Source organism: Streptomyces sp. NPDC055103 (genome assembly GCF_053607625.1).
Window position 1 is genome coordinate 1 of the sequence record NZ_JBSGTX010000044.1, and the last position, 54918, is coordinate 54918.

The following is a 54918-nucleotide window of genomic DNA, read 5'->3' on the forward strand; positions in this document are numbered from 1 at the left end:
CGCCCGGTTACATTCCGAACCCGGAAGCTAAGCCTTTCAGCGCCGATGGTACTGCAGGGGGGACCCTGTGGGAGAGTAGGACGCCGCCGAACAATCATTGTGGGAAAGCCCCGCACCTTATGGTGCGGGGCTTTTCTGCGTTCAGGGGCAGAAATGCCTGGAGAAATTCGGCCGTCAGGCCGGCGCGACCAGTTGGGTGTCGTAGGCCAGGATGACCGCCTGGACGCGGTCGCGGGCGCCCGTCTTCGCGAGGATGCGGCCGATGTGGGTCTTCACCGTGGACTCCGCGAGATGGAGGCGTTCGGCGATCTCCGTGTTCGTCCAGCCCTGGCCGACGACCGTGAGGATCTCGCGTTCCCGTTCCGTGAGGGAGGAGAGGCGCGGGTCCTCCCGGGGCGGGGTTGTCGCCTCGGTCGGCTGCGGCAGGTGGTGGACGTAGGTGTCCAGGAGACGGCGCGTCAGGCTCGGGGCGACGACCGCGTCGCCGCTCGCGACCGCGCGGATGCCGGCGAGGAGCTCCTCCGGCTGGGCGTCCTTCACGAGGAAGCCGCTCGCGCCGGCGCGCAGGCCCTCGTACGCGTACTCGTCGAGGTCGAAGGTCGTGACGATCAGGATGCGGGTGCGGGCGCCCGTCGTGACGATGCGGCGGGTGGCCTCGATGCCGTCCAGGCCGGGCATCCGGATGTCCATCAGGACGACGTCGGGGTGGTGGCGGTCGACCAGGCGGATCGCCTCGGTGCCGTTCGACGCCTCGCCGACGACCGTCATGTCGTCCTGGCTCTCCAACAGCATGCGGAAGCCGAAGCGCTGCATCGGCTGGTCGTCCGCGATGAGTACGGTCGTCACGAGGGGGAGTCCTCCAGGGGGAGTCGGAGACGGACGTGCCAGCCGCCGGCCGGCAGGGGGCCGCAGGTGAGTCGGCCGTCGTAGAGGGCGGCGCGTTCGCGCATGCCTGTGAGGCCTTGGCCTTGGCCTTGGACCTGGTCGAGGGCGGGAGGCTTCTTCGTGCCTGTGTCGGTTACCTCTACCAGGAGTTCTTTCGGGGTGTAGGCCAGCAGGAGGGTCGCCCTTGCCGACGGGCCCGCGTGTTTGAGGGTGTTCGTCAGGGCTTCCTGGATCACCCGGTAGACCGTCAGCTGGGCTCCCGGCGCGAGGGGTTGGGGGGTCGGCTCGTCGTGGAGGTCGAGCTGGACCGACAGGCCCGCCTTCCGTACGCCGGTGAGGAGGGCGTCCAGGTCGGCGAGAGTGGGCTGGGGGTCGCGGATCGCTTCCTGTTCGTCGTCGCGGAGGACGCCGAGGAGGCGGCGGAGGTCGTCGAGGGCCTGGCGGCTCGTCGTACCGATGGCGTCGAGGGCCTGGGCGGCGCGCTCGGGGCTCTTGGCCGCCGCGTACCGGCCGCCGTCCGCGAGACCGGTGATGACCGAGAGGTTGTGGCCGATGATGTCGTGCATCTCGCGGGCGATCCGGGTGCGTTCGGCGGCGGCGGCGAGCCGGACCTCCTGGTCGCGTTCGATCTCCAGGCGGCGGGCCCGGTCGACGAGCCCCGCGGTGTGGTCCCTGCGGGAGCGGACCACGATGCCGAGGAGGGCGACGAGGGCGTACCCCCACAGGGTGGGGATGACGCGCTGGTCCCAGGTCTCCTGGGGGAAGCGGATCGCGCCCGTGACGAGCGGCGGCAGGAGGAGGGCGAGGGCCCCGAGGAGCGCGCGGGGCGGGCGGGTGAGCGCGAGGTGGAAGACCGGGAGCATCTGGAGGTAGCCGGCCTGGAGGAAGGCTCCGGTGCCTTCGCTGACGAGCGCCGCGCAGGCCATGACGGCGAGGGCCGTCATGGGCCGGCTGCGGCGCCAGTAGAGCGGCAGGGCGAGGGCCAGGCTCAGGGTGAACACGAGCCAGTCGGGGACGGACGGGTCGCGGGCGGTGTTCCGCCAGCCGCCGGCCGCGTCCACGAGCGCCGCGACCGTCCAGAGGAGCGTCAGGGTGGCGTCCCACAGCGCGGGGCGTCGGGCGTCGAAGGCCCGTACCCGGGCCAGCAGGCGCTGGAGGTACCTGCTCAGGCCCGTCGGCTCGTTCGTCTCGGCCTTGGTCACCTGCTCATCTTCCTCATACGTCCCGGTGCTTGAGCAACAGTGCGGGGATCGCGAGTGCCGCCGTCGCCCAGAGGACCAGGGCGAGGAGTGCGGCGCCGGGCGTGGCCGCGCCGGGCATCGGGGTTGCGGAACCGAGGGCTCCGGCCGCCTGGGTGGGGAAGTACCGGATGGCCGTGTCCATCGCCTCGTACGGGAGCATTCCGAGGATCTCGGGGACGATCATGACTCCGCCGACGAACGCGCCGATCGCGCCCGGTACGGAGCGCAGGCCGGCGCCGAGGCCGAGGGCGATGACTCCGAGGAGTGTGACGCCCGCGGCGTTGCCGGCGATCGCGGTCAGGACGCCGTCGTCGGTGAGGGAGGCGGCCTGGTCGGTGTCGGAGAGGAAGACCTGGGCGGTGAGGAAGGTGAGGACGGCGGTGACGAGGGAGAGGGCGTAGACCGTGGCGGTGTAGACGGCCGCCTTCGCCCACAGGACGGGGAGGCGGCGCGGGACGGCGGTGAGCGTGGCGCGGACCATGCCCGTCGCGTACTCGCCGGCGGTGACGAGGATGCCGAGGACGGCGAGGGCGATGGCGCCGAGCTGGGAGCCGTAGAGGGTGAGGACGACGGTGTCGACGTCGGAGTCGCCGCCGTCGGAGGTGTAGGTGGCGCCCATGAGGATGCCGACGCCGAGGACGAAGGCAACGGCCGTTCCTCCGGTGATCCAGGTGGAGCGGACGGTCCGGAGCTTGTGCCATTCGGAGCGGAGGACTCGGGCGGGGGTCAGGCCGTAGGACGGGGGCGGGGTGGTCGCGGTGGTTGTCATGCGGGGGCTCCCTGGTATTCGACGGAGTCGCGGGTGAGGTCCATGAACGCCTGTTCCAGGGAGGCGGCCTGGGGGGTGAGTTCGTGGAGGGGGAGGCCGTGGGCGGTGGCCGTGCGGCCGATCTCCGGGGCCTCCAGGCCGGTGACGAGGAGGGTGTCGGGGCCTTCCGCGGTGAAGTGCGCGCTCGGGAGGATTTGTTGGAGGCGGTCGCGCTCCGGGGTGACGACCTTGACCGAGGCGCCGCCTGAGGTCCGTACGAGCTCGTCGACCGTGGTGTCGGCGAGGAGGCGGCCCTTGCCGATGACGATCAGGTGGTCGGCGGTGAGGGCCATCTCGCTCATGAGGTGGGAGGAGACGAGGACGGTGCGGCCTTCGGCGGCGAGGGACCTGAGGAGGGTGCGGATCCAGAGGACGCCCTCGGGGTCGAGGCCGTTGACCGGTTCGTCGAGGACGACGGTGGCCGGGTCGCCGAGGAGCGCGGCGGCGATGCCGAGGCGCTGGCCCATGCCGAGGGAGAAGCCCTTCACGCGCTTGCGGGCGACGTGGGTGAGGCCGGTGAGGGCGAGGACCCGGTCCACGCGCGCGTGGGGGATGCCGTGGGTGTGGGCGAGGGCCATGAGGTGGTGGTACGCGGAGCGGCCCGGGTGCAGGGAGCGGGCTTCGAGGAGGGCGCCGACCTGGGTGAGTGGGGCGTGGTGGTCGGCGTAGGGGCGGCCGTCGATCGTGGCGCTGCCTCTGGTGGGGGCGTCGAGGCCGAGGATCATGCGGAGGGTGGTGGATTTGCCGGCGCCGTTGGGGCCGAGGAAGCCGGTGACGGTGCCGGGGCGGACGGTGAAGCTGAGGTCCTGGACGACGGTGGTGTCCCCGTACCTCTTGGTGAGGTTCTCTGCTCGGATCATGCCTCCGACGGTAGGGAGCGGGCGGGGGTCGTTCGTCCGACCGGGGGAGGGAGCGGCGGCGGCCGTGTAGTACCGGGGTACGACGACGTACAAAAGCCCTTGTCGGCAGGGTGGGGCCGTGGGGAGGATCTGCCTCATGGACTATTCAGTACGTGCCGTCCGCGCCGACGAGTGGCAGCGGATCCGCGAGCTCCGGCTGGCGGCCCTCCAGGATCCTGTCGCGCACCTCGCCTTTCTCGAGACGTACGAGACCGCCTTGGGGCGCCCGGACTCGTTCTGGCAGGAGCGGGCCGCCGGGGCCGCCGAGGACGGGCCGGGCGCCGTGCGCCAGTTCGTCGCAGAGGCGCCGGACGGGCGTTGGGTGGGCACGGTGTCGGTGCTGGTGGAGCGGGCCGGGACGGAGTCGTTCTTCGGGGATGTCCCCGAGGTCGAGCAGACGCATGTCGTGGGGGTGTTCGTCCGGGACGAGGCGCGCGGCACCGGGGTGATCGACGCGCTGTTCGAGGCGGCGGCGGAGTGGTCCTGGTCGCTGGAGGAGCCGCGGATCGAGCGTGCGCGGTTGTACGTGCACGCCGAGAACACGCGGGCGCGGGCCGTGTACCGGCGGCTCGGATACGTGCCCACCGGGGAGCGGGTCGCCCTGCACGGCAGTGAGGTCGCGAACGAGCTGGAGCACGAGCTGCTGCGGCCGGTCTGATCGGCCCGTTGATCCGGCCGGTCCGGTCGGCCGGATCCCGGGTGCTGTTCAGTGGCTGAGGGAGTCCTCCGGCCAGCGGGATCTGGCCTGTTCGGCCGAGCGCATGAGGGCCAGGGTCGGGAGGCCCTGGGTGTGGCCGGTGGCGAGGAGCTCCGGGAGGTGCGGGAGCGGGGCCACGGCGGCGACGTCGTCGAGGACGAGCGTCAGTGGTGGGTCGAGCCGACCGTCGGATGACCGTGCGGCCATGCGGCGGCCGTGCTCGACCACGCTTGCGGCGAGGGCCGTGAGGAGCGGCATCGCGCCGGGGTGGGCCCGGGGGTCCTCGATCGGTTCGCCCACCACGTAGAGCGTGCCCCCTTCGGGGAGGAAAGATGCGAGCGTCAGGGAATCCGTTCGATTCGGGACGCAGGCCTCCCTGATGTGGATCGAGGACAGGGCGGCGAAGGCACGGGCCGTCAGTTCCTGGGCGAGGCGGCGGCTTTCGGGGTGCGCGGTGAGCGCCGATTCGAGGAGGCCGGCGAGACCGGAGGCGGCCTTGGGGTGGCTGCGGAGGATGCGTACGGGTTCGTGGGCGCCGGCGCCCTGGGCCCAGCGGTGGACCTGGCGGAAGGGGCGGCCGTCGACGGCGGCGGCGTGCAGCCAGCAGCGCAGGAGCGTTTCGGCGGTCTCGGCGGTGGCGGCGTCGAGGCGGGAGTGCGGGCGTACGGGGGCGAGCAGGGCGGCGGCGCGCTGCTGGGCGACGGCCGGGTCCTCGCAGTCCTCGGACGGGGACCAGTGGAGTCGGGCCGGGGTGTCGCAGAGGTGGCCAGGGTCGTGGACGAGGACCGGGCCGAGTTTGGCGCGCGCGTCCTTGGTCGTCGCCCAGATCGTGGGGTCGGAGGTGACGACGAGTACGGGGCCCTCGGCGTCGCGGATGGCCTGGACGGCGACGGGGTGGCGGGCGTCCGGGGGGCCGTAGAAGGCGCGGGGGGTTCCGGTGGGGGTTGGCGGGGGAGCGTGCGGTGCCGGGGTGGTTGCCGGGGTCGGGCTCGGGGTGGTTGCCGGGGTCGGGCTCGGGGTGGGGGTCGGCTCCGGTGCCTCCGCCGTGGCGGGTCGTCGGGGGGCCGGGGCGGTGGGCTTCCGTACGGGCTCTTTGCGTACGGGCTCCTCGCGTACGGGCGGCTCCTCGTACTCCTCGTACGTGGGCTCCCGGTTGTCGCGTACCCGTCCCCGGGGCGTCTCGTATCCGCCCGCCTTCCTGTTCGCCCGTACCGCTCGCCAGCGGGCGATCGTGCCCAGGGCGAAGACCGTCAGGACGAGGAGGATCATCGCCTCGCCGATCAGCAGGCCCCAGAACAGGCCGTACCCCGACAGCTGTCCCGGTGGCGTGGTGGGCCAGGCCGCCGGGAGGTCCGTGGGGGCCGTGGCCAGGGAGCGCAGGGCCGACGGGGTGCCCGTGTAGGCGACGTCCTGCGGCCAGGCGCCGTGGGAGAGGAGGCCGGCCAGGCCGGTCGCCGTCCACACGAGGACCGTGAGGCAGAGGAGGAGGCCGAACAGGCTGAGGAGCAGCCCGTCGGAGATGCCTCCTCCTCCCTTCCGTGTCGTGTCCATGTGTCTATGCCACCGTCGACTGTGACGTCGTGCCGTTCATCTGCTGCTCGATGAGGATCGCGCGCTGCTCCGTCTCCCACTCGAGTTCCGGGTCGGCGATGGAGGACTCGGTCATGGCGCGGTCGGTGTAGACGAGGGGGCGTTCTCGCTCGGTGATGAGGTGTTTGACCACCTGCACGTTGCCGTTGACGTCCCAGACCGCGATGCCGGGGGTGAGGGTGGGGATGATCTCGACCGCCCAGCGTGGCAGGCCGAGGACCCGGCCCGTGTTGCGTGCCTCGTCGGCTTTCTGGGCGTAGATGGTCCGGGTGGAGGCCATCTTGAGGATCGCCGCGGCCTCCTTGGCCGCCGCTCCGTCGACGACGTCGGAGAGGTGGTGGACGACGGCGACGAAGGACAGGCCGAGGCGGCGGCCGAACTTGAGCAGCCGTTGGAACAGCTGGGCCACGAAGGGGCTGTTGATGATGTGCCAGGCCTCCTCGACGAGGAAGATGCGCTTCTTCCGGTCGGGGCGGATCCAGGTGTGTTCCAGCCAGACGCCGACGATCGCCATGAGGATCGGCATGGCGATGGAGTTGCGGTCGATGTGGGAGAGGTCGAAGACGATGAGGGGCGCGTCGAGGTCGATGCCGACGGTCGTCGGGCCGTCGAACATGCCGCGGAGGTCGCCGTCGACCAGCCGGTCCAGGACGAGGGCGACGTCCAGGCCCCAGGCGCGTACGTCGTCTATGTCGACGTTCATGGACTCCGCCGACTCGGCCTTGGGGTGGCGGAGCTGCTCGACGATGTCGGTGAGGATCGGCTGGCGGTCGGTGGTGTGCTCGGTGACGAAGGCGTGGGCGACCTTGAGGGCGAAGCCGGAGCGCTCGTCGAGGCCGTGGCCCATCGCCACCTCGATGATCGTGCGGAGCAGCGCGAGCTGTCCCGTGGTGGTGATCGAGGGGTCGAGGGGGTTGAGGCGGATGCCGGAGTCGTTGGCGACCATCGGGTCGAGCCGGATGGGGGTTATTCCCAGCTCTTGCGCGATGAGGTTCCATTCGCCGACGCCGTCCTCGCCCTGGGCGTCGAGGACGACGACCTGCCGGTCGCGGAAGCGGAGCTGGCGGAGCACGTACGTCTTCTCGAGGGCCGACTTGCCGTTTCCGGACTCGCCGAGGACCAGCCAGTGCGGGGCGGGGAGCTGCTGCCCGTACAGCTGGAAGGGGTCGTAGATGTACCCCTTGCCGCTGTAGACCTCGCGGCCGATGATCACGCCGGAGTCGCCGAGGCCGGGGGCGGCGGTCGGCAGGTAGACGGCCTGGGCCTGTCCGGTGGAGGTGCGGACGGGCAGGCGGGTCGTCTCCACCTTGCCGAAGACGAAGGAGGTGAAGGCGTCGGTCAGGACGGACAGCGGATCTCGCATCGGTCGGTGCCCCTTCGGCCTTAGCGGCGGATGCCGGTCGCGAACGGCAGGGTGTTCACAAAGGCCCGGTGGTGCTCGCGGTCGCACCACTCCAGCTTCAGGTACGACTTGCCGGCGGAGGCCCTGATCGTGCGCTTGTCCCGGGCGAGGGCCTCGGGTGAACGCGACGACACCGTGATGTACCCGACGAGGTTGACTCCGGCAGCGCCGCTGGCGAGATCTTCACCCCGCTGGTCGAGCCGGCCGTGGGCGGCGATGTCGCGGGGGTCGATGGTGCGGTTCATCTTGGCGGCGCGGCTGGCGTCGGCCTCGTCGTTGGTCTTCTCGGTGAGCATGCGCTCGATGGCGACCTCGGTGGGCTCCAGGTCCATGGTGACGGCGACCGTGCGGATGACGTCGGGGGTGTGGACGAGGAGCGGGGCGAGGAAGTTGACGCCGACCGGGGTCATGGGCCATTCCTTCACCCAGGCGGTGGCGTGGCACCAGGGGGCGCGGGTGGAGGACTCGCGGGTCTTGGCCTGGAGGTACGTCGGTTCCATCGCGTCGAGTTCGGCCGGCCAAGCGTTTCGTTTCGTCATGGCCTGGATGTGGTCGATGGGGTGGTCCGGGTCGTACATGGAGTGGACGAGGGAGGCGAGGCGGGACTGGCCGAGGGGCTGGCGTACGCGGATGTCGGCCTCGGCGAGGCGGGCGCAGATGTCGGTGAGCTCGCGGGCCATGACGACGGCGAGGCCGGCGTCGCGGTCGAGCTTGCGGGAGCCGGAGGCGTGGCGGGCGGCGCGGGCCATGACGTTGGCCTCGGCGGCGAGGTCGCGTGTGTAGTGCATGCAGGCGACGAGGTAGGCGCGGTGCTGCTCGCTGGAGGTGGAGACCATCGACTGGAGCTGCTCGTACGACTCCTTGAGCCAGGCGGGGGCCGTGGTGTCGCCGCGCTGGCTGACGTCCTTGGCGTGGGCGTCGGGGTCGGCGGGGAGGGTGCGGGCGAGCATCTGGAGGCGGGTCACGAAGCCGTCGCCGTTGGCGACGTGCTTGAGGAGGGTGCCGAAGCGGTCGACGAGGGCTTCCTGGTCCTCGCTGTCGCGCAGGCCGACGCCGGGGCCCTCGATCTCGATGGCGGCGGTGACGGTGCGGCGGTCGGCGTGGAGGAGGACGGCGATCTCGTCGGGGCCGAAGGGGGCGGCGAGCCAGCCGACGCGGCCGATGCCGGGGGGCGGGCCGATCTCGACCTCGCGGCCGTCGAGGCGGGTGCCGGACTCGGCGGCGACGGAGCGGTAGGCCGTACCGCGCTTGAGCATGCGCTTGAAGCTGCGGTTGATCTCGAACCACTTGTAGAACGTGCGGCCCTTGTACGGGAGGTACACGGCGGCGATGCCGACCATGGGGAGGCCGGCGAGGAGCGCGATCCGGAGGGGGAGGAGGGGGACGAGGAGTCCGCTCATCATGCCGAGGAAGGCGCCGACGATGATGAGGGCGATCTCGCCCGTCTCACGGTTCTTGCCGACGATCGCGTTGGGCCGGGCGCGGCCGACGAGATACGTGCGGCGGGGCGCGACCGGCTGGGACTGGGTCGTCAACGCCCTCCACCTCCAGAGTTGCGGTTGCTGTGCGGGGTGCCCGCGGTGGGACTGCTGTTACGGGGTGCGGGCGGGGGTGTGGCCCCGCCGCCGCGGTTGTCGCCGCCGCGGCTGCTGTGGGCGGCGACGCCGCCGGCGAGGGGGTTGGCGGGGCGGGCCTGGGAGCCCTGGCCGCCGCCTCCGCTGTCGCGGGTGCTGTGGGTCTTGATGCCCTGGGAGACGAGGGAGGCGGGTGAGGAGATGACGGCGGCGGCGGTGTTCTCGCCGGCGCGGTGGAGGCGGTTGTTGCGGGAGGCGGCGATCTCGTCGCCGAAGCCGGGGACGAAGCGGTAGATGACCCCGGAGGCGAAGATGGCGAGCAGGATGATCGCGAGTCCGGAGACGACGGCGGAGAACGAGTCGGGGCCGGTGCCGGAGGAGAGGGCGCCGGCGAGGCCGAGGACGATCACGATGACCGGCTTGACGAGGATGACCGCGATCATGATTCCGGCCCAGCGGCGGACGTGGCCCCACATGTTCTTGTCGACGAGGCCGGAGTAGACGACGACGCCGAGGAGGGCGCCGACGTAGAGCATCACGGCGCGGAGGAACAGCTCCAGGTAGAGGACGCCGGCGGCGAGGACGGTCACCAGCGACACGATGATCAGCATGATGGGGCCGCCACCGATGCTGTCGCCCTTCTGGAGGGCCTGTTTGAAGCTGCCGAAGAAGACGTCGGTCTGCTGGCCGGTGCCGGAGGCGATGACCTCGGTGACGGCGTCGGTGGCGTTGACGACGGTGTAGAGGATGAGCGGGGTGAAGGCGGAGGCGAGGACCGTCAGCCAGAGGAAGCCGATGGCCTCGGAGAGGGCGGTGGTGAGGGGGACGCCGCGGATGGCTCGCTTGGCGACGGCGAGGAGCCAGAGGAGGAGGGTGAGGAAGGTGGCGGCGGCGAAGACGATCGCGTACCGGCCGAGGAACTCCAGGTTGGTGAAGTCGACTTCGGCGGTTTCTTTGACGGCCTTGGAGAGGTAGTCGATGGTGGCGATGGCGGCGTCGGCGCAGCCGCGGGCGAGGGAGGAGAGGGGGTCCAGGGCGGTGGTGGGGTCGTCGAGCCCGGGGCGGGCGGTGCCGCCGGACTGGCCGTTCTGGCAGTAGTCCTTTGCGGGGCCACGAATCAGGTCGCAGGGGTCGCCGCTGTTGCTGGGGCTCGGTGTGGGGGTGGGCGCCGCGAAGGCACGGCCGGCGAAGAGCACGACGGCTGTCTGCGCCGCGCCGAGCGCCATAGCGATCCTGACGCCGCGCGGGAGGCGCTTACCGGGCATACGTGAAGCCTCCGAACTGGCCGATGGCGTCCGCCATCTCCTGTGCCGTGGACGCCCTCTGGTCACGGCCTACGGGCACTGGTCCGTCCTTCTGGCTGAAGCCGGCGACCTTCCAGTCACCTCCGACCCACTGCAGCTCGAACGAGTTGGTGTACCAGGCTTCGGAAACAGGGTTCTTGGAGCCTTCACCGGCCAGCCCGAACAGGGACGAGTACCAAACGGACACGGTGGCCTTGTCGGCGGTGTAACTCTCGACCTTTGCTCCCACCGGGATGACGCGGGAGATGAACGTCATTCCTTGAGGCGCGGTGCCGTCTTCCTGGAGGCCGATCCGGCTCAGGAACTCTTTGGCGGCGTACACCTTGCCGAGGTCGCTCTGGTTGGTGGTGACCGTGGAGGGCACGTAGATCGCCTGGACGATCTCGTTCCGGGTCGAGGTCTTGAACATCCCGTCAGAACCCAGCGCCACCGCGTAGTTCGTCGCGGCGCTCTGCGCTCCCTGTTCGTCCCGTGCGAACCCCGTGGGGATCTCGCCGTTCTTGCCCGTCACCGGGCGGATGCCCGTTGCTGCCGTGGGGGCCTGTTGGGCTGGGGTGCCTGTTGTGGGGGTTGCGTCTGCCGGGTCTCCGCCGCCTCGGTTGGCGAAGGCGATCGCGGCGACGAGGAGGACCACCACGCCCACGACCGTGATCAGGGAGCGGGAGCTGCGGACGGGGCGGCGGGCGCCGCCGTAGATGTCGCCGCTGTTGCCCTCGGGCAGGCGGGTCCGGGTCTGGCCCGAGCCGCCCACGCCGCCGAAGCCGTCGTGCTCGTCGCCGAGGCTCATGCCGGGTACGCCCCCTCACTCGTTCGCGGGTACGACAGTGCTGCAACATGGCTGGGCATCAGGGAACGCAAACACGACATCAGCAGGCCTCAGGGGGACGGGGTCCGACGGGGGATCAGACGGCCATCCCGTACACGATGGTGAACAGCGTCCCCAGTGATCCGATGATGAAGACGCCGGTGAGGCCGGCGACGATCAGGCCCTTGCCCTGTTCCGCGCTGAACGTGTCGCGGAGCGCGGTCGCGCCGATGCGCTGTTTGGCCGCTCCCCAGATGGCGATGCCGAGGCAGAGCAGGATGGCCACGGCCATCACGACCTCGATCATGATCTTGGCTTCGTTGCCCAGGCTGCCGAAAGGCCCCCAGTTCGGGGCGATTCCACCGATGATGGTGGTGATGTCGCCCTTTTCTGCCGCCAGGTACATGTAACTCACCGCCCCTGTTGGGTAGTTAAGTGCCCTTGCCGGACGGCATGGGTCATCGCCCTATCTTCGCTGATGAAACCGCTCGTGTGTGACGGCTTGACGGCTCTCTTTACCCGATCACCGCACACTTGACCGGTCTGACCGTCTTGACCTGCGGTGGTGTGGCCGGTTTCTATGCGAAGAAGCGTATGGTCACTCTGTGTATCACGGAGGGTGACTCCGGGCAATGATTGTCGTTGTTGCACTCTTGGGGCGTCAGGCGTACGAGGTGATCAGGCGCGACAGGTGACGGCCCGCCAGGAGGAGGGGGTCCTCGCTTCGGGTGACCTGGGCGGTCACTTCCGCGCCTTCGAGCGTGTTGATGACGGTGGCGGCCAGGTCGCGGGCCTCGGGGGAGGGGAATCCGCAGCCGAGGAGCTTGTCGGCGACCAGGTTCTGCCAGGCGCGCAGGGCGTCGGCGCAGGCCTGCTGGATGGGGCTGTCGGTGCCGAGGGTCTCCAGGGCGGCGGCGGTGACGGGGCAGCCGTCGGTCCAGCCGGAGGCGCGTAGTTCGCGGGCCAGGAGGCGCGCGCAGGCGTCGACGGCCTCGGCGGGGCCGTCCTCGCCGTCCAGGGCGGCGCGCAGCAGGTCGGCGAACTCCTCGCGGCCGTGGGCGATGGCCGCGACCGCGACGGCTTCCTTGCCGCCGGGGAAGAAGTGGTAGACGGAGCCGAGGGTGGCGTCCGCCTCCTTCGCGATCTGCTTGATGCCCGTTCCGACGTATCCCTGGCGCTGGATGAGGCGTGCGGCGGCGACGACGATCCGGTCGTGAGTGCTGCTGGTCTGCATGGGGCGAGTCTAGTCGGCGTAATAAGTAGAGCGTTCGTTTTAGAGCGTGGTACGGTCTCGTTCAGTAAGTGAGTAGAGCGTTCGTTTTAGAACTTCTATCGATGGGGATCACTGTGCAGAACGAACTTTCCGTCACCGTCATCGGCCTCGGACCCATGGGGCGCGCCATGGCCGGCGCCTATCTCGACCAGGGGTACGAGGTCACCCTCTGGAACCGGACCCCGAGCCGTGCCGCCGAGCTCGTCCGGCGGGGCGCGGTCCTCGCCGCGAGCCCCGCCGAGGCGGTCGCCGCCAACGAGCTCGTCGTCCTCAGCCTCACCGACTACGACGCCTTCTACGCCGTGCTCGGCGCGGTCGACCCCGCCGTCCTGGCGGGCAGGGTCCTGGTCAACCTCAGCTCCGACACCCCGCAGCGCGCCCGGGAGGCCGCGGGCTGGGCGACCGGGCGCGGCGCCGTCCAGCTCACCGGCGGTGTCCTCGTCCCGCCGTCCGGTGTCGGCGACCCGGCCTCCTCCGCCTTCTACAGCGGGCCCCGGGAGGTCTTCGAGGCCCACCGCGGCACGCTCTCCGTCCTCACCGGCACCGACTACCGCGGTGAGGACCCCGGGCTCGCCGCGCTCTTCTACCAGCTCAACATGGTCATGTTCTGGACGGCGCTCTCGGGCTACTGGCAGGCCCTCGCCCTCGCCGCCGCGCACGGCATCACGGCGACCGAGCTCCAGCCGTACGCCAGGAACGCGCTCGACCTCGACCGGTTCACCGACTTCTACGCGCCCCGGGTCGACGTCGGCCACCACGACGGTGACGTCGACCGTCTCGCCATGGGCCTCGCCAGCACCGAGCACGTCCTGCACACCGTCACCGACGCGGGCGTGGACGGCGCCCTGCCGGCCGCGATCGTCGACCTGTTCCGGCGTGGCGTGGAGGCCGGGTACGGGGACGGCAGCTCCTCCAGTCTCGTGGAGGTGCTCAAGAAGAACTGACGGCACGTCGCGCAACCGTCCCGCGGCACCCCTCGGCGCCTAGGGGGTGCCTTGCCGGTCGGGCCGGGCTCGCGGCGTCTGGTGCCGCACCTCGCCGCGTTGTCGTCGGTCACCAACGCTCCGCGTCGACTCCCTCCTCCGCCTTGCGATGCACGGCACCAGACGCCGCTCCCTGATCCGGCCCGATCGGCAAGGCACCCCCTAGACTGACCCCCGGGGCGTACTGCCATGAGCCGAGGGGTGGTTGACGGTGCGTAAGGCTGGCAAAGCGTGGCTGGTGGCCGGCGGGGCCTTCGGGGTCTGCCTCAGCTTCGTCGCCCTGCTCGTCGTCGGGACGTACTCCGCGGCGGCGGGTCTCATCGGCGGCGCGGGCAGCGGCAAGAACGGCACCGTGGGGCTGGCCAAGGGCTCCGTCCCCGCCCTCTACCAAGGGCTCGTGCAGAAGTGGGGCAACCTCTGCCCAGCGATCAACCCCGCCCTGCTCGCCGCACAGCTCTACCAGGAGAGCGGCTGGAACCCGCGGGCCGTCTCCCCCGCCGACGCGCGGGGCATCGCCCAGTTCATCCCGGGCACCTGGGCCGGGCACGGCATCGACGGCGACGGGGACGGGGACCGCGACATCTGGGACCCGGCGGACGCGATCCCCTCGGCCGCCTCGTACGACTGCGAGATCGCCGGCTACGTGAAGAACGTGCCCGGTGACCCGGCGAACAACATGCTGGCCGCTTACAACGCGGGCGCGTACCGGGTCATCAGGCACGGCGGGGTGCCGCCCATCAGCGAGACCCAGAACTACGTGCGGATCATCCGCTCCCTGGAGAAGAGCTTCGCCCGGCCGGTGGGGCGCGTCGAGCCCTCCCGGCAGGCCGCAGGGGCGATCCACTACGCCCAGCAGAAGCTGGGCACCCCGTATCTCTGGGGCGGTACGGGCACGGCCGCGCAGAACGGCCGGTTCGACTGCTCGGGGCTGACCCAGGCCGCGTACCTGACCGTCGGCATCGAGCTGCCGCGCGTCGCGAACGACCAGTACAACGCCGGGCCGCACCCGAGCAGGGACGAGCTCCTCCCCGGCGATCTCGTGTTCTTCTCCGACGATCTGACGAACTCGCGGGCCATCCGGCACGTCGGCATCTACGTCGGCGGCGGGTACATGATCGACGCCCCGCGCACCGGCGCGGTCATCCGCTTCGACCGGATCGACACCCCGGACTACTTCGGTGCGACCCGGGTCACCAAGGAGGGCGCGGCCGCGCTGCCCACCCATCTGCCCCAGGCGTAGGGACAGGAGACGGACCGTCGGGCGGGGGTCGGGTCGTAAGGGACATGGCCGGAACTCTCCGTCATGCGCTGGCCCTGAGCTGCGGTGAACCGTCACTCTTCGATAACGTCGTCATGATCCACCGGAGAGAGCGGAACGCGCGCCTCAGGCAGTTCGTTCCCTGATCCGAACGCTCTGACCACGGGGGTGGGAAGACAGACACGAGAAGCAAGGGGCCGCGCAGATGGCTGGACTCGCATCGGACGGTTCCAACCCCGATGTCAGCCTGCTCTACGACATCAACGGGCTGGCGAAGGCCGCTCCGCCGTGGTTCGACCGCGTCATGGAGTTCGTCGGCGAGTACGGGATCATGCTCGGGATGGTCCTCGTCGTGCTCTGGTGCTGGTGGAGCGTCCGCCGCGGCGGCGCCCTCGGGGACTCCGTCTCCGCCGTCGCCGGGCTCGTCTGGGCCCCGCTGGCCGCCGGTATCGCGCTTCTCGTCAACATCCCCATCCGGGGCTTCGTCGAGCGCCCCCGGCCGTTCAACGACCACGAGGGGCTCGACGTCCTCGTCGAGGGCAAGACCGACTTCTCGTTCGTCAGCGACCACGCCACCATGGCGATGGCGCTCGGCGTCGGCCTCTTCGTCGCCCACCGGAAGTTCGGCCTCGCCGCCATCGGCCTCGCCCTCGCCGAGGGCTTCGCGCGCGTCTACATGGGCGTGCACTACCCGACCGACGTGATCGGCGGCTTCGCCCTCGGTACGGCGGTGGCGCTGCTCCTCGCCCCCGTCGCGCTCGCCCTGCTGACCCCCGTCGTCTCCGCCGTCGCCCGCTCAGGCCGCGGCGCCCGGCTCGTCCGCTCCCGGCGGGCCGCGGAACCGCGACGGCCCGAGGCCGTCGGCATCCCCGAGCCCCGGCTCGGCGGCCCGGCCGCCGCCGCCGGCCAGAACGACCTCGCGGCTTAGCCGGCCCCTAGCACTCTCGCTCAGCTCCTAGCCCAGCTTTCCGCCGAGCCCCTCGCTCAGACCCTCACTCGGGGGCGGTCGTCGTACGCAGGTGTTCCGAGGCGTCCGTACGGGCTCTCTCCCGCGATCTGCGGGCCGGTCCCGACCAGCCGCAGCTGCACCTGGCCAGCGCGAACGAGCCGCGCTCCGTCGTCGTGGTCGTGTGGGGGGAGGACTGCGCATGCACACCACCACGGTACTGCGCGTGACGGCTCGCCCGGGCCGTCGTTATGCGGGGCGGGTGTCCCCGGGCCCGCGGGACCGGGGACGTGCGGGTCCCGGGCAAACAGCGGTGAGGCGTTGGGGGTTGGCAGGCGATGGTGGTGCAGCGGTACGCGCGTCCGCAGGGTCGTGGGAGCGGGGCGTTCGCCGTCACCGCCGCCCTGGTCGGATCCCTCGTCGGGGGACCGGCGCTCGTGGGGTGCGCCGCACCCGAGGACCAGAAGCCCGCGGTGGACCCCCTGCTGGCCGTACGGAACGCCCCCGACGCGCTGACCAGGGCCGGCACCGCCAAGGCGAGCACCTCCATGGAGATGGCCGCGGGCGGGACCCGGGTCACCATCCGGGGCGAGGGCGGCTACGACTTCCGCCGCCGCACCGGCCGGCTCCAGGTGACGCTGCCCAAGGACGCCGCCGGCGCCGACGAGCACCGGCCGATCACCGAGCTCCTCACCCCCGGCGCCCTCTACATGAAGAACCGGGGCGCGGGCGTGCCCGCCGACAAGTGGGTCCGCGTCGACACCACCACCCTCGACGACGGGAACCTCGTCACGGGCGGGGCCACCGACCCGGCGGCCGCGGCGGAGCTGCTGCGGGGCGCCCGGGAGGCCACGTACCTCGGCGAGGTCGATCTGGCGGGGGTCAAAGTCGGCCACTACCGCGGTGTCGCCGACATCGCCCACGCCGCGCGCGTCGCCTCGCCGCAGCTGCGCGGGGCGCTCGCCGCGGCGGCGAAAGGGTTCGCCAAGGACACGGTGCCCTTCGACGCGTATCTCGACGCGGAGGGCCGGCTGCGGAAGGTCCGCCATCAGTTCAGCTTCAGCAACCAGGGCCGTACGGTCGCGGTCGCGTCGACCACCCTGCTGTACGGCTTCGGGGTCCGCGTCCAGGTGACGCTGCCGGACCGGCGGGACATCTACGCCGGGAAGATCAAGGCCTGAGCCGGGCGGCGGCGGGCCGGGTGTTTCGGGCCATCGTCAAATGGTCCGGACGTGTCATGCGCGCTGTGTGGCGCTCTCCCTACGCTGGGAGACCGCCGGGAGCCCTGGAAGACAGAGGCCGGCAGGAAGAGGTGACCGCTCGTGGCCCCGCCCGGTACAGCGACCGTGCCCGCAGACCCGGATTGCGTCGCCCTCGCCGAGATCGAACTGTGCGGCGAACTGATCATCGCGGCCTCCGCCGCGGACGGGGAGCGCCTCAGCGCCGACCGGATCGACGAGATCCTGAGGGTCGCGGCCGAGCGGGCCGTACGGGCACTCTGACCGTACGGTCCCGGTCCCGCCGTCTCGTGCCGACCGCTCAGGTACGCATCATGCGGGCGATGGCCTTCGTGGCCTCCTCGACCTTCGCGTCGATGCCCTCGCCGCCCTTGGCGGCGGCGTCGGCGACGCAGTGCCGCAGGTGCTCCTCCAGGAGCTGGAGGGCGAAGGACTGGAGCGCCTTCGTCGACGCCGAGACCTGCGTGAGTATGTCGATGCAGTAGACGTCCTCGTCGACCATCCGCTGGAGTCCGCGGATCTGGCCCTCGATCCGGCGGAGCCGCTTGAGGTGTTCGTCCTTCTGCTTGTGGTAGCCGTGCACGCCGTGGTCGTGGTCGGCAGGCTCGACGGCCCCGACAGCCTCGACGGTCTCGGGGGTGACCTGGTCCGCCTCGGTGGTCGTCATCGCGTCCTCCCGTTGTCCAGATAAGGGGGTGTATACCCCTCGTGGGTATATGGTACCGATCCCCGCCGATCCGGGCGGGGGCCCGTGCAGTTCACTGTGCCTGATGGGCGACACTGAGAGGACGCCGGTTAGCCGTGGCCGGATGATGCGCCTAGCATCAGCCTGACCGAAACCCAGCACCCCGAGGACCCCACGTGCGATTTCGTCTGACCCCCAGGGAGACGAGCTTCTACGACATGTTCGCCGCGTCCGCGGACAACATCGTCACGGGCTCCAAGCTCCTGATGGAACTGCTCGGAGCGGAGCCTTCCGCCCGGGCCGAGATCGCGGAGCGGATGCGGGCAGCGGAGCACGCCGGCGACGACGCTACCCACGCGATCTTCCACCAGCTGAACTCCTCCTTCATCACCCCCTTCGACCGCGAGGACATCTACAACCTCGCATCGTCCCTCGACGACATCATGGACTTCATGGAGGAGGCCGTCGACCTGGTCGTCCTCTACAACGTCGAGGAGCTCCCCAAGGGCGTCGAGCAGCAGATCGAGGTCCTGGCCCGGGCGGCGGAGCTGACCGCCGAGGCCATGCCGAACCTGCGGACGATGGCCAACCTCACGGAGTACTGGATCGAGGTCAACCGGCTGGAGAACCAGGCCGACCAGATCCACCGCAAGCTGCTCGCGCAGCTCTTCAACGGCAAGTACGACGCCATCGAGGTGCTCAAGCTCAAGCAGATCGTCGACGTGCTGGAAGAGGCGGCCGACGCCTTCGAGCACGTCGCCAACACGGTGGAGACCATCGCGGTCAAGGAGTCCTGAGCTTCGTGGACACCTTCGCTCTGATCGTGACCATCGGTGTCGCGCTCGGCTTCACGTATACGAACGGCTTCCACGACTCCGCCAACGCCATCGCCACCTCGGTGTCGACCCGTGCGCTCACCCCCCGGGCGGCGTTGGCGATGGCGGCGGTCATGAACCTCGCGGGTGCCTTCATGGGCAGCGGGGTCGCCAAGACCGTCAGTGAGGGGCTCATCGAGACCCCGACCGGTGACAAGGGGATGGGCATCCTCTTCGCCGCGCTGGTGGGCGCGATCATCTGGAACCTGGTCACCTGGTACTTCGGTCTGCCGTCCTCCTCCTCGCACGCCCTGTTCGGCGGCATGGTGGGCGCGGCCCTGGCGGGTGGCACCGAGGTGCTCTGGGGCGGCGTCCTCGACAAGGTCGTCATCCCGATGTTCATCTCGCCGGTCGTCGGTCTCGTCGCCGGTTACCTGGTCATGTGCGCGATCATGTGGATGTTCCGCCGGGCCAACCCGCACAAGGCCAAGCGCGGCTTCCGTATCGCGCAGACGGTGTCGGCGGCCGGCATGGCGCTCGGCCACGGTCTGCAGGACGCGCAGAAGACGATGGGCATCGTGGTGATGGCCCTGGTCATCGCCGATGTGCAACAGGCCGGCGACGACATCCCGGTGTGGGTGAAGATCGCCTGTGCCGTGATGCTCTCGCTCGGTACGTACGCGGGCGGCTGGCGCATCATGCGGACGCTCGGCCGCAAGATCATCGAGCTGGACCCGCCGCAGGGTTTCGCGGCGGAGACGACGGGTGCGTCGATCATGTTCGGCTCGGCGTTCCTGTTCCACGCGCCGATCTCGACGACGCATGTCATCACCTCCGCGATCATGGGTGTCGGCGCGACGAAGCGCGTCAACGCGGTGCGGTGGGGTGTCGCCAAGAACATCATCCTCGGCTGGTTCATCACCATGCCGGCGGCGGCCCTGGTCGCTGCCGCGAGCTACTACGTGGTGAGGCTGTTCTTCGGCTGACGGGCGGCGCCACCCGGTGATGCTGGGGGTCCGGGGGTCATCCCCCGGGGCATGCAGCGTGGTGAAGCTGTTCTTCGGCTGACGGCTGACGGCTGACCGGCTTACGGTCGGCTGTCGCCGGCTGGAAATGGTTGGGCCCGGCTCCCCTGTGGGGGAGCCGGGCCCTTCGTCTTACGGTGGCACCGCCATGCAGCACCGCAGGACGAGTCTTTATCCGAAGCGGCCGGAGATGTAGTCCTCGGTCGCCTGGACGCTCGGGTTGGAGAAGATCCGCTCGGTGTCGTCCAGCTCGATCAGCTTGCCGGGCTGGCCGACGGCCGAGAGGTTGAAGAAGGCCGTGCGGTCGGAGACACGGGCGGCCTGCTGCATGTTGTGCGTCACGATGACGATCGTGAAGCGCTCCTTCAGCTCGCCGATCAGGTCCTCGATGGCGAGGGTGGAGATCGGGTCGAGGGCCGAGCAGGGCTCGTCCATGAGGAGGACGTCCGGCTCGACGGCGATGGCCCGCGCGATGCACAGGCGCTGCTGCTGGCCGCCGGAGAGGCCGGAGCCCGGCTTGTTCAGGCGGTCCTTGACCTCGTTCCAGAGGTTCGCGCCCTTGAGGGACTTCTCGACGATCTCGTTGAGCTCGGCCTTCTTGTACCTGCCGTTGAGGCGCAGGCCCGCCGCCACGTTGTCGAAGATCGACATGGTGGGGAAGGGGTTGGGGCGCTGGAAGACCATGCCGACCGTGCGGCGCACGGCGACCGGGTCGACGTGCGAGCCGTACAGGTTCTCGTCGTCCAGCATCACCTTGCCCTCGACGCGGCCACCGGGGGTGACCTCGTGCATGCGGTTCAGAGTGCGCAGGAAGGTGGACTTGCCGCAGCCGGAGGGGCCGATGAAGGCGGTCACGGAGCGGGGCTCGACGGTCATGGAGATGTCGTCGATCGCCTTGTGGGCGCCGTAGTACGCGGAGAGGCCGCTGACGTCGATGCGCTTGGCCATGTGAATCACTTCCAATGAGCCGCGTCAGCGGCCGGTCTTGGGGGCCTTCCAGCGGGCGATGCCGCGGGCCACCATGTTGAGGATCATGACGAAGGCGATCAGGACGAGCGCGGCGCCCCAGGCACGGGCCATCGCGGCGTCGGTGCCGACCGCGAACTGCTCGTACACGTACAGCGGCAGCGAGGACTGAGCGCCTTCGAAGGGGTTCGGGTTGATGAGCTTCGTACCGAACACGAGGAGCAGGACCGGGGCCGTCTCACCGGTGATGCGGGCGACCGCGAGCATGACGCCCGTGGTGATGCCGCCGATCGCGGTGGGCAGGACCACCTTCAGGATCGTGCGCCACTTCGGGATGCCCAGGGCGAGGGAGGCCTCGCGGAGCTCGTTGGGGACGAGCTTGAGCATCTCCTCGGTGGAGCGGACCACGACCGGCATCATCAGGATGGCGAGGGCCATCGCGCCGGCGAATCCGGAGGGCCCGAAGCCGAGCATCAGGGTCCACGTGGACAGGATGAAGAGGCCCGCGACGATCGACGGGATGCCCGTCATGACGTCGACGAAGAAGGTGACGGCCTTGGCGAGCTTCCCGCCGCCGTACTCCACCAGGTAGACCGCGGTCAGCAGGCCGATCGGCGCGGCGATCAGGGTCGCGATGAGGACCTGTTCGATGGTGCCGAGCAGCGCGTGGTAGACGCCGCCGCCGGCTTCGGCGTCGAGGACGCCGCTCATCGAGTGGGTGAGGAAGTACGGGTCCAGGACCTCGATGCCCTTGCTGATCGTGACCCAGGCCAGCGAGAACAGCGGGATCACGGCCAGGATGAAGCAGACCCAGACGAGGCTGGTCGCGACGCGGTCCTTGGCCTGGCGGCTGCCTTCCACCTTCGAGGTGATCAGGTAGGTGGCCAGGACGAAGAAGAGCGAGGCGAGCAGGCCCCACTGGATGCGGCTGTGCCAGCCGGCGGCGAGTCCGAGGCCGCAGCCGGCGGCGATCGAGCCGACGGTGATGGCGAACGGGGTCCAGCGGGGGAGCCGGGAGTGCTTGAGCGGATCGTGCGTGACCCGGGTCTCCACGGGCGGACGGTCCTGTACGGCGTGGCTCATGCGTTGGCCCCCGAGTACTCCTTGCGGCGGCCGATGATCCAGCGGGCGGCGCCGTTGACCAGCAGGGTGATGACGAAGAGGACGAGACCGGAGGCGATCAGCGCGTCCCGGCCGTACTCGTTGGCCTCGTTGAACTTCGCGGCGATGTTCTGGGCGAAGGTGCCGCCGCCCGGGTCCAGGAGGTGGCCCGAGATGAGGAAGCTGGGGGAGAGCACCACGGCGACGGCCATGGTCTCGCCGAGCGCGCGGCCCAGGCCCAGCATCGAGGCGGAGATGATGCCCGAGCGGCCGAAGGGGAGGACCGACATGCGGATGACCTCCCAGCGCGTGGCGCCGAGAGCGAGGGCTGCCTCTTCGTGCATCTTCGGGACCTGGAGGAAGACCTCACGGGTCACGTTGGTGATGATCGGCAGGATCATGATCGCCAGCAGGATGCCGACGGTGAAGAGCGAGCGGGCGGGGCCCTCGTTGGCCTTGTCGAAGATGTACGTCCAGCCCATGTACTCGTCGAGCCAGAGGTTCAGGCCGTCCAGGTACGGCACGAGGAAGATCGCGCCCCAGAGGCCGTAGATGATGCTGGGCACGGCGGCGAGCAGGTCGACCACGTACGCGAGCGGCTTGGCCAGCTTGCGCGGCGCGTAGTGCGAGATGAACAGCGCGATGCCGATCGCGACGGGCACGGCGATGACCATCGCGATGATCGACGAGACGACCGTGCCGAAGGCGAGGACGGCGATGCCGAAGGCCGGCGGGTCGCCGGCGGGGTTCCACTCGAAGGTGGTGAAGAAGTTGGTGCTGTCCTTCGAGATCGCGAGGACGGCGCGGTAGGTGAGGAAGCCGGCGATCGCGGCCATGATCACGAGGAGGGTGATGCCGGAGCCTCGGGACAGACCGCTGAAGATGCGGTCACCGAGGCGGGAGGCGCTCTTGGCGCTCCGGTTCCTCTGTATGTCTGGTGTGGTGGTAGCCATCTGCTTCTCCGGTCTGCGGTGCCCGTACGGATGTGCGGGCTCCTGGCGGCGGTGCACCGGATGCCGGGCCCGGCCCCTTCAGGTGAGGGGCCGGACCCGGCCGGGGGTCAGGACAGGGTGGGGACGATCGCGCGGACCTTGGCCGCGATCTCGGCCGGGAGCGGGGCGTAATCGGCGTCGGCGAGGACCTTCTGGCCCTCCTCGCTCACGGCGTAGTTGAGGAACGCCTTCAGGGTCGGCAGGGTCTCCGCCTTGTTGCCCTTGTCGCAGGCGATCTCGTACGTGACGAGGACGATCGGGTAGGCACCCTCGGCCTTCGTCGCGTAGTCGAGGGAGAGGGCCATGTCGCTGCCCGTGCCCTTGACCTTGGCGGCGCCGATGGCCTTGGAGGCGTTGTCCGTGGTGGCGGCGACCGGGGCGGCGGCACCGGTGGCGATGCTGACCGTGGAGATCTTGTTCGCGGTGGCGTACGAGAGCTCGAAGTAGCCGATGGAGCCCTCGGCGTCCTTGACGGCGGTGGCGACACCGGAGGAGCCGTTGGCGGCCTGGCCGCCCTGGGCGGGCCACGACTTCGACTTCGGGTCGTGCTTCCAGTCCGCCGCGGCGGCGGTGGAGAGGTACTTGCCCAGGTTCTGGGTGGTGCCCGACTCGTCCGAGCGGTGGAAGGCCTGGATGGTGGAGTCGGGGAGCTTGGCGCCCGGGTTCAGCTTGGCGATCGCCGGGTCGTTCCACTTGGTGATCTTGTTGTCGAAGATCTTGGCGAGGGTGGAGGCGTCCAGGACGAGGTTGTCCACGCCCTCCAGCTTGTAGCCGATGGCGACGGGCCCGCCGACCATCGGGAGGTTGACGCCCTTGCCGCCCTTGCAGATCTTCTGCGACTCGGCGACCTCTTCGTCCTTCAGGGCGGAGTCGGAGCCCGCGAAGGCGACCTGGCCCTGGTTGAACTTGGTGATACCGCCACCGGAACCGATGGACTGGTAGTTGATCTCGACGCCGGAGCAGGCGGCCTGGAAGTTCTTGACCCAGAGGTCCATCGCGTTCTTCTGCGCGCTGGAGCCGGCGGCGAGCAGCTGGCCCTTGGCGCCGGCGCAGTCGATGGCCGGCGTGCCGGCGGCGGACGTCGTGGTGGCGCCGCCCTCCTTCGCCGGGGTCTTCGTGTTGTCGTCCGAGCCACACGCCGAGAGGACCAGGGCGCCGGAGACGACGAGGGCACCGATCGCGGAGGCGCGAAGCCCGTTCTTGCGCGAAAGCTTCACTTTCGGGTGTTCCTTCCAGAAGCCGCCTTGCCGCGGACCCAATGTCCTGATCGTTCTACGGCGGCGTGTGTCGGGTGGTGGTGCACCTTTGCGCGTCGTGCACCGTGTGAGTCCGAAATTAGGCAGAACAGGTGAAGCCGTCGACGGAAGATGGTGAACGGAAAGTGAACCGTGCCGGAAGGACGGGTGTGGTCGGTGGCTCGGCGGACAGCGGCCGGCCTTCGGGCTCGGGGCCGGTCCCCTCGGACAGCCGGTGGGTGCGGCGGCCGGAGGTGGTCTCCGTACCAACGACTGTGTTTACCGGCTCGTCCGCGACTTCGTTGCCTTCCAAGTCGCGTTGGTCGCGGTTGGTGGCGGTGTCTTCATCGAAGGCGAGACCTCCGTGGACCTTGTGAACAACGAGGGGGACGCGCTCTCGGAACTCGCCGCATCGTTTCCCGGAGAGATCGAAGTCGAGAAGCAGAGCAGGCGTGCCACGCGGAATGCGGCAGACCGCGCAGAGGAAGGCAGGGTCTACGGCGGCCCCCGCCGCTTCGGCTGGATGGGGGCGTCCAGGGATCCTTACCGGCTGGGTAACAAGCACCGGGACGAGGAGGAATGGCCGCAGTTGGTGACCTCGGCGAGTGCTTCGCGGACCTCGGGGGGCGCTGGACCGGCTGGTGGGACTGCGGCGCCCGGGCGAGCATCTCCTGGGCCAGGTCCTCGGCATCCCGCACGCTGCCGGTCAAGCGACGGCAGTACCGGTACAACTCGCCCCGCAGCGGCTCCAGCACTTCCGGATACGGTTACGGGCCCTCCCCGCCCCGTGCGGGATGCATCTTCACGAGGTCAGCGACCAGGACCTTGTCTTCTTGCTGTGTGAGTCGCTTCTGTGCGGCTGAGGGGGAGAGCCAGATCAGCCGGTCCACTTCCCGGTTCGGTTCGAACGAGCCGCTCGTGGCCCTGGCTGCCCAGTAGCGAACCTCTTTCGCTCGGCCCTGGACCTGGTATCGGATCGTGGGGAGCTCAGAGCCCAACTCGCACGTCATGCCGGTTTCCTCCCGCACCTCGCGGACGGCCGCCTCCCGAGCGCCCTCCCCATGCTTCAGCTTGCCCTTGGGGTGCGACCAATCCGCCCACTTCGGCCTGTGGATCAAGGCCAGCTCGATCCCGTGGCCGGAGACCGCCGGGCGCCACAGGACGCACCCGGCGGCCAGGATCGGGGCGCCGTCCCGGGTGGTCACGGGACCGGGGCCGTCGCTCTGCGCCAGGCGTGCTGGAAGGCGAAGCGGGCCGCTTCGACGTCGTGGCGCTGGTCGGCGTGGAGGACCCCGAGGGCGTACGCCGTCGCCGGGGCGATCCGGGGGGTACGGGCCGCGGCGGCGGCGGCCGTCGCGGCTTCGGCGGCGTCGCGGTGGCGGTCCAGGGCGCGGGCCGACTCGTACAGGACGGGGTCGGGCTCGCCGCCGGTGTGCAGGACCTCGGAGGCGTACCGGTGCAGGCGCAGCAGGTGCCGGGTCCGGTGCCAGGGCGCGTCCTGGGTCTCCCCGGCGGCGAGGGCGAGGGCGTCGGCGTTGTACGGGTGGGCCGCCCGGGTCAGCGGGAGAGCGGCCACCGATTCGAGGAGGCGCCGCTCGGCGACGGCGGCGGGCGCGTCCACGACCTCCATGGCGGGCGCTCCGCCCGCGGGGCCGAGGGGCACCTCGGAGGCGAGGAGGGCGACGGCGTCGGCGACCGCGTGGAAGCGGGCGGAGCCGAGGGCCTGGAGGGCCGCGGAGTGGGCGCGGGTCCTGGCGAGGGTCAGCTGGCGTTCGAGGAGGGCGCCGGCCCGGGCGGCGCCGACGGTGAGTCCGGTCGATGCCGCCGCCGGCCCCGCGGTCTCGCCGCCGCGGGCCGCCGGTACGGGGCCGCCGCTGCTCGACAGGCGGGACAGCGCGTCCACCAGCCGGACGAGCCGGGAGGTGCAGGCGTGCTCGAGGGCCAGGGTCCCGGAGAGCCAGGCCAGCTCGGTCCGCAGCTGGTCGGCCCAGGCGGTGTCGAGCAGCGGCCGGAAGGTGTGGAGGGTGCCGCCGATCCGGCGGGCGGCGGCCCGTAGCGTACGGGCGCCCTCGTCCGTACCGGCCGCGTCCGAGCCGCTCTCGCCGTGGATCCGCAGGCCGCGGAGGAAGTCCGCGGCCCGGGCGTGGAGATAGGGGGCCACGACCTCCCCCGCCGTGACGTCCCGCAGGGGGTCAAGGTTGTGCACGCCGGCGCCTCCGCGCGTCGATGAGCATCTCCTGGACGTGCCGCAGCGGCCGGCCCTCGGGGTCGGTCGCGTGCCGCGTCCAGTTCCCGTCGGGGCCGAGGTGCCAGGAGGAGGTGGTGTCGGACATCCCGGTCTCCAGGAGCCGGGTCAGCGCAGCCCGGTGGGCCGGGTCCGAGACCCGCACGAGGGCCTCGATCCGGCGGTCCAGGTTGCGGTGCATCATGTCGGCGCTGCCGAACCAGACCTCGGGTTCGCCGCCGTTGCCGAAGGCGAAGACCCGGGAGTGCTCGAGGAAGCGGCCGAGGATCGAGCGGACCCGGATGTTCTCCGAGAGGCCGGTGACGCCGGGGCGTACGGCGCAGATGCCGCGGACCCAGATGTCGACCGGCACTCCGGCCCGGGAGGCCTGGTAGCAGGCGTCGATGATGGCCTCGTCGACCATCGAGTTGACCTTGATCCGTACGTATGCGGGCCGGCCGGCGCGGTGGTGGGCGATCTCCTTGATGATCCTGGAGACCAGACCGTCCCGCAGCGACTTCGGCGCCGTGAGCAGACGGCGGTACGTCTCGCGGCGCGAGTAGCCGGAGAGCCGGTTGAACAGGTCGGACAGGTCGGCGCCCACCTGCGGGTCGGCGGTGAGGAGGCCGAGGTCCTCGTAGAGCCGGGCCGTCTTGGGGTGGTAGTTGCCGGTGCCGACGTGCGAGTACCGGCGAAGGAGCTCGCCCTCCTGGCGGACGACCAGCGACAGCTTGCAGTGCGTCTTCAGGCCGACGAGGCCGTAGACGACGTGGCAGCCGGCCTCCTCCAGCTTCCGCGCCCACTTGATGTTGGCCTGCTCGTCGAAGCGGGCCTTGATCTCGACGAGGACGAGGACCTGCTTGCCGGACTCGGCGGCGTCGATGAGGGCGTCGACTATCGGGGAGTCGCCGGACGTGCGGTACAGCGTCTGCTTGATCGCGAGGACGTCCGGGTCGGCGGCCGCCTGCTCAAGGAAGGCCTGGACGGAGGTGGAGAACGAGTCGTACGGGTGGTGCAGCAGCACGTCCCGCTCGCGCAGCGCCGCGAAGATGTCCGGCGCGGACGCCGACTCGACCTCGGCGAGGTCCCGGTGGGTGCCCGCGACGAACTTCGGGAACTTCAGCTCCGGCCGGTCCTGCCCGGCGATCCCGAAGAGACCGGTCAGGTCGAGCGGGCCGGGCAGCGGGTACACCTCGGCGTCGGAGACCTTCAGCTCGCGGACGAGGAGATCGAGGACGTACGGGTCGATGGACTCCTCGACCTCCAGGCGGACCGGCGGGCCGAAGCGGCGCCGCATGAGCTCCTTCTCCAGGGCCTGGAGGAGGTTCTCGGCGTCGTCCTCCTCGACCTCCAGGTCCTCGTTCCGCGTGACCCGGAACATGTGGTGCGCGAGCACCTCCATGCCGGGGAACAGCTCCTCCAGGTGCGCGGCGATGACGTCCTCCAGGGGGACGTACCGCTGCGGGGAGGCTTCGAGGAAGCGGTTGAGCAGCGGGGGGACCTTCACGCGCGCGAAGTGGCGGTGGCCGCTGACCGGGTTGCGGACGACGACGGCGAGGTTGAGGCTCAGGCCGGAGATGTACGGGAAGGGGTGCGCCGGGTCCACGGCGAGCGGGGTGAGGACCGGGAAGATCTGCTGCCGGAAGAGGGTGAAGAGCCGCGCCTGCTCCTTCTCCGTGAGCTCGGGCCAGCGGATCAGGTGGATGCCCTCGTCTGCCAGGGCGGGGGCCACGTCCTGCTGGTAGCAGGCGGCGTGCCGGGCCATGAGCTCGCGGGAGCGGGTCCAGATGAGTTCGAGGACCTCGCGGGGCTGGAGGCCGGAGGCGGAGCGGGTGGCGACGCCGGTGGCGATGCGGCGCTTGAGGCCGGCGACCCGGACCATGAAGAACTCGTCGAGGTTCGAGGCGAAGATCGCGAGGAAGTTCGCTCGTTCGAGGAGGGGGGTCGTCGGGTCCTCGGCCAGTTCGAGGACGCGCTCGTTGAACGCGAGCCAGCTGCGTTCCCGGTCGAGGAAGCGGCCCTGCGGCAGCTCGTCGCCGAGCGTCGTGTCGGCGACGTACGTGGCGGGGCCGGCGTCCATGCCGGCGACGGGGGCGGCGGCTCCGCCGGTCGCGCCGGTGACGCGCGGGCGGTGCGCGGCTATGGGCCCGAGGGACGAGGACGGGTCGGGCGTCTTCGCGGACGCCTTCGCGGACGTCTTCCCGGACGTCTTCGCGCTCGTCTTCTCGGATGTCTTCGCGGACCTGTTCGCGGACGTCTGGGCCGACGTCTGGGCGGACGGTGTGGCGGAGGACTGGACCGGGACCTCGGCGGGCTGCTGGCTCATGGCCCCATTCTTCCGCGCGAAGGGGTCGTCGGGCGCGTCGGAGCGGGCCGTGGGGGAGGGAAGTCTCCCCTTGGGGAGGGCCGCCCTGCCGGGCGGGGTCACGGAGCGCTTCATTGCGTGAGCGTCGCAAGCGCGTCTGAATGGCCGGTAACGACGACATGTCGTCCGGGAATCGGGGGCGGGGCCCTTGTCAGGACCCCGGCCCCGGTTCCTCCTTACGAGTGCCGGGCGTCGGGCTTCTACGGGTGCCGGGCGCGCAGGACGCGGAAGGCGGCGTACAGCGCGAGGGCGGCGACGGCGAGGCAGATACCGGTCTCGACGAGCTGGATCGGCCAGTAGTGGGACGCGGGGTGGGTGTCGATGAACTCGACGACCCCGCCGCGGTCGGCCATGCACCGTGCGGCGTTGTTCGGCTGGGTGGCGAAGCAGTCGTCCCAGGAGAGGCGCTCGCCGGACGCGGTGAGCATGCCCCTGTCCAGCTGCCAGACCTCGCCCTTGGGCGACAGGCCGTGGCCCGTCAGGGTCTGGACGGTCCAGAACCGCTCGCGCAGCCCGGCGAGGACGGCCACAGCCACTCCGGTGATCAGCGCGGCGGCGGCCATCGCGACGACGGTCCGCCGGACGAGAAGGCCGACGACCGTACCCAGCGCCAGCCCCAGGAGGGCGTGCGCCACCGGCACGATGCCGTACGAGACGAACATCATCGGCTCGTACCAGTAGGTGGGGAAGTCGTTGGCGGGGCCGGACGACCAGGACCAGTAGAAGGCCAGGCTCAGCAGGGTGACACCCACGAGGACGAGCGCGGCGGGCACCGCCACCTTGGCCGCGAGCCAGCGCGCCGGGCTGACGGACTGCGTCCAGGCGAGCTTGTACGTTCCCGTCTCCAGCTCGCGGGCGAGCATCGGACCCGCGACGAACGCGCCGAGCAGGCCGGGCAGGACGAGCATGCCCAGGGAGGCGTACCTGATGAGATCGCGGGCGATCCACTGGCCGTCGACGTAGTCGCGGGCGGACTGGAAGCAGGACCGGTCCTCGCTGCCGACGGTGCAGCCCGCCGCGCGCAGTGTCTCCACCGCGCTGTCGGACCACAGCCGCGAGGTGACCAGGAGCGCGATGCCGGCGGCTACGAGGACGAGCGACCACCACAGGGCCCGGCGATGCTGGCGGACCGTCACCCAGTACGGGCCCTGGAGGGTGGGGGCGGTCATGCGGACGCTCCTTCCGGGGTGCGCGAGGCGCGGAGGTGGGCGAGGAGCAGCTCCTCGAGGGAGGGCTGGGCGGACTGCCACGGGCCCTCGATCGGGCCCTCTCTGCGGACCAGCGCGGTCAGCTGACGGCCTGTCGTGCGGGAGTCGACGACGGTGTGCGGGGTCAGGTCGGCCACCGGCCCGGTCAGCAGGGTGTGCGCGGCGATCAGGTCGTCGATCGGGCCGTCGAGGCGGATGCGGCCGTTCTGGACGAGGAGCAGGTGGTCGCAGGCGCCCTCCAGCTCGGTGAGGATGTGCGAGGACATGACGACGGTCGTGCCGTGGTCGGCGGCGTCGGCCATGAGGGCACCCATGAGTTCGTGCCGGGCGAGCGGGTCGAGGTCCGCCATCGGCTCGTCGAGGAGCAGGACCTCGGGCCGCTTCCCGAGGGCGAGCGCCATCGCGAGGCGGGTGCGCTGGCCGCCCGAGAGGGAGCTGACCCGGGCGTTTTGGTCCAGCGATCCGGCCTCGACGACGCGGTCGGCGACGGCGGGGTCCCAGCGGTCCGGGTTGAGCTCGCGGCCCAGTCGCAGCGTCTCGGCGACGGTGAGCTGCCCGTACAGCGGCTTGTCCTGGGCGACGTACGCGAGGCGGTCGCGCGGGGGCGTCACGATCCGGCCCTCGGTGGGCCGCAACAGCCCTGCCGCCAGGGTGAGGAGCGTCGATTTGCCCGCGCCGTTGGGGCCGGCGACGGCGACGATCCGGCCGGCGGGCAGGGTGAAACCGCAGTCCTTGAGAGCCCAGACCTCGCTGCGCCTTCGGTAGCGCACGCCGAGCCCTTCGGCCTGGATGACCGGGTCGGTCATTCGTCCCCCTCGAAGTGTTCCTTCAGTACGGATGTGAAGAGCGCGGACACGTCCTCGCGGTCCAGTCCGGCGGCGCGGGCGCGGCGGGCCCAGTCCGTGAGTTCGCCGCGCAGGGGCGAGTCGGCGGGGCCGGTGCCGAGCGTGGTGCGGACGAAGGTGCCGAGGCCTCGGCGGGCTTCGACGAGGCCTTCGCGTTCGAGCTCGCGGTAGGCCTTGAGGACCGTGTTGGGGTTGATGGCCGTCGATTCGACGACCTCGCGTGCGGTGGGCAGTCGGTCGCCGGGCTCCAGGAGGCCCATCCGGAGGGCCTGTTTCGTCTGCTGGACGATCTGGAGGTAGGTGGCGACGCCACTGCGCCGGTCGATGCGGTACTCGACCACGATCCCTTCCACCACCCTTTCACTAATCAAGTAGTGAAAGGGTGGTGCAAAGAAGGGGGCGGTGTCAACCGCCCCCTGTCCTCACGCACCTGAGGGGGGCTCAGGACTCCGTGCGGTACATCAGGTCCACCTCGTGCGTCGTGAAGCCGAGCCGCTCGTACACCGTGACCGCCGCCGTGTTGTCCGCGTCCACGTACAGCATCGCCGTCGGCAGCCCCTGCGCCGCCAGGTGCCGCAGGCCGATCGCCGTGAGCGCCTTGCCGAGGCCGCCGCCCTGCGCCTCCGGCAGGATGCCGACCACGTACACCTCGCCGAGCTGCTCCTCGGCGTGCGTCTTCGTCCAGTGGTAGCCGATCAGCTTCCCGTCCTTCTCCGCCAGGAAGAAGCCCTTCGGGTCGAACCACGGCTCGGCCATCCGGTCGTCCAGGTCGCGCTGCGTGAGCGAGCCCTGTTCGGGATGGTGCGCGAACGCGGTCGCGTTGACGGCCAGCCAGGCCGTGTCGTCCTGGCCCGGGACGAACGTACGGACGGTGACGCCCTCGGGCAGCACCGGCTCCGCGATGTCCAGCGGCGCCAGGGAGCGCCGCAGCTGGCGCAGCTCGCGGAAGAGCGTCAGGCCGAGGACCTGCGCGAGGTGCCGGGCCGCCGACTTGCCGCCGTGCGCCCAGACGCGCAGCCGCTTGCCGGAGGCGGCGAGCAGGGCGATGCCGAGCGCCCGGCCGTGGCCGCGGCCGCGATGGGACGGGTGGACGACCAGCTCGGCGGCCGGTGCCTCGATCGGGTCGGTCTCCTCCAGCTGGGCGTAGCCGTAGAGGTGAGGGCCGACGGAGAGCAGGAAGTGACGCACGCCCTCGCGGCGGCCGTGCCGCAGGTAGAGCCGCCCCTGCTCGGACACGGCGTGCAGCCCGTCGGTCCGGTCGGCGGCCTCGAGGAGCTCCAGTACGTCCTGGACCTGCTCGGGGGAGAGCTCGTCATACGTGTGGATCTGCCGTCCCGGTTCGAGGGTCGGCGCCGCGTCGGAAGTCATGGGTACGAGCCTACGGGGACGCGCCGCCGCCCCGGGGAAAGGCGGCGGCAACTGTCTTGTAACCCGCTACCCCCTGTTGCGCTACGCGCGTTGACTCTAGGCTGCACCGGCAGACGGGGGAGTAGATCAAGGCCGCGAAACGGGGCAAGGGGCAAAGGGGAGAGATGGCAGCGATACCGGGGATGAAGCGGAAGAACAAGACCGGGCGGCGAATTCTGGCCGCCGGTGCGGGAATCGCGACCGTGGGGGCGCTCTTCGCCGCGATGCCGTCGTCGGCGGGGGCCGCCGGGGACGAGTTCGCCGCCGGGAGCGGTTACGGGAACGGCAAGGGCTGGGGCCGGATGGTCGACGTCCAGCTGCTGTCCTTCAACGACCTCCACGGCAACCTGGAGCCGCCGACCGGCTCCGCGGGCAAGCTCGGCTACCTCAAGCCGGACGGCACGGTCGGGGAGATCAAGGACGTCGGCGGCGCCGCGTACCTCGCCGCGCACCTGAACCAGGCCCGACAGGGCAAGCGGTTCTCCGTCACCGCCGCCGCGGGCGACATGATCGGCGCCTCGCCGCTGATCTCCGGTCTGTTCCACGACGAGCCGACCATCGAGGTGCTGAACAAGCTGAAGCTCGACGTGAGCTCGGTCGGCAACCACGAGTTCGACGAGGGCGCGCGCGAGCTGGCCCGCATGCAGAACGGCGGCTGCCACCCGGTCGACGGCTGCTCCGTGGAGGGCAAGACCTTCGAGGGGGCGGACTTCCCGTACCTCGCGGCCAACGTCACGGACGAGAAGACCGGCAAGCCGCTGCTCGACCCGTACTTCGTCTGGGAGCGCGACGGCGTCAAGATCGGCTTCATCGGCGTGACCCTGGAGGGCACGGCGGACATCGTGGCCGCCGACGGCATCAAGGGCCTGAAGTTCGGCGACGAGGTCGAGACGATCAACAAGTACGCCAAGGAGCTCGAGCGCAAGGGTGTGAAGTCCATCGTCGCCCTGCTCCACGAGGGCGGGAAGCCGGCCTCGGGCGCGTACGACTACGACTGTGACAGCCCGGGCGCCGGCAGCGGCGTCTCCGGCCCGATCGTCGACATCGCCAAGAACCTCAGCCCGCAGATCGACGCCCTGGTCACCGGCCACACCCACCAGGCGTACGCGTGCACCATCCCGGACCCGGCGGGCAACCCGCGCACGGTGACCTCGGCGGCCTCCTTCGGCCGGCTCTACACCGACACGACGCTCACCTACGACCGCCGCACGAAGGACATCGTCCGCACGGCCGTCGCCTCCGCGAACCACGTCGTCACCCGCACCGTGCAGCCGGACGGTGCCGTCAACTCGCTGATCCAGCGTTGGAAGGCCCTGTCGGCGCCGGTCGCCAGCCGCCCCGTCGGCTATATCTCCGCCGACATCGAGAACTCCGACAAGGCGTACGAGAGGCCGCTGGGCAACCTCATCGCGGACGCGCAGCTGGAGGGTCTCGCCCCGGCCGACAAGGGCGGCGCGCAGCTCGCCCTGATGAACCCGGGCGGTGTCCGCATGCCGCTGGTCCGCCGGGAGTCGGGCGTCGTGACCTACGAGGACGCCTTCAGCGTCCAGCCGTTCGCCAACATGATGACGGCGGTCGACCTGACCGGAGCCCAGCTGGTCACCGCGCTCCAGCAGCAGGTCAGCGGTGCCAACCTGGGCGCCCCGAAGATCCTCCAGGTGTCGAAGAACCTCAGGTACACCCTGGACCTGACGAAGACCGGGGCCGACCGGATCGTGGTCGACTCGATCCGCCTGAACGGTGAGGCGATCGACCCGGCGAAGACCTACCGGGTCGCGATGAACGAGTTCCTGGCCGGTGGCAACGACGGCTTCCCGGTCCTGAAGGAGCACAAGAACAAGCTGGTCGGCGCCGTCGACCTGGATGTGTTCACCGCTTACCTGACGGCCCACTCCTCGGCCACCGCGCCGCTGGCTCCGCCGGCGACGGACCGCATCACGGTCATCAAGTAGTAGGGCATCGAGACCTGGGGGCGGACCGTTTCGACGGTTCGCCCCCTTCCGATGAAGCCAGGACATCCAGGACGACTACGTGACTCCTCCACCGCCTCATGGCGGCGGCTTCTCGCTAGGCGGATTGAGCTTCGCGACGGACCAGCCCGGCCCGTAGGACGTTTACTGCCCCCACCGTGTCCGCGTGCCCGCGATGACCGCAGACGACACAGTGGAACTGTTCTCGTGTGGGCCGGTTCTCGGACCATATTGCGACGATTCTGGACGACCTTGGGGGCGGCCACGCCCGGCCCATGGCAGCGGCCTTCCTCGCGAACACCGTGCTGTCGTGGCTGGAGGCGGACGCGACTTCGAAGGTTCAGCAGGAGATGCGGGCGGCGGCTTCGGACTTCGTCTACCTGACGGGGTGGATGGCCATGTACGAGCGCGCCCACGGTCTGGGCCAGCGGTACTTCGTTCAGGCCCTGGATCTCGCCCGGGATGCGCAGGACCACCTCACCTACTGCCGGACGCTGCGAGGCATGGCGCTCCAGGCGTCGAATCTTGGATACGGGCCGAAGGCCCTGGAGTACGCGGATTCCGCTGCCGAGGCGGCGCCGTCGGCAGGGCCGCGGCTCGTGGCTTTCCTGCGCGGCCAGCAGGCGCACGGTGCGGCGATGGTGAAGGACCGCAGGCAGGCGTTCACGCGGCTTCGGGAGACGGAGGAGGCGCTGACGCGGGCGGACGGTCGGAATGACGCGGTCGGTGGGTACGACCAGGCCGCGTACCACTTCCATGTCTCCCACGTGCTGTACGAACTCGGAGATCTGCCCGGCTCCATCAAAGCGATGCAGCGGTCCAATCGAGCGCGCCCCTCGAATGAGCGGCAGGGACGTGTGCACGCGCACGGCGTGATGGCCGCCCGGCAGTGGGAACTCGGACATGTCGAGGCGGCGTGCGAGACCTGGGAGCGGTTCCTGGACGACTACACCGCGCTGTCGACCGCGCGCGGCGACGAGCACTTCGGGGTTCTCCGGAAGCACGTCGCTTCGCAGTCCAAGAGCCGGGTTGTGCGTGCTCTCGGTGAACGTGCGGGTGTCGTGGCCGAACAGAAGACCGCTGCCTGAACCGGCAGGCAGCTCGCGGGGAGTGCGGTGGCCTGCTTGAGAGGCAGGGCCGGGCCTGCGGCTTGTCCCCGAGCGTTGCTTCTGTAGTGGCCGCACCCTGGCAGTAGTTGTTGTGTACCTGCCATAGTGCGCCCATGGATCGACGACGATTTCTCGCGGGCGCCCTGGGTGCCGGCGCCGCTCTTCTGATCGGGGCGCCTCCCGCCGCGGCCGTGGACACACGTGCGTGGATGGGCGGACACGGGGATGCCACGGCGTTGCAGCGGTTGACCATTCCTGGGACCCACGACTCCGGGGCCCGCTACGGCGGCCCCTGGGCCGAGTGTCAGAACTCCACCATCGCCCAGCAGCTGGACAGCGGGATCCGGTTCCTGGACATCCGGTGCCGGGTGACCGGCGGGTCCTTCGCGATCCACCACGGCGCCTCGTACCAGAACATGATGTTCGGCGACGTCCTCGTCGCCTGCTCGGCCTTCCTCGCCGCCCACCCCTCCGAGACCGTCCTCATGCGGGTCAAGCAGGAGTACTCGGAGGAGTCCGACGCCACCTTCCGCGCGGTCTTCGACGACTACCTCGACGGGCGCGGCTGGCGCTCCCTCTTCCGGATCGGCGACGGCCTGCCGCTCCTCGGCGAGGCCCGCGGCCGCGTCGTCCTGCTCGCCGACAACGGGGGGCTGCCGGGGCTTAGATGGGGGAACGGCTCTGTCTTTGCCGTTCAGGACGACTGGAATGCGCTGCCGGACGCCAAGTACCCCAAAATCGAGGCGCACTTCCGTGCGGCCGTCGAACAGCCCGGCCGGCTCTACGTGAACTTCGTCAGTACCTCGGCCCTGCTCCCGCCCCGCTGGAACAGTGACCGGCTCAACCCCCGCGTGCACAGCTACCTCGACAGCGCGGCCGCGTCCGGCGCGACCGGGCTCGGGATCGTCCCCATGGACTACCCGAACACCCGCTCAGGCTTCGTCGAGGCCCTGCTCCGCCACAACTGATCAGCTGTGACCTGGTGAGGTAGTCGTCCGGCCGCCGCACGCGGGTCCCATGCCCGGCGGCTGTCAGGGACGTGTGGTGACATGCCCGCATGACGCCTCGCTATCTGCACGCCGAGATCAACGTCGAGTGCCCAGGGCCATCCGCCTTCGAGGGCTTGGCGCGGGCGTGGCTGGACGGCGGCTTCACCGCCCTGGCGGGTGAACACCGGCGTGCTCTGGAGGGAGGACCGAAGCTCCCTCCAGAGGCGATACGCCGCCCCATGCCCTGCGGTCCACCGCATGGCACCTGGGGATGACGGTCGACCGTCCGTGCGACGACGACGGTGATGCGATCGGCTGGACCGTCCTGTCCTTCCAGATTCCCGAGGCCGACATGCTCGACCCCGAGCGACAGGAGACGGTTCTCTGCTTCCTGCGTGGCATCAGTGACCGCCTGGACCCCTCTTTTGCCAATCTGACTTACCACGACGGGCTGGGCAAGACCGGACTCGAGCGCACGCTCGGGCCGCCGTGGAGGTTTCCTCACGAGACCATCCCGGGGAGTCGTAAGGCGCTGCGTGGCTATGAGTGGTGGACCATCGGCCCGAAGGAGCTTGCCGAGCCTCTCGGGGGCGTCGAGACCTTGATCGCCACGGGCGCGTTTCACGAAGTGACACGCCTGCCGTCCGGTGCCATTTGGCTCCGCGCCACCGAGCGTTACCAGGACTATGGCCCCGATGCCTGCGCAGCGGTCTTCCACGCGCTTGCCCCCGCCCTCCCGCCAGGCCTGCCGAAGCGCTTTGCGCCGGAACCTGGCGAACCTGTCGAGCGAATCGTCTATCTCGACGCATCAGCCGTTGCCCGGTGAGGAACGGGAACAGGCCGGCCAAAGCGCTCAGCCGCCTGAGCCCGGCGGGGGAGTAGGCGCGCCCGGCAGCCGTACCGTCGCCACCGTCCCGCCGCCCTTCGCCGGGGCGAGACTCGCCGAGCCGCCTGCCTGGGCGACCGTGCGGGCCACGATCGACAGGCCCAGGCCCGAGCCCGGCAGGCTGCGGGCCGACGGGGAGCGCCAGAAGCGGTCGAAGACGTGCGGCAGCTCGTCCGGCGGGATGCCGGGGCCGTGGTCCCGGACCGTCAGCTCGCCGCGCATCAGGGTCACCTCGACCGTGCCCCGAGGCGGCGAGAACTTCACCGCGTTGTCCAGGACGTTGACGAGGGCGCGCTCGATCGCCGCCGGTTCCGCCCGTACGTACCAGGGCGCGAGGTCCGTGACGAACGTCAGCTCCGGGCCGCGCAGCCGGGCCCGGTCCAGAGCCGAGCGGAGGATCGTGTGGAGCGGGACCACCTCCAGCGGCCCGGGCCGCACCGTGTCCGGGCGGGCCAGCTCCTGGAGGTCGCCGATCAGCGCCGCCAGCTCCGTCATCTGCGCCTTCACCGAGGCCATCAGGGCCCGCCGGTCGTCCGGCGGGATCGCCCGGCCGGTCTCCTCGCTCCGTGCGAGCAGTTCCACGTTCGTCCGGAGGGACGTGAGCGGGGTGCGGAGTTCGTGGCCGGCGTCCGCGATGAGCTGCGCCTGCCGGTCCCGGGAGGTCGCGAGCGCCGCCGTCATCGCGTTGAAGGAGCGGGAGAGGCGGGCGATCTCGTCCTCGCCCTCGACCGGGATGCGGACCGTCAGGTCCTCGGTCGCGGCCACGTGCTCGACCGCGCCGGTCAGCCGGTTCACCGGTTCGAGGCCGGTCCGCGCCACCCACAGGCCCGCCGCGCCCGCGCCGACGACGCCGATCCCGGAGACCAGGAGCAGCACCCAGCGCAGGGTGGACATCGAGTTGTCGATCTCGGCGAGCGGACGGGCGACGGAGACCGCGAGCCCCAGCGGGCCCTCCTGCGGGTAGGTGTAGACCCGCATCTCCCGGCCGTCGTCGTCCTTCACCGTGTGCAGCGCGTACGACAACTGGCCGCGCGCCACCGCGAGGTCAGCGGGGCCCGCCGGGATCGCGGCCTTGCCGGAGGTGCACACGCTTCCGTTGGCGAGGATCACCTGCACCGTGTACGAGCCCGCCACCGGCGGCGGCGTCGTGCCCTGGCGGCACAGTGTGAGCAGGCTCTGCACCGAGGCCCCGTCCAGCCTGCTGCTGCGCAGCGAGGAGTCCAGCTCCGCCTCCAGCTGGGCCCGCGTCACGAACCAGCAGGCCAGCGAGACCGCCGCGACGGCGACGGCCACCGCGAAGGCGGTGAGCAGCGCGAGCCGCGACCGCAGCGGCCGCGACCGGAACCAGGCCAGCGGCCGGAAGCGGGTACCGGGGTTCGGCACACCGCCGGGGCCGGGTCGGGGCACACCGCCGGAGGCGGCCCCGGGCGCGCCATCGGGGCCGGGGCGGGGCCCACCGCCGGAGCCGGGCCCGGGCGTAGCGCCGGTCACTCGGTTCCTCCTCCGCGCAGGACGTAGCCGACGCCCCGCACCGTGTGCACGAGGCGCGGCTCGCCGCCCGCCTCCGTCTTGCGCCGCAGGTACATCACGTACACGTCGAGCGAGTTCGAGCTCGGCTCGAAGTCGAAGCCCCACACCGCCTTGAGGATCTGCTCCCGGGTCAGCACCTGCCGCGGATGCGCCAGGAACATCTCCAGGAGCGTGTACTCGGTGCGGGTCAGCTCCACCGTCCGCCCGCTCCGGGTGACCTCGCGCGTCGCCAGGTCCATCCGCAGGTCCTCGAAGGTCAGCGCGTCGTCGTCGGCCGGGGCCGCGCCCGCGGAGGCGTACGAGCTGCGCCGGAGCAGCGCCCGGATCCGGGCGAAGAGCTCGTCCAGCTCGAACGGCTTCACGAGGTAGTCGTCCGCGCCCGCGTCCAGGCCGGTGACCCGGTCGCCGACGGTGTCGCGGGCGGTCAGCATGAGGATCGGCACGGTCGAGCCGGCGGCCCTGATCCGCCGTGCCGCGGTGAGCCCGTCCATGCGGGGCATCTGGACGTCGAGGACGACGAGGTCGGGGGCGTACGCCTCGATCCGGGCGAGCGCGTCGAGCCCGTCGACGGCGTCCTGCGTGTCGTACCCCTCGAAGGCGAGGCTGCGCCGCAGGGCCTCCCGCACGGCGGGCTCGTCCTCGACGATCAGGATGCGCTCACGGGCGCCTTCGTTCACCTGGCCAGTCATGGCACCAGCCTCGCACGCGCTCCGGACACCGGTCAGTTGTCTCCGCCGGAGCGGAGGCTGTCGAGGTCGGCCTTCACCGTGTCGACCGGAATGGCGAATCCGAGGCCGACACTTCCGGCCGTGGAACCGCTCGAAGAACTGGGCGAATACATGGCCGAATTGATTCCGATGATCTCGCCGTTCATATTGATCAACGCGCCGCCGGAATTCCCCGGGTTGAGCGAGGCGTCGGTCTGGATCGCCTTGTACGTCGTCTTCGACGTGCCCGTTTCGCCGTTGAACTGCTGCCCGCCGAACTCGAACGGCCAGCCCTGCCGCGGGTCGTACTGCTGCTGCTGCTGGTCCTGGCCGGCGCCGGCGCCGTCGTCGTTCTTGGCGACCGTCACGTCCCGGTCGAGCGCGGACACGATGCCGCTGGTGACCGTGCCGGTCAGGCCCTCGGGGGAGCCGATCGCCACGACCTCCTCGCCGACCTTCACCTTCGAGGAGTCGCCGAGCGTGGCGGCCTTCAGCCCGGAGGCGCCCTTGAGCTTGATCAGCGCCAGGTCCTTGTCGGGGTCCGTGCCGACGACCTCGGCCTCGTACGACTTCCCGTCGCTGAGCCGCACGGTGACCGTGGAGGCGCCGGAGATCACGTGGTTGTTGGTGATGATCTCGCCGTCGGAGGTGATGATCACGCCCGAGCCGGTGGACTTGCCGGAGTTCGAGGTCGCGGAGATCTCGACGATGGAGGGGGAGACGGCCTGGGCGACGCCGGCGACCGTGCCCGCGCTGCTCGCGGAGACGTTCGTGCCGCTCACGGCCGAGGAGGCGGTGGCGGGGGCGTCGGCGGTGAGCTGCTGGACGAGGGTCGCCGTGCCGCCGCCGACCACCGCGGCCGCGATGGCCACGGCCGCGAGGAGTCCGACCCCGCGCTTGGCGCGGCGCCGGGCCCCGGGAGCGGCGGCGGCCGCCGCGAAGGCGACCGGCGGGTCCAGGGGCGGCGGCACGTGCCCGCCGGACGGGGGTACGTGTCCGCCGGACGGCCAGATCGTGGTCCCCGGCTCGGTGGTGATCGGCTGCGTCGCCGCGTACGGCTGAGCGGTCTCGTACGGCTGCGTCGCCTCGCGCGGCTGAGCCGTCTCGTACGGCTGCGTGGCCGCGTAAGGCTGAGCCGTCTCGTGCGGCTGCGTCGGGGCGTACGGGGGCCTCGGGGGCTGCGGCGGGTAGTACGGCTGCTGCTGCGGCTGCTGCTCCTGGAAGTCCGTCATGGCTACGACTCTCGGAGCCGTAGATGAGAGCCGTCTGAGGACCGGCTGAGAAGCCCGACAGAACCCTGTATGCCCTATATAAAGACCGCCGGAGCGGGGCGGGCTACTCGCCGCAGCCGCAGGAGCGGCGGACGACCAGCGCCGACGGGAAGAGCTTCAGCCGCTCGCGGCGCGAGCCCGCGACGCGCAGGCTGTCGTCCAGGACCAGGTCCACCGCCGCCCGGGCCATCGCCGGACGGTCCGAGGAGATCGTGGTCAGCGGCGGGTCCGTGAGCGCCGCCTCCTTGACGTCGTCGAAGCCCGCGACCGCCAGCTCCGACGGCACCTCGATGCGCAGCTCGCGCGCCGCCCGCAGGACACCGAAGGCCTGGTCGTCGGTGGAGCAGAAGATCGCCGGCGGCCTGTCGGGGCCCGCGAGCAGCTTCAGGGCCACCTGGTAGGCGTCGTAGCGGTTGTACGGGGCCTCGAAGAGCCGGCCCTCCGTCGGGAGGCCCGCCTCCACCATGGCGCGCCGCCAGCCCTCGACGTGGTCGGCGACCGGGTCGCCGACGGCCGGGGTGTTCGGGACGCCGCCCAGACAGGCCACGTACGGGTGGCCGTGCTCCAGGAGGTGACGGGTGGCGAGCTGGGCGCCGCCGATGTCGTCCGTCACGACGGCGACGTCGTCGATCGCCTCGGGGCGCTCGTGCAGGAGCACCACGCGCGCGTCCCAGGCCTCGATCTCGCTCGCGGCCTGCTCGCTCATGCCCTGGCTGACGAGGATCAGCCCGGAGACCCGCATCCCGAGGAAGGCCCGCAGGTAGTGGACCTCGCGCTCGGTCCGGTAGTCGGAGTTCCCGACGAGGACCATCTTTCCGCGCTCGGCGGCGGCCTGCTCGACCGCGTGGGCCATCTCCGCGAAGAACGGCTGCCGGGCGTCGGGAACGATCATGCCTATGAGGTCCGTGCGCCGCGACGCCATCGCCTGGGCCACCCGGTCGGGGCGGTAGCCCAGCTCCTTGATGGCGGCGAGGACACGCTCGCGCGTGGCCGGGGCGACCGGCCGGGGTCCGTTGTTGATGACGTAGCTCACGACCGCGGTCGAAGTACCTGCCAGTCGAGCTACGTCATCCCGCGTCACCTTGGCCACGCGCGGCAGTCTACGCGGGGTGACCTACCTACCGGCAGGTCGCACTGTGGCGTCCGCCACGTTCCTGTCCTCCACCGGGGTGACTTCCCGCTCGGCCTCCTTGACACGGGCGGTGCGGGCGGCCTCCTCGGACCGGGGGTCCGTCCGGGTGTCCTTCGCCCTGGCCTCGTTCGCCCTGGCCTCCTCGGCGGCGCGCTCGACCTTCTCCGGGGTGACGAAGCGGTAGCCGACGTTGCGCACGGTGCCGATCAGCGACTCGTGCTCGGGGCCCAGCTTCGCCCGCAGCCGCCGCACGTGGACGTCGACCGTACGGGTGCCGCCGAAGTAGTCGTACCCCCACACCTCCTGGAGGAGCTGCGCACGGGTGAAGACCCGGCCCGGGTGCTGCGCCAGGTACTTGAGGAGCTCGAACTCCTTGAAGGTCAGGTCCAGGACCCGGCCCTTGAGCTTCGCGCTGTACGTCGCCTCGTCGACCGACAGGTCGCCGTTGCGGATCTCCATCGGGGAGTCGTCGGACACGATCTGCTGGCGGCCCATCGCGAGCCGCAGCCGTGCCTCGACCTCGGCCGGGCCCGCGGTGTCGAGCAGGACGTCGTCGATGCCCCAGTCGGCGGTGACGGCCGCGAGACCGCCCTCCGTGACGACCAGGATCAGCGGACAGCCGGGCCCCGTGGACCGCAGCAGCTGGCAGAGGGAGCGGACCTGCGGGAGGTCGCGCCGGCCGTCGACGAGGATCACGTCCGCGCCGGGGGTGTCCACGAGGGCCGGGCCCTCGGCCGGAGCCACCCGGACGTTGTGCAGCAGCAGGCCGAGTGCGGGCAGCACCTCGGTCGACGGCTGGAGGGCGTTGGTCAGGAGCAGCAGAGAGCTCATACCGCGCCACCTGCCATCGGTCGGTCGTGCTTCGTTCGCTCGCTCATCACGCGGTTCCTCCTCGGTCCCTGCGAGGACGTGCACTGCTTCGTACAGACTGCCGCTCTCGCGCCCTGAGAGCTTTTGTTCACCTATCCGTAACAACGGTCGGAAAACGCAAAAGGACCCGGGGGCTGCGTCGCCCGGATCCTCTGCCCAGCAGAATAGCCCACATGAGTTCAGAGGGAGAGAGCTGATTTCATATGGTGGATGTCTCGTCGCTCACTTCCGTCCATCCGCGTGATCCACGACGTGTGATGTTGCGTACGGATGACGGTGTCCGTATCGAGGCGGTTTACGAACCCTCCGGTGCAAGTGTCACCGAAACAGGCGTCACCGGGACGGCCGTCGTCGTCGCCCACGGCTTCACCGGATCGGCCGACCGGCCCGCGGTCCGCCGTGCCGCCCGCGCCTTCGCGGAGCGCGGGGCGGCCGTCGTGACCTTCTCCTTCCGCGGGCACGGCGGCTCCGGCGGCCGCTCCACGGTCGGCGACCGGGAGGTCCTCGACCTGTCCGCCGCCGTCCGCTGGGCCCGCGAGCTCGGCCACGCGCGCGTGGCGACGGTCGGCTTCTCCATGGGCGGGTCCGTCGTGCTGCGCCACGCGGCCCTGGAGCGGGGGACGGAGGGACGGGTGGACGCGGTGGCCGCCGTCTCCGCCCCCGCGCGCTGGTACTACCGGGGGACGGCCCCGATGCGCCGCCTCCACTGGGTCGTCACCCGCCCCGCGGGCCGGCTGGTCGGCCGGTACGGGCTCGGCACCCGGATCGACCGGCGGACCTGGGACCCCGTACCCCTCTCGCCCGTCGAGGCCGTCCCGCTGATCGCGCCCGTCCCTCTGCTGATCGTGCACGGCGACCGGGACGCGTACTTCCCGCTCGACCACCCGCGCACGCTGGCCGCGGCCGGCGGCGGCGCCGCGGAGCTCTGGCTGGAGCGGGGGATGGGCCACGCGGAGAACGCGGCGGACGAGGAGCTGCTCGGCCGGCTGGGGGACTGGCTCACGCGCCGATAGCCCATCATGGGGGGCGGCGCGCACACGAACGAAGGGAGCGCCGCTATGGCAGCGGGAACCATCCGCTACTGGGCCGCGGCCAAGGCCGCCGCCGGTGTCGCCGAGGAGCCGTACACCGCCGAGACCCTGGCGGAGGCCCTGGACGCGGCCCGCGAGAAGCACCCGGGCGAGCTCGTCCGGGTCCTGATGCGGTGCTCGTTCCTGATCGACGGCGACCCCGTCGGCACCCGGAGCCATGAGACCGTACGGCTTGCCGAGGGCGGCACGGTCGAGGTGCTCCCCCCGTTCGCAGGAGGGTGAACCCCAGAGCATGAGCAACGACCAGCAGTACGACCCGTACGCGAACGGGCACGGGCAGCAGGGCCGTGGCCGGCACGGGCATGAGCCGCAGGGCCCCGACGTCACGCAGACGTGGGAGGGCCAGACCTGGGACACCCAGTTCCAGCCCGTGGTCCAGCAGCAGCCGTCCCCGGTGACGCACCAGGCGCCGTACCAGGATCCGTACGCGCAGCCCGCCTACGAGCCCGCCTACGACAACACGGCGTACCTGCCGCCGCAGGGCGCGACGTACGAGCAGCAGCAGCCCCAGCCGTACGAGCAGCAGCAGTACATGGCGACACCGGCGGCCCCGGCTGCCCAGGCGGCTCCCGTGGCGTACGACGCGCCCGTATCCGCGTACGCGGCGGCTCCCGTCGCCGAGGCGGCGCCCGCATCCGTGCCCGCGGGCTACTCGTCGCCCACCACCTCCGGGAACACCCGGATCACCGACGCCCAGCGCGCGCGTGCCGAGGGCCGCTCGCCCGTGATCGAGCCCGGGCTCCAGCCGGCGGCCCTGACCGCCGTCCTCGGCCTGCTGCTCGCCGGTGGCGCCTCCCTCGGCCCGTACGGGCTCCTCGTCCCGCTCGTCCTGCTCCAGGGCCTCACCGCCGCCGGCTGGTTCCGGCTCAACGGCATGTGGCCGGCCCGGCAGGGCATCGCCCTCGCGTTCGCCGGCGGTCTCGTCGCCGACGCCGCGCTGCTCGCCACCGGCCGGGAGCACGCCGCCGCCGCGATCCTGGGCACGCTCGGCGTCTGGGTCCTGCTCTGTCTCGTCCTCCAGCTCCGCAGCCACGCCGACCCGGACGAGCGCATGTACGGCCTGATGGCCGGCATCGCCTCCGCCGCGCTGACGGTCGTCGCCGCCGGGCACCTCGGCGCCGCCCCCGACGCGGTCGTCGTCGGCGGGATCGCGGTCGCCGCCACCGTCGTCGCCCGGGCGCTCCCGCTGCCCGGCCCGGTCTCCCTGATCGTCGCGCTCCTCGCGGGCGCGGGTGCCGGGATCGCGGCCGGCGGGCTGACGGACCTGGGTTCCTCGGGGGCGCTCGTCGGCCTCGCGGCCGGGGTCTGCGCGCTGGTCGGCCTGCGGGTGGCCAGCTACGACTACCCGTCGCGCTTCGTCCACATGACCGCGGGCGTCGCGCTGCCGCTGACGGCCGCCGCGCCCGCCGTCTACCTGCTGGGCCGCGCGCTGGCCTGATCCCCGCCGGCAACGCCAGGGGAACCAACCGGCCCCTCGACACGTCGATCTTCGTGTCGGGGGGCCGAACACTTTTTCTCTATCTGGGGGGACGCACAGCCCATGCGAGCACTGCGGATTCTGTTGATCGTGACCGTCGTGCTGGGCGGAGTGCTCGTCGGGATCGACCGGCTCGCCGTGGCGTACGCCGAGTCGGAGGCGGCGAGCCGGGTGAAGCTCTCGGGGGCGGGCAGCGAGTCGATCGAGGTCGACATCAAGGGTTTCCCCTTCCTCACCCAGGTCGCGGACAAGCGGTTCGACGAGGTCGACGTGGTGGCGAAGGGCGTCGAGGCGACGGCGGGCAGCCGGAAGATCCGGATCGGCGAGCTGACGGCCGAGCTCCGGGACGTGACCGTCACCGGGGACTGGGCGGGCGCGCGGGCGGGCTCGGCGTCCGGCACCGCCCTCATCTCGTACGCGGACCTCACGGCGGCCTCCGACCGCGAGGCCACCGTCGCCTACGGCGAGAACGGGAAGGTGAAGGTCACCGGCGGGATCGAGATCATGGGCCGCACGCTGACCCGCTCGGTCCTGTCGACCGTGACCGTCGTGAACGGCGACACGATCAAGGTCCGCGCGGACGAGGTGCCGGGCGAGGGCATTCCCGGTCTGGAGGAACTGGTCCGGAAGCGGACCGACTTCGAGCGGCCGATCGGGCTGATCGCCGGGATGAAGGTCGAGAAGGTCGAGCCCAGGCCGGACGGCCTCGCCGTCGCGGTGACGGGCAAGGACATCGCGCTGGCGGGCTGAGGGTCCTGAGGCCGGGCCCTCGGGGCCCTCGGAGGCCTTCCGCGGGCCCCTGGGTCACATGCTGAGACACCACCGTCCGATCCGCAGAAGAACCACCGGACGCCGCTGCGCACAGGCGTCCCGAGCCCTCCCGCGCGGTGATCGCGTCTCGCATCTCGGACGATCGCGTCTCAAAATACGACACGCCGGTGACACGGCCGCCTGTCCGTCCCTACGATCGAGGGCATGAAGCGACAGGCGGATCTCACGAAGCGGCGGGCAGTAGACCTGTGCCGCGTCGCCGCCATGCTCTGTCGCTCAGTCTGAGCGGGAGCGCCGACTCCCGTATTCCTCAGGCCCTTCGACCGCGGTCGGGGCCGACCTGTGCAGCCGTACGCACGTCGTACGCCACGCGACGACGCGTACCGGATCACAAACCCGCACCAACCGCACCACACCGCCGCACACTGCCCCGGAGGAGAACAGCATGGCTCGCAGCGACGTCCTGGTCGACGCGGACTGGGTCGAGGCCAACCTCGACAACCCGCAGGTCGCCATCGTCGAGGTCGACGAGGACACCTCGGCCTACGAGAAGAACCACATCCGCAACGCCATCCGGATCGACTGGACCCAGGACCTTCAGGACCCGGTCCGCCGCGACTTCATCGACCAGGAGGGCTTCGAGAAGCTCCTCTCGGCCAAGGGCATCGCGAACGACACCACGGTCGTCCTCTACGGCGGCAACAACAACTGGTTCGCCTCCTACGCCTACTGGTACTTCAAGCTCTACGGCCACCAGGACGTGAAGCTCCTCGACGGCGGCCGCAAGAAGTGGGAGCTCGACTCCCGCGACCTGGTCGACGGCTCCGCCGTGCCGGCCCGCCCGGCCACCGCGTACAAGGCCCAGGCCCAGGACTCCTCGATCCGCGCCTTCCGCGACGACGTCGTGGCCGCGATCGGCGCCCAGAACCTCGTCGACGTCCGCTCGCCCGACGAGTTCTCCGGCAAGCTGCTCGCCCCGGCGCACCTCCCGCAGGAGCAGTCGCAGCGCCCCGGCCACGTGCCGAGCGCCCGCAACATCCCGTGGTCGAAGAACGCCAACGACGACGGCACCTTCAAGTCGGACGCCGACCTCAAGGCCCTCTACGAGGCCGAGCAGGTCGACCTGGCGAAGGACACCATCGCGTACTGCCGCATCGGTGAGCGCTCCGCGCTCACGTGGTTCGTCCTGCACGAGCTGCTCGAGGTCGCGAACGTCAAGAACTACGACGGTTCGTGGACCGAGTACGGCTCCCTCGTGGGCGTGCCGATCGAGCTCGGCGCCAACAAGTAAGTCCGCCGGAACCTCCCCCTTCTCCGGACCCCTCGACCGTAAGGACAGAACACCATGTGTGGAGCGCAGCCCGGCGGCCCCGACGCCTCGACGATCAAGCCCGGTGAGACCACCATCCAGGGCTTCGTGACCAAGGACGGCGAGCCCGTCACCGGTTACGTCCGCCTCCTGGACTCGACCGGCGAGTTCACGGCCGAGGTCCCGACCTCCGCCACCGGACAGTTCCGTTTCTACGCGGCCGAGGGCACCTGGACCGTCCGCGCCCTGGTTCCGGGCGGCACCGCCGACCGCCAGGTCGTGGCGCAGAAGGGTGGCCTCGCGGAGGTCGCCATCGCGGTCTGATCCGCGACGCGGTCCCACCGACCGCGACACCGAACGGCCGGAGGGCCGTGCCTCCTGGGGGGTTGGACGCCATTTCCAGGACTAGAGGCACGGCCCTTCGGCTTGTTCTGTCCGCGCCGGGCGGCTCGCACGGACGTACGCTGAAGGGGTGTACGCACGCCGTCGCCACGTCTACTTCTGGCTGATGGGCGCCTGCCTGGTCCTCTTCGTGGGCGCCTGGGCCGTCGTGCGGCTCTTCTCGATGCCGGTGGCCATCGGCATGTGCGTCGTCGCCATGGTCATCCCCCCGGTCGCCGCGATGGTCGCGAACCGGCGGGGCCCGGAGGACCGCTGGTGGGACGACCCTTCGGGGGACCCGAAGTCGGACGAGTGGTGGGACGAACTCGACGGCAAGAAGCGGCACCGCTAGGACGCCACCGCCAGGGCCTGTCCGGCGGATCAGGCCTAGTAGACGAGGGCCTGGGTCTCGTCGGCCATGGCCTCCTGGACGAAGACCTGCGCGCCCGCGATGCGTACGCCGTCCAGGACGTCCTTCTCCGTGATCTCGCGCCGGGTCGCGCACTGCGTGCACAGCGTCACGCGGCCGGCCGCCAGGACCGCGTCGATCAGGTCCGGCAGTGGCGCCGCGTGCGGCAGCTCGAACTCGGCCGCGCGGCCCGGGAGGGCGAACCACGAGGACTCGCCGGTCAGCCAGAGCGACACCTCGACACCGCTGGCGACGGCGACGGCGGCCACCGTGAAGGCCTGGGAGCAGCGTTCGGGGGCGTCGGCCCCTGCGGTCACCTTGATCACGAGCTTCTTCGCCATATGCCGAACTGTAATGCGCGGCCCTGCAACCCCTGGGGCCTCTCACGTGTCAGTTGGGTGCGCGGATGATCGGAATCCGCCCTTCTGGTCTCGTGGGGGGACTGTTGAGTAGCGAAGAAAACATCCAAAATACGGATACGGCACCGCCGCCGGAGCTGGAGACGGTCCCGAAAACCGCACATCCGGTCTTGGATCCGGGTGGTGCGCCGGAGGCGGCGGCCGAAGCCGCGCCGCCGTCCGAGGCCATCGTCCGACCGCGCCGCCGTGTGCTGCGTACCGTCGGGCTCATCGCCGTCGCCGCCGTCCTCGGCCTCGTCGGCGGCACGGCGGTCGGATACGGCGTCCAGGCGCAGCGCGAACCGACGCCGCTCCCGCCGCTGAACCAGCCGGCCCTCGCCTATCCGAAGCCCCTCCCGAAGGGGCAGGTGCCGGATCCGCTCCCGGCCTCGGAGGACCGTCAGGCGAAGGCGCAGGGCGACCTGCGGAAGCTGCTGGTCCCGAAGCCGGCGGGCGCGAAGAAGGACGAGTTCGGAGACGCCGACGGCTGGATGTCGGTCCACGAGTTCGCCTCGGACTTCGAGCGGGCCGGGGAGGCGCTGAGCTACCAGCTGGACCTGGGCATCCGGCGCGTCGCCGTCACGTCCTGGCAGACGGGCGAGAACCGGCTGAGCTCGGTCCGCCTGATCCAGTACCGCCCGGGCGACGAACTCGGCGCGCAGGACCACGTCGCGGACCAGCAGGGCTACATGTCCGAAGAGGATTACGCGGACGGCGAGGGCGAGGAGCTCAAGGGCTCCGGCGACGGGCGCTACTACCTCTTCCCCGTGCACCGGAAGGCCGGCTACCTGGACGTCTACGAGGCCAGGGCCCTCTTCCACCGCGGCGACATCGCGGTCGAGATCTTCATCTTCGACACGAAGAAGATCGCGGAGAAGGACATCCGTTCGCTGGCCGAGCGACAGCTGGGGCGCCTGTGACTGAGGACCGGAACGACGTGAACGTACCCATCGATCCCATCGAATCCCCCGATCCCATCGAATCCCCCGATCCCAGCGAATCCCCCGATCCCGGTGAGCCCGCCGCCGAGGCCCTGCCGCGGCGGAAGCGCGGTGCGCGCCGCGTGCTGCTCGGGGTCGTCCTGCCCGCCGTGCTGGTCCTCGGAGCGGCGGGCGGCGGCGTGACGTACACCGCCGTCACCGTCTCCTCCGCCGACCGCACCGCGCCCACGGAGGTGTGGGGTTCGGCGGATTCGACCGCGACGGACGAGGACCCGGCCGAGTCCGCCGTGCGCGGCAAGGCGGGGACGCCGCTGAGCAAGCTGCTGCTGCCCGTGCCGTCCGGGTACGAGCTCGGCCCCGACCACGAGCTGTACGGGAACGACGGCGAGCTGGGCGAGGCGGAGGCCGTCGCGCAGATGAAGCAGGAGGGCGAAGGCCTCTCCGGCAAGAAGCGGCGCGCGTACGAGAAGGAGGTGGACCGGCTCGGCATCCAGGGCATCGCGGTCCGCTCCTTCGCGGACCTGAACGACGCCGCCGTCATCTCCGTCCACATCACGCGGATGAAGGACAAGAAGCGGATCAAGGACAGCTTCAGGCTCCGCAAGGAGGTCCTGGAGGCCCTGGAGTTCCCGAAGGGCCCCAAGGTCAAGGACCACCGGAACGCCGCCTGCTACCTCGAGCCCGAGGACAAGACGCTGGAGAAGAAGGAACGCGAGGAGCAGCTCGACAGCATGGTCTGCATCGCCTACGACTCCGAGGTCATGGTCTCGGTCACGGCGGTGGGCGCCAGGCCGTTCGACCGGGCGGGCGTGGCGGACCTGCTCAAGCAGCAGCTCGACCACATCGAGTCCCCGGGGGAGTACGTATGACCGAGCAGACCCAGACCCAGACCCAGCCCCAGCCCCAGACCGAGGCAGAGACAGAGGCAGAGGCGCAGACCGAGGCGCAGACGGAGCCGCAGGCCGAGCCGCCGAGCGAGGTCCGGATCCCCGCACCGTCCGTGCCTCAGGACGAAGCCGTACCCGCTTCCGCCCCCGCGCCGAAGAAGTCCCGGCGGCCGCTCCTCGCCGCCGTCGCCCGCTGGACCGCCGCCGTCCTCGTGTGCGGTGGCGTCGGTGCCGGTACGGCCATGGGGCTGACGTCCATGGAGCGCTCCGAGGTGCCCGGTCTCGCGACCGAGTCCGACGGCCGCTGGACCTACCCGAAGCTCGCCCTGCCGGCGCTTCCCGAGGGGGTCCCGCGTCCGTACTCCGACGGCAACGACGGCGAGGTCCACCACAGCGACCTGCGGAAGCTCCTGCTGCCCGCCCCGGATGGTGCCGAGGTCGACCCCCGGCTGAACGGGGGCTGGATCGGCCTCGACACCTACCTCGCGCACTTCCACGCCGACGACCGGGGCGCGGTGAAGGAGGCCCTGGCCGACTCCGCCCTGCGGCACGTCGCCGCCCGCGGCTGGACGACGCCGGACGGCACGACCACCCGGGTCTACCTGATGCGGTTCACGTCGGTGGCGTTCGCGGAGGCGTTCAAGGACGACGTCCTGGACACGGGCGTACGCGGCAGCCGGCTCCCGGCGGGCGTCGAAGGAGAGACGACGGACACCTCGCTGAAGGACGTCCGGCTGCCCTCCCTCTCCCTGTACGCGTTCGACGAGCGGAAGCCGTACGGCCCCGAGCAGACCCGGTGGGCGTACATCCAGGCGGGCGACACCCTCGGGCTGATCAGCCAGACCCGTAAGGGCGAGGCGCTCGTCGTGCCCTTCCAGCAGACGGTCACCCTCCAGGCGCAGCTCCTCGGCTGATCGGCGAGGCGGTGGGCCCGGCAGCGCGCCTAGACCCACCTCACAGAGAAGGCCGGGCCCCCGCCCACTAAGCTGGGGTCCGGCCTGTTCCGCCTTCACCGCTCAGTCGAGGAGCACCCTGTGATCATTTTCTTCGAAACGCTGCTGGTCCTGGTCGCCGTCGGCGTGCTCGCCTTCACCGGACTGGCCGTGAAGAAGCTGTACCAGGGCCAGCGCTAACCACTTCTAGAGAACGCCAGAGCTGCTCATGATCGAGATCCCGTCCGACCTCAATCCGGACCTCGTCCCCCTCGCGTTCCTGCTCGGTACGTGGGAGGGCGCGGGCGTCTCCGACTTCCCCGGCGCCGATAAGTGCAACTTCGGCCAGTCCGTGACGTTCAGCCACGACGGCCGGGACTTCCTCGAGTACCACTCGTACTCCTGGGTCCTCGACAACGACGGCAACAAGGTCCGTCCGCTCGAGAGCGAGAGCGGCTACTGGCGCATCGACAAGGACCGCAAGGTCGAGATCGTCATGGTCCGCGACGAGGGCATCGTCGAGATCTGGTACGGCGAGCTCGCCGACCAGAAGCCGCAGATCGACCTCGCGACGGACGCCGTCGCGCGGACGGCGGCCTCCGGCCCGTACAGCGGTGGCAAGCGGCTCTACGGCTACGTCAAGAGCGACCTCATGTGGGTCGGCGAGAAGGCGACCCCCGAGGTCCCGCTCCGCCCCTACATGTCGGCGCACCTGAAGAAGGTCGTCACGCCCGAGGAGGTCGCGGAGATGGCCCGCAACCTCGGCGACCTGCCGGACGACGGCATCGCCTTCTTCCGCTAGACACCCGATGGTGGCCGCGCCCTCCTACACTGGGGGCGTGGTGACCACCGACTGGAAGAGTGACCTGCGGCAGCGCGGCTACCGGCTGACGCCGCAGCGCCAGCTTGTCCTGGAGGCCGTCGACGCGCTGGAGCACGCGACGCCCGACGAGATCCTGGTCGAGGTCCGCAGGACCGCGTCCGGGGTGAACATCTCCACCGTGTACCGGACCCTGGAGCTCCTGGAGGAGCTCGGGCTCGTGAGCCACGCCCATCTGGGGCACGGCGCTCCGACGTACCACCTCGCCGACCGGCACCACCATCTGCACCTGGTGTGCCGGGACTGCGCGGAGGTGATCGAGGCGGACGTCGAGGTGGCCGCGGAGTTCACCGGGAAGCTCCGTGCGACCTTCGGCTTCGAGACGGACATGAAGCACTTCGCGATCTTCGGGCAGTGCGCCGACTGCGCCCGGAAGGCCGCGGGGGCCGAGTCGTAGGCTGGCTCCCATGAAGAGCCCTCTGCTGTCCCTGCCCGGCGCCGTCGCCGCCGAAGGCCGCGACGAAGGCGTCGCCGCCCACTACGGCGACCTGTTCCGCGAGCAGCGCGCCCTCGCCGACGGCTCCGGTTTCGTCGACCTCTCGCACCGCGGTGTCGTCGCCGTCACCGGAGACGACCGGCTGAGCTGGCTGCACCTGCTCGTCACCCAGCACATGACCGACCTGGCGCCCGGGCGGGCGACCGAGGCGCTCGTCCTCTCCGCGAACGGGCACATCGAGCACGCCCTGTACCTCGTCGACGACGGCGAGACGCTGTGGGCGCACGTCGAGCCGGGGACGCGGGACGAGCTCGTCGCGTACCTGGAGTCGATGAAGTTCTTCTACCGGGTCGAGGTCGCCGACCGTACGGACGACATCGCGGTCGTCCACCTCCCGGCCGGTTCCATCGCCGAGGTCCCCGAGGGTGTCGTCGTACGGGAGACCCCGCACGGCCGCGACCTGTTCCTGCCCCGTGCCGACCTGGAGTCCTTCGCCGCCTCGCACGGGCCGGCCGCCGGGATCCTCGCGTACGAGGCGCTGCGCGTCGAGGCGCACGTGCCTCGGCTCGGCTTCGAGACCGACCACCGGACCATTCCGCACGAGGTCGGCCTCATCGGCAGCGCCGTCCACCTGCAGAAGGGCTGCTACCGGGGGCAGGAGACCGTCGCCCGCGTGCAGAACCTGGGGAAGCCGCCGCGCCGGCTGGTCTTCCTGCACCTGGACGGCAGCGAGGTGCTGCTGCCCGCTCACGGTGCGCCGGTCCGGCTGGCCGCCGACGGCGAGGAGGGCCGGCAGCTCGGGTTCGTGACGACCGCCGTCCGCCACCACGAGCTGGGGCCGATCGCCCTGGCCCTGGTGAAGCGGAACGTCCCGGTGGACGCGCCGCTGATCGTCGGGAACACGGCCGCCGCGCAGGAGACGGTCGTCGAGCCGTAGGGCTGGCGGGCCGGGCCGGTGGTAGGGCCGGCACCTGGGGCGCTATACGTCCAGCAGGACCGTGAACGGGCCGTGGTTCGTGAGCGAGACGCGCATGTCCGCTCCGAAGCGGCCCGTTTCCACGTGCGCTCCCAGCTTCCGCAGCTGCGCGACGACCTCGTCGACGAGGGGCTCGGCGACCGGGCCGGGCGCGGCGGCGTTCCAGGTGGGGCGGCGGCCCTTGCGGGCGTCGCCGTAGAGGGTGAACTGCGAGATCACCAGGAGCGGCGCGTTCACGTCGGAGCATGACTTCTCGCCGTCGAGCACCCGGACGGACCAGAGCTTTCTGGCCAATTGGGCCGCCTTCTCCGGGGTGTCGTCATGGGTCACCCCGACCAGGACGCACAGTCCCTCGCCGACGATCTCTCCGACGGTCTCCCCTGCGACGACGACGCTCGCCCCGTCGACTCTCTGCACCACAGCTCGCATGGGCCCCAACGTACCGGCCGGGAATCGTGGGGGGCCGAACGGGTGCAGAGCGCCTGCACGTGCACGGGTGGGAGTGGCACGATGCCTGTCAGGCGGTGCGGCTCCGCACCGGTCGAGGGGACGATTCTCATGAGTGCACCTGGCACCGGGCCGACGCCGTCCGGACCTGTACCGCTGTTCCGCGCCGGAAGCGCGGGAGGAGGTGGGGGACGAAGCATGGGCGGAGGCCCGGGAGGAAGCATGGGCGGAGGCTTGGGCGCAGGTGTGGGTGGAGGCGTGAGCGGAGGTCCGGGCGGTGGTCTGGGCGGCAGCCCGGTCGGTCGTCCGCCCGTGCAGCGGACCGGGGAGCCCGGCCTCGCGGACCGGGCGCAGCCGGACCTGGGCGCGCTGCGGCTGCCCGAGCTGCGGGCGCTGCGCCGGGAGGCGCAGAGCGACGAGGCCGACCTGAGTTACGTACGGCGGATGCTCCAGGGCCGGATCGACATCCTGCGGGCCGAGCTGGCGCGGCGGACCGACCCGGAGGCGCCGGTCCTCGACCGGCTCTCCGAGATCCTCGCCGACGCGCCCTCGCGCCACCGGACCTCGGCGCGGCACGTGACGCTGTCGACTCCGCGCGGCGAGGAGTACCGGCGGCTCGCGTCCGAGATGCTGTCGGAGGTCGAGCTGTCGGACCTGACGGCCCGTACGGACGAGGAACTGCACACGGCGATGGGGCGGCTCGCGGGGTACGAGCAGCAGATCTCGCGCCGACGGCAGCACCTCCAGCGGACCGCCGACGACTGCAGCGGGGAGATCGCCCGCCGCTACCGGGAGGGCGAGGCACAGGTGGACGACCTGCTGGCCTGAGCCCGTGGGCCCGGGGAAACCCTGGTGCGGGGGCGCCGTGGCGCTGCGTAGGGTCGGGGGATGAGTGTCGACGTGCGCGCGGTGACGGAATCCGATTTCCCCGGCTGGCTCCTCGCCCTGCAGACAGGGTTCCTCCGGCCGCCCCGCGTCCCCGACGAGCTGGTCGCCGACCGGCTGGCCAACGCGGACCTCGCGCGGACGCAGGGCGCCTTCGACCGGGACCGGACCGTCGCGACGTTCCGGTCGTTCCGGCAGGAGGTCAGTACGGTCGGCGGCGGCAGCCTCACGGCCGACGCCATCACCCAGGTCACCGTCTCCCCGACGCACCGGCGCCAGGGGCTGCTGAGCCGCATGATGGGCACCGACCTCGCCGCCGCGAAGGAGCGGGGCGACGCGATCGCCACGCTGATCGCCGCCGAGTACCCGATCTACGGGCGGTACGGCTTCGGTGCGGCGAGCTGGACCACCGAGTGGAGCGTGGACGTACGGCGGGCCGGGCTCGACCCGCGCCGCACGGGGC

Annotated in this window: 58 protein-coding genes, 1 rRNA gene and 1 pseudogene (1 of these 60 only partly in view); 29 read left to right on the plus strand and 31 right to left on the minus strand. The window is 71.0% G+C overall.

The features are described 5' to 3' along the window. Positions 1-92: ribosomal RNA gene (gene rrf / locus ACWFR1_RS25500) — 5S ribosomal RNA — on the plus strand; the annotation flags it as partial. Positions 93-174: 82 nt separating this feature from the next. On the opposite strand, the gene ACWFR1_RS25505 is transcribed toward rrf, so the two are convergent. From ACWFR1_RS25505 to ACWFR1_RS25520, 4 genes are read right to left on the minus strand one after another with little or no spacing between them, the layout of a single operon-like run. Continuing rightward, positions 175-846: a response regulator gene (locus ACWFR1_RS25505; RefSeq protein WP_453554895.1), complete on the minus strand. Its 672-nt coding sequence runs from the start codon at positions 844-846 to the stop codon at positions 175-177. Beyond that, complete coding sequence (locus ACWFR1_RS25510) at positions 843-2087, minus strand: sensor histidine kinase (RefSeq protein WP_453554897.1); 1245 nt, start codon at positions 2085-2087, stop codon at positions 843-845. Before ACWFR1_RS25510 ends, ACWFR1_RS25505 begins: the two co-directional genes overlap by 4 nt. A 13-nt stretch (positions 2088-2100) precedes the next feature. Continuing rightward, positions 2101-2895 (minus strand): ABC transporter permease, encoded by a 795-nt coding sequence (locus ACWFR1_RS25515; RefSeq protein ID WP_453554899.1) that lies wholly within the window; start codon positions 2893-2895, stop codon positions 2101-2103. Continuing rightward, positions 2892-3794: an ABC transporter ATP-binding protein gene (locus ACWFR1_RS25520; RefSeq protein ID WP_453554901.1), complete on the minus strand. Its 903-nt coding sequence runs from the start codon at positions 3792-3794 to the stop codon at positions 2892-2894. Before ACWFR1_RS25520 ends, ACWFR1_RS25515 begins: the two co-directional genes overlap by 4 nt. Before the next feature lie 136 nt (positions 3795-3930). Between ACWFR1_RS25520 and ACWFR1_RS25525 the strand changes: the two genes are divergently transcribed. Then, the gene (locus tag ACWFR1_RS25525; RefSeq protein ID WP_453554903.1) at positions 3931-4491 is read left to right on the plus strand and encodes an N-acetyltransferase family protein; all 561 of its coding nucleotides are present in this window, start codon (positions 3931-3933) and stop codon (positions 4489-4491) included. Positions 4492-4539: 48 nt separating this feature from the next. Here the strand turns inward: ACWFR1_RS25525 and ACWFR1_RS25530 are convergent, their stop codons facing one another. The 7 genes from ACWFR1_RS25530 to ACWFR1_RS25560 form a co-directional block, all read right to left on the minus strand. Beyond that, on the minus strand, positions 4540-6081 hold the full coding sequence (locus ACWFR1_RS25530) for a type IV secretory system conjugative DNA transfer family protein (protein WP_453554905.1): 1542 nt from the start codon (positions 6079-6081) through the stop codon (positions 4540-4542). Positions 6082-6085: 4 nt separating this feature from the next. Further along, positions 6086-7483, minus strand: coding sequence for an ATP-binding protein (locus ACWFR1_RS25535; protein WP_453554907.1), 1398 nt, complete (start codon positions 7481-7483; stop codon positions 6086-6088). Between the two features lie 20 nt (positions 7484-7503). Continuing rightward, positions 7504-9057 (minus strand): SCO6880 family protein, encoded by a 1554-nt coding sequence (locus tag ACWFR1_RS25540; protein WP_453554909.1) that lies wholly within the window; start codon positions 9055-9057, stop codon positions 7504-7506. Further along, positions 9054-10361 carry a hypothetical protein gene (locus ACWFR1_RS25545; protein ID WP_453554911.1) on the minus strand — a complete coding sequence of 436 codons (1308 nt, stop codon included), beginning with the start codon at positions 10359-10361 and terminating at the stop codon, positions 9054-9056. Before ACWFR1_RS25545 ends, ACWFR1_RS25540 begins: the two co-directional genes overlap by 4 nt. Beyond that, positions 10351-11187, minus strand: coding sequence for a hypothetical protein (locus tag ACWFR1_RS25550; RefSeq protein WP_453554913.1), 837 nt, complete (start codon positions 11185-11187; stop codon positions 10351-10353). The genes ACWFR1_RS25545 and ACWFR1_RS25550 overlap by 11 nt, the downstream gene beginning before the upstream one ends. 115 nt (positions 11188-11302) lie before the next feature. Next, entirely contained in the window at positions 11303-11611 is a 309-nt protein-coding gene (locus ACWFR1_RS25555; RefSeq protein WP_030221046.1) for a hypothetical protein, read from the minus strand. 255 nt (positions 11612-11866) lie between these two features. Beyond that, positions 11867-12439, minus strand: a complete 573-nt coding sequence (locus tag ACWFR1_RS25560) for a TetR/AcrR family transcriptional regulator (RefSeq protein ID WP_453554915.1) — start codon at positions 12437-12439, stop codon at positions 11867-11869. A 101-nt stretch (positions 12440-12540) separates the two neighbouring features. Here ACWFR1_RS25560 and ACWFR1_RS25565 point away from each other — a divergent pair, with 101 nt between their 5' ends. From ACWFR1_RS25565 to ACWFR1_RS25585, 5 genes are all read left to right on the plus strand, one after another. Further along, positions 12541-13422 carry an NAD(P)-dependent oxidoreductase gene (locus ACWFR1_RS25565; RefSeq protein WP_453554917.1) on the plus strand — a complete coding sequence of 294 codons (882 nt, stop codon included), beginning with the start codon at positions 12541-12543 and terminating at the stop codon, positions 13420-13422. Positions 13423-13672: 250 nt separating this feature from the next. Beyond that, positions 13673-14701: a C40 family peptidase gene (locus tag ACWFR1_RS25570; protein WP_453554919.1), complete on the plus strand. Its 1029-nt coding sequence runs from the start codon at positions 13673-13675 to the stop codon at positions 14699-14701. Positions 14702-14924: 223 nt separating this feature from the next. Continuing rightward, on the plus strand, positions 14925-15647 hold the full coding sequence (locus tag ACWFR1_RS25575) for a phosphatase PAP2 family protein (RefSeq protein WP_453554921.1): 723 nt from the start codon (positions 14925-14927) through the stop codon (positions 15645-15647). A 356-nt stretch (positions 15648-16003) separates the two neighbouring features. Beyond that, positions 16004-16846, plus strand: a complete 843-nt coding sequence (locus tag ACWFR1_RS25580) for a hypothetical protein (protein WP_453554923.1) — start codon at positions 16004-16006, stop codon at positions 16844-16846. A 141-nt stretch (positions 16847-16987) separates the two neighbouring features. After that, positions 16988-17167: a hypothetical protein gene (locus ACWFR1_RS25585; RefSeq protein WP_453554925.1), complete on the plus strand. Its 180-nt coding sequence runs from the start codon at positions 16988-16990 to the stop codon at positions 17165-17167. A gap of 37 nt (positions 17168-17204) precedes the next feature. Here the strand turns inward: ACWFR1_RS25585 and ACWFR1_RS25590 are convergent, their stop codons facing one another. Then, on the minus strand, positions 17205-17570 hold the full coding sequence (locus ACWFR1_RS25590; RefSeq protein ID WP_317597654.1) for a metal-sensitive transcriptional regulator: 366 nt from the start codon (positions 17568-17570) through the stop codon (positions 17205-17207). 194 nt (positions 17571-17764) lie between these two features. Here ACWFR1_RS25590 and ACWFR1_RS25595 point away from each other — a divergent pair, with 194 nt between their 5' ends. Continuing rightward, a complete protein-coding gene (locus ACWFR1_RS25595; protein ID WP_327163361.1) occupies positions 17765-18385 on the plus strand; it encodes a DUF47 domain-containing protein in 621 nt (206 codons plus the stop codon). A 5-nt stretch (positions 18386-18390) separates the two neighbouring features. Next, positions 18391-19389: an anion permease gene (locus tag ACWFR1_RS25600; RefSeq protein WP_453554928.1), complete on the plus strand. Its 999-nt coding sequence runs from the start codon at positions 18391-18393 to the stop codon at positions 19387-19389. 210 nt (positions 19390-19599) lie between these two features. Here the strand turns inward: ACWFR1_RS25600 and pstB are convergent, their stop codons facing one another. The 12 genes from pstB to mshD all read right to left on the minus strand — a co-directional run bounded on the left by pstB (position 19600) and on the right by mshD (position 31732). Continuing rightward, on the minus strand, positions 19600-20376 hold the full coding sequence (pstB, locus tag ACWFR1_RS25605) for a phosphate ABC transporter ATP-binding protein PstB (RefSeq protein ID WP_453554930.1): 777 nt from the start codon (positions 20374-20376) through the stop codon (positions 19600-19602). Positions 20377-20400: 24 nt separating this feature from the next. Continuing rightward, positions 20401-21477 carry a phosphate ABC transporter permease PstA gene (pstA, locus tag ACWFR1_RS25610; protein WP_453554932.1) on the minus strand — a complete coding sequence of 359 codons (1077 nt, stop codon included), beginning with the start codon at positions 21475-21477 and terminating at the stop codon, positions 20401-20403. Further along, entirely contained in the window at positions 21474-22448 is a 975-nt protein-coding gene (gene pstC, locus ACWFR1_RS25615) for a phosphate ABC transporter permease subunit PstC (protein WP_453554934.1), read from the minus strand. The genes pstA and pstC overlap by 4 nt, the downstream gene beginning before the upstream one ends. A gap of 107 nt (positions 22449-22555) precedes the next feature. Next, the gene (pstS, locus tag ACWFR1_RS25620) at positions 22556-23704 is read right to left on the minus strand and encodes a phosphate ABC transporter substrate-binding protein PstS (protein WP_453554936.1); all 1149 of its coding nucleotides are present in this window, start codon (positions 23702-23704) and stop codon (positions 22556-22558) included. 362 nt (positions 23705-24066) lie between these two features. Further along, complete coding sequence (locus ACWFR1_RS25625; protein WP_453554938.1) at positions 24067-24477, minus strand: sigma factor; 411 nt, start codon at positions 24475-24477, stop codon at positions 24067-24069. 12 nt (positions 24478-24489) lie between these two features. Continuing rightward, entirely contained in the window at positions 24490-24927 is a 438-nt protein-coding gene (locus tag ACWFR1_RS25630; protein WP_453554940.1) for an NUDIX hydrolase, read from the minus strand. Continuing rightward, a complete protein-coding gene (locus tag ACWFR1_RS25635) occupies positions 24924-25928 on the minus strand; it encodes a CHAD domain-containing protein (protein ID WP_453554942.1) in 1005 nt (334 codons plus the stop codon). Before ACWFR1_RS25635 ends, ACWFR1_RS25630 begins: the two co-directional genes overlap by 4 nt. Beyond that, complete coding sequence (locus tag ACWFR1_RS25640) at positions 25915-28386, minus strand: RNA degradosome polyphosphate kinase (RefSeq protein ID WP_453554944.1); 2472 nt, start codon at positions 28384-28386, stop codon at positions 25915-25917. Before ACWFR1_RS25640 ends, ACWFR1_RS25635 begins: the two co-directional genes overlap by 14 nt. Positions 28387-28511: 125 nt before the next feature. Then, entirely contained in the window at positions 28512-29480 is a 969-nt protein-coding gene (locus tag ACWFR1_RS25645) for a hypothetical protein (RefSeq protein ID WP_453554946.1), read from the minus strand. Next, entirely contained in the window at positions 29477-30325 is an 849-nt protein-coding gene (locus ACWFR1_RS25650) for an ATP-binding cassette domain-containing protein (protein ID WP_453554948.1), read from the minus strand. Before ACWFR1_RS25650 ends, ACWFR1_RS25645 begins: the two co-directional genes overlap by 4 nt. Next, positions 30322-30705 carry a GntR family transcriptional regulator gene (locus ACWFR1_RS25655; protein WP_453555016.1) on the minus strand — a complete coding sequence of 128 codons (384 nt, stop codon included), beginning with the start codon at positions 30703-30705 and terminating at the stop codon, positions 30322-30324. The genes ACWFR1_RS25650 and ACWFR1_RS25655 overlap by 4 nt, the downstream gene beginning before the upstream one ends. Before the next feature lie 100 nt (positions 30706-30805). Further along, complete coding sequence (mshD, locus tag ACWFR1_RS25660; protein ID WP_453554950.1) at positions 30806-31732, minus strand: mycothiol synthase; 927 nt, start codon at positions 31730-31732, stop codon at positions 30806-30808. 164 nt (positions 31733-31896) lie between these two features. Here mshD and ACWFR1_RS25665 point away from each other — a divergent pair, with 164 nt between their 5' ends. From ACWFR1_RS25665 to ACWFR1_RS25680, 4 genes and pseudogenes are all read left to right on the plus strand, one after another. Further along, entirely contained in the window at positions 31897-33723 is a 1827-nt protein-coding gene (locus tag ACWFR1_RS25665; RefSeq protein WP_453554952.1) for a bifunctional metallophosphatase/5'-nucleotidase, read from the plus strand. A gap of 227 nt (positions 33724-33950) precedes the next feature. Continuing rightward, positions 33951-34829 (plus strand): annotated as a pseudogene (locus ACWFR1_RS25670) (hypothetical protein); the annotation flags it as partial. A 134-nt stretch (positions 34830-34963) separates the two neighbouring features. After that, on the plus strand, positions 34964-35818 hold the full coding sequence (locus tag ACWFR1_RS25675) for a phosphatidylinositol-specific phospholipase C (RefSeq protein WP_453554954.1): 855 nt from the start codon (positions 34964-34966) through the stop codon (positions 35816-35818). A gap of 292 nt (positions 35819-36110) precedes the next feature. Next, the gene (locus ACWFR1_RS25680) at positions 36111-36665 is read left to right on the plus strand and encodes a hypothetical protein (protein ID WP_453554956.1); all 555 of its coding nucleotides are present in this window, start codon (positions 36111-36113) and stop codon (positions 36663-36665) included. Between the two features lie 27 nt (positions 36666-36692). Here the strand turns inward: ACWFR1_RS25680 and ACWFR1_RS25685 are convergent, their stop codons facing one another. From ACWFR1_RS25685 to ACWFR1_RS25705, 5 genes are all read right to left on the minus strand, one after another. After that, positions 36693-38108, minus strand: coding sequence for a sensor histidine kinase (locus tag ACWFR1_RS25685; protein WP_453555018.1), 1416 nt, complete (start codon positions 38106-38108; stop codon positions 36693-36695). 104 nt (positions 38109-38212) lie between these two features. After that, entirely contained in the window at positions 38213-38944 is a 732-nt protein-coding gene (locus tag ACWFR1_RS25690; RefSeq protein ID WP_453554958.1) for a response regulator transcription factor, read from the minus strand. 32 nt (positions 38945-38976) lie between these two features. Then, positions 38977-40194 (minus strand): S1C family serine protease, encoded by a 1218-nt coding sequence (locus ACWFR1_RS25695; protein ID WP_453554960.1) that lies wholly within the window; start codon positions 40192-40194, stop codon positions 38977-38979. Between the two features lie 103 nt (positions 40195-40297). Beyond that, positions 40298-41323 (minus strand): LacI family DNA-binding transcriptional regulator, encoded by a 1026-nt coding sequence (locus tag ACWFR1_RS25700; RefSeq protein ID WP_453554962.1) that lies wholly within the window; start codon positions 41321-41323, stop codon positions 40298-40300. A gap of 24 nt (positions 41324-41347) precedes the next feature. After that, on the minus strand, positions 41348-42196 hold the full coding sequence (locus ACWFR1_RS25705) for a response regulator transcription factor (RefSeq protein ID WP_453554964.1): 849 nt from the start codon (positions 42194-42196) through the stop codon (positions 41348-41350). Between the two features lie 296 nt (positions 42197-42492). Between ACWFR1_RS25705 and ACWFR1_RS25710 the strand changes: the two genes are divergently transcribed. From ACWFR1_RS25710 to ACWFR1_RS25745, 8 genes are all read left to right on the plus strand, one after another. After that, on the plus strand, positions 42493-43248 hold the full coding sequence (locus ACWFR1_RS25710; protein WP_453554966.1) for an alpha/beta fold hydrolase: 756 nt from the start codon (positions 42493-42495) through the stop codon (positions 43246-43248). Positions 43249-43293: 45 nt separating this feature from the next. After that, positions 43294-43548 (plus strand): MoaD/ThiS family protein, encoded by a 255-nt coding sequence (locus tag ACWFR1_RS25715; protein ID WP_376411021.1) that lies wholly within the window; start codon positions 43294-43296, stop codon positions 43546-43548. Between the two features lie 10 nt (positions 43549-43558). After that, the gene (locus ACWFR1_RS25720; protein ID WP_453554968.1) at positions 43559-44764 is read left to right on the plus strand and encodes a hypothetical protein; all 1206 of its coding nucleotides are present in this window, start codon (positions 43559-43561) and stop codon (positions 44762-44764) included. Positions 44765-44866: 102 nt separating this feature from the next. Continuing rightward, positions 44867-45553 (plus strand): LmeA family phospholipid-binding protein, encoded by a 687-nt coding sequence (locus tag ACWFR1_RS25725; RefSeq protein WP_453554970.1) that lies wholly within the window; start codon positions 44867-44869, stop codon positions 45551-45553. A 225-nt stretch (positions 45554-45778) separates the two neighbouring features. Beyond that, positions 45779-45859 (plus strand): putative leader peptide, encoded by an 81-nt coding sequence (locus tag ACWFR1_RS25730; protein WP_350497993.1) that lies wholly within the window; start codon positions 45779-45781, stop codon positions 45857-45859. A gap of 160 nt (positions 45860-46019) precedes the next feature. Beyond that, positions 46020-46865 carry a sulfurtransferase gene (locus ACWFR1_RS25735; RefSeq protein ID WP_453554972.1) on the plus strand — a complete coding sequence of 282 codons (846 nt, stop codon included), beginning with the start codon at positions 46020-46022 and terminating at the stop codon, positions 46863-46865. 54 nt (positions 46866-46919) lie between these two features. Continuing rightward, entirely contained in the window at positions 46920-47207 is a 288-nt protein-coding gene (locus ACWFR1_RS25740) for a DUF1416 domain-containing protein (RefSeq protein ID WP_017242395.1), read from the plus strand. Between the two features lie 148 nt (positions 47208-47355). After that, entirely contained in the window at positions 47356-47616 is a 261-nt protein-coding gene (locus ACWFR1_RS25745; RefSeq protein ID WP_024756300.1) for a DUF3099 domain-containing protein, read from the plus strand. Between the two features lie 35 nt (positions 47617-47651). Here the strand turns inward: ACWFR1_RS25745 and ACWFR1_RS25750 are convergent, their stop codons facing one another. Then, positions 47652-48014 carry a DsrE family protein gene (locus ACWFR1_RS25750; RefSeq protein ID WP_453554975.1) on the minus strand — a complete coding sequence of 121 codons (363 nt, stop codon included), beginning with the start codon at positions 48012-48014 and terminating at the stop codon, positions 47652-47654. 188 nt (positions 48015-48202) lie between these two features. On the opposite strand from ACWFR1_RS25750, the gene ACWFR1_RS25755 reads away from it, so the two are divergent. The 6 genes from ACWFR1_RS25755 to ygfZ all read left to right on the plus strand — a co-directional run bounded on the left by ACWFR1_RS25755 (position 48203) and on the right by ygfZ (position 53084). Then, complete coding sequence (locus ACWFR1_RS25755; protein ID WP_453554977.1) at positions 48203-48991, plus strand: hypothetical protein; 789 nt, start codon at positions 48203-48205, stop codon at positions 48989-48991. Positions 48992-49008: 17 nt separating this feature from the next. Further along, positions 49009-49881, plus strand: a complete 873-nt coding sequence (locus ACWFR1_RS25760; protein ID WP_453554978.1) for a hypothetical protein — start codon at positions 49009-49011, stop codon at positions 49879-49881. Continuing rightward, positions 49878-50813, plus strand: a complete 936-nt coding sequence (locus ACWFR1_RS25765; RefSeq protein WP_453554980.1) for a hypothetical protein — start codon at positions 49878-49880, stop codon at positions 50811-50813. Before ACWFR1_RS25760 ends, ACWFR1_RS25765 begins: the two co-directional genes overlap by 4 nt. Positions 50814-51060: 247 nt before the next feature. Beyond that, on the plus strand, positions 51061-51633 hold the full coding sequence (locus ACWFR1_RS25770; protein WP_453554982.1) for an FABP family protein: 573 nt from the start codon (positions 51061-51063) through the stop codon (positions 51631-51633). A gap of 37 nt (positions 51634-51670) precedes the next feature. Then, positions 51671-52108, plus strand: coding sequence for a Fur family transcriptional regulator (locus ACWFR1_RS25775; RefSeq protein ID WP_453554984.1), 438 nt, complete (start codon positions 51671-51673; stop codon positions 52106-52108). A 10-nt stretch (positions 52109-52118) separates the two neighbouring features. Then, a complete protein-coding gene (gene ygfZ / locus ACWFR1_RS25780; protein WP_453554986.1) occupies positions 52119-53084 on the plus strand; it encodes a CAF17-like 4Fe-4S cluster assembly/insertion protein YgfZ in 966 nt (321 codons plus the stop codon). A 42-nt stretch (positions 53085-53126) separates the two neighbouring features. On the opposite strand, the gene dtd is transcribed toward ygfZ, so the two are convergent. Then, positions 53127-53552, minus strand: coding sequence for a D-aminoacyl-tRNA deacylase (dtd, locus tag ACWFR1_RS25785; protein WP_453554988.1), 426 nt, complete (start codon positions 53550-53552; stop codon positions 53127-53129). Positions 53553-53792: 240 nt separating this feature from the next. On the opposite strand from dtd, the gene ACWFR1_RS25790 reads away from it, so the two are divergent. Together ACWFR1_RS25790 and ACWFR1_RS25795 are read left to right on the plus strand one after the other, a co-directional pair. Then, positions 53793-54398: an RsiG family protein gene (locus tag ACWFR1_RS25790; RefSeq protein WP_453554990.1), complete on the plus strand. Its 606-nt coding sequence runs from the start codon at positions 53793-53795 to the stop codon at positions 54396-54398. A 60-nt stretch (positions 54399-54458) separates the two neighbouring features. Next, a protein-coding gene (locus ACWFR1_RS25795) for a GNAT family N-acetyltransferase (protein ID WP_453554991.1) crosses the window boundary here: on the plus strand, positions 54459-54918 show its start. The gene runs 827 nt beyond the window's last position; 460 of the gene's 1287 nt are visible here — the first part of the coding sequence; it begins with the start codon at positions 54459-54461; its stop codon lies beyond the right edge, outside the window.

Bases quoted from the DNA above. Each gene is read 5' to 3' on its own strand.
- ACWFR1_RS25515 (WP_453554899.1), bottom strand. From the start codon at position 2,895: ATGACAACCACCGCGACCACCCCGCCCCCGTCCTACGGCCTGACCCCC.
- ACWFR1_RS25520 (WP_453554901.1), bottom strand. From the start codon at position 3,794: ATGATCCGAGCAGAGAACCTCACCAAGAGGTACGGGGACACCACCGTC.
- ACWFR1_RS25525 (WP_453554903.1), top strand. From the start codon at position 3,931: ATGGACTATTCAGTACGTGCCGTCCGCGCCGACGAGTGGCAGCGGATC.
- ACWFR1_RS25530 (WP_453554905.1), bottom strand. From the start codon at position 6,081: ATGGACACGACACGGAAGGGAGGAGGAGGCATCTCCGACGGGCTGCTC.
- ACWFR1_RS25535 (WP_453554907.1), bottom strand. From the start codon at position 7,483: ATGCGAGATCCGCTGTCCGTCCTGACCGACGCCTTCACCTCCTTCGTC.
- ACWFR1_RS25545 (WP_453554911.1), bottom strand. From the start codon at position 10,361: ATGCCCGGTAAGCGCCTCCCGCGCGGCGTCAGGATCGCTATGGCGCTC.
- ACWFR1_RS25550 (WP_453554913.1), bottom strand. From the start codon at position 11,187: ATGAGCCTCGGCGACGAGCACGACGGCTTCGGCGGCGTGGGCGGCTCG.
- ACWFR1_RS25555 (WP_030221046.1), bottom strand. From the start codon at position 11,611: ATGTACCTGGCGGCAGAAAAGGGCGACATCACCACCATCATCGGTGGA.
- ACWFR1_RS25560 (WP_453554915.1), bottom strand. From the start codon at position 12,439: ATGCAGACCAGCAGCACTCACGACCGGATCGTCGTCGCCGCCGCACGC.
- ACWFR1_RS25565 (WP_453554917.1), top strand. From the start codon at position 12,541: ATGGGGATCACTGTGCAGAACGAACTTTCCGTCACCGTCATCGGCCTC.
- ACWFR1_RS25575 (WP_453554921.1), top strand. From the start codon at position 14,925: ATGGCTGGACTCGCATCGGACGGTTCCAACCCCGATGTCAGCCTGCTC.
- ACWFR1_RS25580 (WP_453554923.1), top strand. From the start codon at position 16,004: ATGGTGGTGCAGCGGTACGCGCGTCCGCAGGGTCGTGGGAGCGGGGCG.
- ACWFR1_RS25590 (WP_317597654.1), bottom strand. From the start codon at position 17,570: ATGACGACCACCGAGGCGGACCAGGTCACCCCCGAGACCGTCGAGGCT.
- pstB (WP_453554930.1), bottom strand. From the start codon at position 20,376: ATGGCCAAGCGCATCGACGTCAGCGGCCTCTCCGCGTACTACGGCGCC.
- pstA (WP_453554932.1), bottom strand. From the start codon at position 21,477: ATGAGCCACGCCGTACAGGACCGTCCGCCCGTGGAGACCCGGGTCACG.
- pstC (WP_453554934.1), bottom strand. From the start codon at position 22,448: ATGGCTACCACCACACCAGACATACAGAGGAACCGGAGCGCCAAGAGC.
- ACWFR1_RS25640 (WP_453554944.1), bottom strand. From the start codon at position 28,386: ATGAAGCGCTCCGTGACCCCGCCCGGCAGGGCGGCCCTCCCCAAGGGG.
- ACWFR1_RS25645 (WP_453554946.1), bottom strand. From the start codon at position 29,480: ATGACCGCCCCCACCCTCCAGGGCCCGTACTGGGTGACGGTCCGCCAG.
- ACWFR1_RS25650 (WP_453554948.1), bottom strand. From the start codon at position 30,325: ATGACCGACCCGGTCATCCAGGCCGAAGGGCTCGGCGTGCGCTACCGA.
- mshD (WP_453554950.1), bottom strand. From the start codon at position 31,732: ATGACTTCCGACGCGGCGCCGACCCTCGAACCGGGACGGCAGATCCAC.
- ACWFR1_RS25665 (WP_453554952.1), top strand. From the start codon at position 31,897: ATGGCAGCGATACCGGGGATGAAGCGGAAGAACAAGACCGGGCGGCGA.
- ACWFR1_RS25675 (WP_453554954.1), top strand. From the start codon at position 34,964: ATGGATCGACGACGATTTCTCGCGGGCGCCCTGGGTGCCGGCGCCGCT.
- ACWFR1_RS25680 (WP_453554956.1), top strand. From the start codon at position 36,111: ATGACGGTCGACCGTCCGTGCGACGACGACGGTGATGCGATCGGCTGG.
- ACWFR1_RS25690 (WP_453554958.1), bottom strand. From the start codon at position 38,944: ATGACTGGCCAGGTGAACGAAGGCGCCCGTGAGCGCATCCTGATCGTC.
- ACWFR1_RS25695 (WP_453554960.1), bottom strand. From the start codon at position 40,194: ATGACGGACTTCCAGGAGCAGCAGCCGCAGCAGCAGCCGTACTACCCG.
- ACWFR1_RS25705 (WP_453554964.1), bottom strand. From the start codon at position 42,196: ATGAGCTCTCTGCTGCTCCTGACCAACGCCCTCCAGCCGTCGACCGAG.
- ACWFR1_RS25710 (WP_453554966.1), top strand. From the start codon at position 42,493: ATGTTGCGTACGGATGACGGTGTCCGTATCGAGGCGGTTTACGAACCC.
- ACWFR1_RS25715 (WP_376411021.1), top strand. From the start codon at position 43,294: ATGGCAGCGGGAACCATCCGCTACTGGGCCGCGGCCAAGGCCGCCGCC.
- ACWFR1_RS25720 (WP_453554968.1), top strand. From the start codon at position 43,559: ATGAGCAACGACCAGCAGTACGACCCGTACGCGAACGGGCACGGGCAG.
- ACWFR1_RS25725 (WP_453554970.1), top strand. From the start codon at position 44,867: ATGCGAGCACTGCGGATTCTGTTGATCGTGACCGTCGTGCTGGGCGGA.
- ACWFR1_RS25730 (WP_350497993.1), top strand. From the start codon at position 45,779: ATGAAGCGACAGGCGGATCTCACGAAGCGGCGGGCAGTAGACCTGTGC.
- ACWFR1_RS25735 (WP_453554972.1), top strand. From the start codon at position 46,020: ATGGCTCGCAGCGACGTCCTGGTCGACGCGGACTGGGTCGAGGCCAAC.
- ACWFR1_RS25740 (WP_017242395.1), top strand. From the start codon at position 46,920: ATGTGTGGAGCGCAGCCCGGCGGCCCCGACGCCTCGACGATCAAGCCC.
- ACWFR1_RS25750 (WP_453554975.1), bottom strand. From the start codon at position 48,014: ATGGCGAAGAAGCTCGTGATCAAGGTGACCGCAGGGGCCGACGCCCCC.
- ACWFR1_RS25765 (WP_453554980.1), top strand. From the start codon at position 49,878: ATGACCGAGCAGACCCAGACCCAGACCCAGCCCCAGCCCCAGACCGAG.
- ACWFR1_RS25770 (WP_453554982.1), top strand. From the start codon at position 51,061: ATGATCGAGATCCCGTCCGACCTCAATCCGGACCTCGTCCCCCTCGCG.
- ygfZ (WP_453554986.1), top strand. From the start codon at position 52,119: ATGAAGAGCCCTCTGCTGTCCCTGCCCGGCGCCGTCGCCGCCGAAGGC.
- dtd (WP_453554988.1), bottom strand. From the start codon at position 53,552: ATGCGAGCTGTGGTGCAGAGAGTCGACGGGGCGAGCGTCGTCGTCGCA.
- ACWFR1_RS25790 (WP_453554990.1), top strand. From the start codon at position 53,793: ATGGGCGGAGGCTTGGGCGCAGGTGTGGGTGGAGGCGTGAGCGGAGGT.